Raw genomic sequence first — 52887 nt, 5'->3', positions numbered from 1 at the left:
ATCGCGGCCTTCCGCCGCCAGGGTCGATGATGCGTGTGAACCACGCCCGCGGAGCGACTTCGCCGCGCCGCCGCACAGTGTCGGCGATCACCGCACTGGCGGTACTGGTGCTCACCGGTCTGTGGTCCGCCGGTGTGGGTGGCGGTCTCGCATCGGCCAATCCCGAATGCGATGCCCTCCGCGCACAGTTCGGGGCGGGCTGGCCCTGCCTGGACGTGCCGATGTACACGCCACCACCGACACAGCAGGCGCCGCCGATCGAGCCCGGGCAGACCGACAGTCCCAGCGGTGGCCCGAACATCGGTGGTAGTCCCGGAGACGGCCCCGGCCAGGGCAACGGCACCCCGATCGTGAGCCCACCGGGCCAGCACCCACCCAGCGGCGGCAGCACGGTCGTCCCCGCACCACCGCGCACCCGGGCCACCGAGCCGGCAGCCCCAGCTCCATCCCGAACTCCCGCACCTACCACCCCTCCGGCACCGAGTACGGTCTCACCGGCCGAACACGCCCGGCCAGCCAACGGCGATGGACCCGCCGACAACGACGAAGACCACAACCTCACCCCGGTATGGGCATGGCTCCTCGCCGCCGCCGCCGCCGCGATCGCCGCGTCTTACCCAGGAAGCAAACGCGCACTACGGACGTCTTCGCCCGAACGACGCAACCTCGGGCCTGCCGCCACGCCAGTGCTCGAGATTCATCGAGACAACCCAGGCAGCGCGGGCGACGATGACCCCAACAACCCAGGCGGCAATTGGAATCAACACACAGACGATCCACCTCCGGAATCCGTGCAGCCCCCTCCCCCGCCGCAGCAGCCGGTAGAGCCCGCACAGCCGCCCCCTGAGCCGGTGCAGCCACCTCCGCCTATGGAACCGACTCAGCCAAGTCCTGCGCCGCCCAGGGCGCCTGCGCAGCCGTCGGTGGACCCCGACGAATACTTCAGTGGTCGGTTGTTTGACCCGCGAGGCGATTTGAGTGAGTTCGGCATTTCGGACCTGATGTACCGTCTCGGGCGTGATGCCCCGCCCGAGTATCAGCGGCAGTTGTGGTGGATATTAGTCGCCGTAGAACCAATAATCGAAGCCGCGGTAATCGAATTCCTGACCTACTTGATCGCGGCATTCGGCATGCTCTGGGTGATGACGCATCTGACAGATGTGAATGCGATGATATTGGACAGCGTACGAGGCGCTGCACTGATATCGAATAAGATCGCCGAAATTGTCTCGAGGTACCTTTCTGAAAATCGTGATACACCAGATGCGGACCGAATTAGGGGGATAGTTGATAAACTTCCGAAGGGTAGCGCAAAGAATCCTAAGAAGGATAACCGGGAGGTTCCGACCGACGAAGCTATGCAACGGCTGTTCGACGAGATTTCTGAGGGTGGCGAGACTGTGAGAGTGGGAAATTACCCGGGAAGGCAGGTCAGAATGCCAGATGGAACTCTCGTGCAGATGCGGGAAGACTCTTCGAGCGGTGGGCGTACAATTGACATCAATTACCCAGATGGATTCGAACAGAAAATTCATCTCCCGAAGAAGTAGGTTGCCATGTCGAAGCAATTATCTAAAATTCAAGAAGAGATACTCTGGTACGGCCTCTCCGACGGCTGTGACGATTGGGTTCCGATTCAGTCGCTATACTCGGCGACCCAAGTCTGCCTTGGAACTCGAAATTTTGACGCAGTCACGTTTCTCGGTGATGTGGTCGGCTATATAGCGAGTGAGGGCATAGCGCTTGGTGGTGCGGTGACTCAAGGAGAGGGATTCATTCCTTGGGCACTGAACCGCAGAGACCAGGAAGCTCGACTGCGGAAGTACATCTCCGACCATCCCGCACCCTTCGATGGCGGATACGACGTCTGGTTCGTGGTCAGTGCGATGGGTGGGCAGCAGATGCTCGACTACTGGGACGCCCAGGACAAGTCCTGAACCGTGATCCACCGACGTTGGTTTCTCGTATATGAGTTTCTGTTTTCTCGGGGAGATTCGGTTTGTGGGCAGGGGTGATTTCCCGGTCTTGGTTCCGGGCGTTTCACTGGGGTTCCTTGGTTGCGCCGGTGGGGCTGGGCGGTCAGGGCGTTGCCGGGGTTGGTGAAGGACTGATTGCGTTGTTCCACAACAACATCCAGTGTTGTTGCCATGGCCAGTCCCGGGGGTAGGTGCAGGTGGATCAATGAGTACGTACGGATTGGTGATTGTGGCCGACGTCCCCGATGTCGAGGCCGGGGAACGGCTGGGGGAGCACATCGCCCGGTTCCTTGCCGATCGGCCGGGGTACGGCGAGGGTGTCGTCTATGAGGTCGAGGAGACCGACGAGGGTGCCCGCCTGTCGATGAATGGGCAGGGCGTGGTCGCCGATCATAAGGAGGCGTCGTTCTTCACCGACGCGCCGGTGGGGCGGGCGGTGATCTGTGGGGACGGTGACGAGTACGGCGTCGTCTTCCAGGTGTGGAAGCTCGATCCGGCCGGCAGCGAGTGCGTATATCGCGCTTACGTGCAGGATCCGGAATTGGATCCGGAGCCGTCGACGGCGGCGCGGTCCATCACCGGCACCGAGGCCGCCGCCGCTGCCGCGGCGTTGTATGGGGCGGACCCCCAACGATTGCTGGCGCTGGAAGCGGATCCGTCGCCGGTGGTCGATCAGCTGGGCATCATCGGGAGCCCGTTCGATCCCTGGCTGAAGATCTTCGATCGGGAGTGGCCGGAGATCTGAGCCGGGACGGTGCATCCGCGACATTCGGATCGTCGCCGCGACATCGGGAGAGGAAGCGACGACCGCGGTTGTCGCTTCCCCGCTGAGTGTCGCTTCCCGGCGGGGAGTGTCGCGGGTATCGGGGGTGTCGGGGGTGTCGGGGCGGCGTTGTCAGGCGGACTTCGCGATGATGTTCTCGCCGTACCAGTTCAGGTGCTCGATCTTCTTCGCCAGCGGCTCGGTGTCCGGGCCCATGATGTAGGGGAGGCGGAAGCCGACGATGACGTCGGTGATGCCCTTGTCTTCCAGGCGCTTCACGCCGTCGACGGTGTAGGAGTCCATGGAGATGACGTGGATCTCGAACGGGTCGTCGGCTTTGCCCTCTGCCGTGCGGATCGCGCTGATCCGGGCGAGCAGGTCGTCGAGTTCCTCGGCCGGGCCGCCGCCGTGCATCCAGCCGTCGCCGCGGATCACGGCGCGTCGCAGGGCGGCGTCGGCGTGGCCGCCGACCAGCAGCGGGATGGGCTCGGTGGGGGCGGGTGACATCTTCACCTTGGGGATGTCGTAGAACTCGCCGTGGAACTCGAAGTAGTCGCCGCTGGTCAGGCCCCGGATGATGTCCATGCATTCGTCCATCCGCTTGCCGCGGCGAGCGAAATCGACGCCCATGATGTCGTAGTCCTCCGGCCACGGACTGGTGCCGACGCCGAGGCCGAGACGATTCCCGGTCAGGCACGCGACGGACGACGCCTGCTTGGCGACCAGCGCCGGTGGCCGGACCGGCAGTTTCAGCACGAACGGCAGGAACCGCAGGGTCGTGGTGACCGCGCCGAGCGCCGCGGCCTGGATGAAGGTCTCGATGAAGTCCTTGCCCTCCAAGAATTCGCGGTTCCCGTCGGGCGTGTAGGGGTACTTCGCGTCGGAGACCTCGGGATAGGCGAGCGAATCGGGGATCGTCATCCCCGAGAAGCCCGCCGCCTCCGCGGCCTGGGCGAGCGGTGCGTAGTAGGCGGGGTCGGTCATCGCCTCGGCGAACGTGAAACGCATGCCTTCAGACTAGAACACGTTCTAGTTGGGTGGGAAGGATGCCGAAAGGGGGATGGACTTCCGCAGAACATCGGCCGTCTCCGCGGTGCGGGCGGCGATATGCCCTCGGCGGCGCTGAGGAGGCCGGTGTTCTGCGAGAGGGGGCCGTCTCAGCGGGTGACGGAGAACGACGTGCAGCCGGTGTAGGGCACGGTTCCGGTCAGACGGGACATGCCGGTGGTGAAGGGGCCGTCGACCAGCAGCGGCACCATCTGGTACCCGCTCGGCTGGTCGATCCAGCGGGTCCCGGTGAGGGTCAGTGTGTCGCCGATCCGCACGCCGTACATCTCGTACGACCCGCGCGCCACCGTCGGATTGCTCCCGGTCGGGCCGAATTCGAAGGTGGCGCGGGTGGTGCGGTCGCCGCCGTCGCGGAAGGTCAGTTTCAGGGCGCTCTCGCCCTGGTTGCAGGTGTACGTGCCGGTCCAGGCGCCGTCGAGCGCGGCGAGCGAGGCGCCGGCCGCCGAGGTGGTGGCCGACGAGGTCACGCTCGACGTCGTCGTGCTCGATGACGGCGCCGACGAGGTGGCGCTGGAGGTCACCGACGAGACGGCGACCGGAGCGGGAGAATCGCCGCCGCGATGGGTGACGTACAGGATCAGCCCGCCGACCAGCAGAATCACCAGCAGCACCGCGGCGACCACGCCGATGATGATGCCGATCTTGCGATCGGGCCGACCGCCGTCGCCGCCGGGCGGCGCCCCGGCCTGACCGGGACCGGACGGGGGCGAGAACGACGCCGCGGCGGCCGCGGCCGCGTACTCGGCGGCGTAGTCGCCCGGGGCCATCGCCCGGGTCGGCGGACGTACGAGGGGCCCCGCGATGTCGGCGGTCACGGCCTCCGGTACGACCCCCCGCAGCGCCGCGGCGAACGCGGTGCTCGACTCGAAACGCTGTGCCGGGTCCTTCGCCATCGCCCGGGTGATCGCCGCATCGACGTACGGCGGCAGGCCGGGGACCAGCGTCGACGGCGGCGCGACGGTCTCGGTCATGTGGGCGCGCATCATGTCGGCGGCCGGCCGATCGCCGAACGGCGGATAGCCGGTGATCAGGTGATAGGCCGTGCACGCCAGCGAATACTGGTCGGCGCGGTCGTCGACGCGCGGCGCGGACAGTCCTTCCGGGGCCAGGTACCAGAGCGTCCCGACGGCGTGCCCGCTCTGCGTCAGCCGCGTCCGGTCGGGTCCGGTCGCGACGCCGAAGTCGGCGAGCTTCACCGCGGCCGGCCCGGTCATGCCGTTCTGCACCAGGATGTTCGCGGGCTTCACGTCGCGGTGCGTGAGGCGCTGGGTGGCCCAGGCGTAGTCGAGCGCCGCGGCGACCCCGGTGACGATGTCGTCGACCTGCGCGAGCGGCAGGCGCCGGTAGCGGTCGAGCAGGGTCGCGGCGTCGGGCCCGTCGATGAACTCCATCGTCAGCCACAGCCGGCCCTCGGAACGACCGCTCGCGTACGCGTGCACGATGTTCGGGTGGTTCAGCTTCGACAGGACGTCGGCTTCCCGCTCGAAGCGCGCCCGGAAGACGTCGTCGACGCTCAGGTCGGCGGCGACCAGCTTGAGTGCCTCCTGCCGCGGCAGGCGCGGATTCTGCACCAGGTACACGCTGCCCATGCCGCCCTGCCCGAGCGGCCGCAGCACCCGGTAGCCGGCGATCATCTGGTCCATCGTGTCCCTAACGCGTCAGTGCCCGGGCGGGGAGAAGCGTTCCTGGCGGCCCAGCCTGCGCAGTCGCATCCACTCGCGGAAACCGGCGAGATCCCGCTGCTGCACCAGGAAATACCAGGCGAACCGGGCGTACTCCTGGGGAAGGAGTTTACGCATTCCGGGCTGGCTCATCAGGTATCCGCGGTTGCGGTAGGTGAAGAACCGCTTGGTCTCGTTGTCCGGGTACTGCGTGTGCATCCGCCCGCCGAGGATCGGCCGGAACTCGTCGCTGCCGTCCGGATGCAGGTACGCGGTGGTCAGGCAGGTGCCGAAGGCCACGCCCGACCGGGCCAGACGACGATGCATCTCGACCTCGTCGCCGCGCACGAACAGCCGGAGATCCGGGACGCCGATCCGGTCGAGGGTGGACGCCGCGAACAGCGCGCCGTTCATCAGCGACGCGATCGACGGCAGCAGGTCATCGGACCGATCATCGGCGGAACCGAACAGCTCCGAACGACGGCGGCGCCACACCAGTCCCCGCCGCAGCGGGAACGCCAGCGCATCCGGCTCGTCGATGTTCACGACGACCGGCGAGACCTCCCCGAGTCCGTGCCGGACGGCGCAGTCCAGGAGCGTCGAGAGCACCTGCGGACCCTCCGGGCGGCCGTCGTCGTCGGCGCACCAGATCCAGTCGGCGCCCAGTGCCAGGGCGTGCAGCATGCCGAGGGCGAACCCGCCGGCCCCGCCCAGATTGTGCTGCGACGGCAGGTACGTGGTCGGGATCGACTGCGTGGCGACGAGCTCGCCGACCTCGGGCTCGGCGGCGTTGTCGACGACGATCAGGTGGTCGAGCGGCCGGTCCTGTGCGGACAGCACCGCCAGCGATTCGGCGAGCAGTTCCCGTCGCCGGTGGGTGACGACGACGCCGATCACGCGGCCGGTGGCGGGTGCACTCACGCGCCGTCCCCCGGTCCCGCCTGCTCGGCGAGCACCTTGCGGACCTGTGCCGCGGCGTCGTCGCCCTGATACTGCTGCACCACTTCTTCGATGCCGCCGTCCATCCGGATCTGACCGTGGTCGATCCAGAGCGCGCGGTCGCACAGCTGCGCCAGGAACTCGTTGGAATGGCTGGCGAAGACCAGGATGCCGGATCGCTCGACGAGCGCCTGCAACCGCGTGCGAGCCTTCTTCATGAACTCGGCGTCGACCGCACCGATGCCCTCGTCGAGAATCAGGATCTCGGGATCGATGCTGGTCACCACGCCGAGGGCGAGTCGTACCCGCATGCCGGTGGAGTAGGTGCGCAGCGGCATCTCGAGGTAGTCGCCCAGCTCGGAGAACTCGGCGATCTCGTCGGTCTTGGCCAGCATCTCCTTGCGCGACATACCCAGGAACATGCCGCGGATCAGGATGTTCTCGTAACCGGAGATCTCCGGGTCCATGCCGACGCCGAGATCGAAGACCGGCGCCACCCGGCCGTGCACGCGGCAGCTGCCGCGAGTGGGCTCGTAGATCCCGGACAGCAGCCGCAGCAGCGTCGACTTGCCCGCGCCGTTGTGCCCGACCAGCCCGACGCGGTCGCCGTGCTCCAGGTGCAGGTTGATGTCGCGGAGGGCCTCGACGACGACGGTGCGCGAGTTGTTGGAGCCGATCACCCCGCCGGCCGCGCCGATCACCGCCTTCTTCAGCGAGCGCGTCTTGGCGTCGAAGATCGGGAAGTCGACGCCGGCGTCCCAGGTGTCGACCCGGATCGGTCCGGACGTCGGATTGCCTTTGGCCACAGGGGGACTCCTATACCCAGTACGCCACGCGGGCGCGGTAGTTGCGCATCACGAGCATGGCGGCGCCGCAGCCGACGGCCGTGCACGCCAGCACGATGTACCAGTGGTAGGCCGCCACCGGCTGCCCGAGCAGCGGTCCGCGGGAGATTTCGAGGTAGTGGTACATCGGGTTGAGTTCCACCAGCCGCATCCGCTCGGACATCTGGCCGTTGCCGTTGAAGGTCTTGGTGGACCAGATGATCGGCGTCAGGAAGAACACCAGCTGCACCGCCGTGGTGAGCAGCTGGCCGATGTCCCGGAAGCGGGTCGCCATGACACCGAACACGATGGTCACCCAGATCGCGTTCAGCACGAACAGCGCCATCGCCGGGAAGAACAGCAGTGCCGACCAGTTCAGCGGCTGCGGGAAGACGATCAGGATCACCACGTAGATGACGATGTTGTGCGCGAAGATGATCAGCTGCCGCCACACCACCCGGTAGACGTGCACGCTGATCGGCGCCGGGAGCTGTTTGATCAGGCCCTCGTTGGTGGAGAACACCACCGAGCCCTCTTTGATCGAGTCGGCGATGAAATTCCAGAACATCAGGCCCAGCGCCACGTAGGGGAGGAAGTAGTGGATGTTCTGGCCGAACAGTTCGCCGTACAGCAGGCCCATCGCGACCGCGGTGACGGCGGTGGCGACGGTGATCCACAGCGGTCCGAGCACCGAGCGCTTGTAGCGCTGCCGGATGTCGGTCCAGCCCAGGTGGAGCCAGAGTTCGGAGTCGCGGAAACCGTCGATCAGGTCCTTGAGGCCGCGCGCGAAGGTCCGCGAATCGGAGACGGGCGGAGCCGGGGGGATGCCGCCGTCGGGGTTTGCCACTGACACAACGACTCAGGATACGCCGCGGACTATCGTGAGTCCCATGGCCTTCGACGTCGCCTCGGTTCGGGGCCTCTTCCCGACCCTCGGGGACGGCTGGATCCACTTCGACGCCGGCGCCGGGTTGCAGATCCCGGACGCCGTCGCCAGCGCCATGAGCACCGGTGTCCGGGCGCTGCCCGTCGACCCGTCGGGTGTCGGTCCGCAGGCCGAGGCGGCGGCCGACGCCGAACGCACGGCACGACGCGCCGTCGCCGACCTGACGGGCGCCGATCCCGCCGGGGTGGTCCTCGGGCCGTCGCGCAGCGCACTCGTCACCGCCCTGTCCGACGCGCTGCCCGCGAGTGACTGGACCGGCGAGGTGATCTGCTCGCGGCTCGACGACGAGGCCACCATCGTGCCGTGGCTGCGGGGTGCGCGGGCGCACGGCGCGAGCGTCCGCTGGGCCGAGATCGACGTGTCCGACGGCACGCTCCCGGCGTGGCAGTACGGCGATCTGGTGACCGGCCGCACCAAGATCGTCGCGGTCACGCTGGCGTCGTCGGTGACCGGTGCGATCGTCGACGTCGCACAGATCGCGAACTACGCGCATTCGTCCGGTGCGCTGCTGGTGGTCGATGCCAGCGCGGTGGCGCCGTACGCGCGGATGTCGATCGGCGAACTGGGCGCCGACGTGCTGCTGGTGAGCCCGGAGCGCTGGGGCGGCCCGCGGATGGCGGCGATGGCCTTCGCCGAGCCGGACCGGATCGAGCGACTGGGCCGCGTCTCCATGGATCCCGGTTCCACCGGCCCGGCGCGGCTGGAAGCCGAGCCGATGGCCGGTCCGCTGCTCGCCGGACTGGTCGCGTCGGTGGAGCATCTCGCCGGGCTCGACGGCGCGGCGGCCGGCAAACGCAGACAACGGCTGACCACGTCCCTGGAGGCCGCTTACGAGTACGGGCAGCGCCTGACGCAGTACCTGATCAACTCGCTGATCCACCTCGGGCGGGTCCGGGTGATCGGCGACGATGCGCACCGTGTCCCGGTGGTCAGCATCGTCGTCGAGGGAGTGACCGCGGCCGCCGTGTGCCGTCGTCTCGCGGACAACGGGATCAGTGCTCAATGCGATGTCCCGAGCCGTGCGCTGGCACGGATCGGGGCCTCCGAGGCGGGCGGCGCGGTCACCATCGGCCTGGGGCCGTACGCGCTTCCCTATGAGATCGATCAGCTCGCGCGGGTGCTCGGTTCATTCGGCTGAGGGCATGAACCGGCGGCCGGATGTGTCTTGTCCAGGCACTTTCGCTATGGTTGGGGGCCTGTGCCACCCCTGTGGGCGGTGGTGCGGGGTCTGGCCAAGGGGAGGAAGAAGTTGGCAGAGGGGGAACTCTGCGGTGCCGTCGTCGTGTCACCGGAGCAGAGAAGTCAATGGCAGGAGTTCGTGGAATCCGGGTGGGAACTGTTCCACGGTCTCCGTCGCCGCACCGCGTCGGTGTCGGAGCTGACGTATGCCGAATGGCGCTTGCTGGAATGCCTGACGGCCAAGCCGCAGCTGCGCATCTCGGACCTGTCCGAACGCACCCACATCGGGATGAGCACGGTGTCTCGCCAGGTCAGCCGGCTGATTCGGGACGGCTACGTGGCCACGGTGAACGCCGAGGCCGGTGACGCCCGGCAGAAATGGGTCGCCATCACCGACCGGGGCCGCGAGGCGCTCGCCCCGGTGCTGGCCGCCCGCGACCAGGCGGTCCGCGATCTGGTGCTGAACGTGCTGTCCGACGAGGAGTACGCGCAGTTGGTCGGACTGATCCGCCGGGTCGGCGAACACGCCGCGGCGGGTTCCGGAGTCAGCTGACCGTCAGCAGGACCTTCCCGACCGCGGAGCCGTTGGTCAGCCGGTCGAGCGCCGCGGCGGCCTCGGCGATCGGGAACACCGAGTCGATCACCGGGCGCACGGCACCGGCCGCGATCAGCGGCCACGTGCCCTCCAGCGTCGCCACCACGGCCTCGGCCTTGGAACCGGGGCCGGTGGCCGGCCGGGAGCGCAGGGTGGTGCCGGCGACGGTGAGCCGCTTGGCGAGCAGCTTGCCCAGGTCGATCTCGGCCTTGCGGCCGCCGAGCATGCCGATGATCACCAGCCGTCCGCCGATGGTCAGCACGTCGAGGTTCCGCGCCAGGTACTTCGCGCCGACCACGTCGAGCACCACGTCCGCGCCGCCGTGCGGCCGCAGGGCCTCGACGAAGTCCTCGTAGCTGTAGTCGATCAGCACCTCGGCGCCCAGTTCCGCGCACCGTGCGAGCTTCTCCGGATTGCGTGCCGTGACCGCGACGTGCGCGCCGAAGGCCCGCGCGACCTGGATGGCGTGCGTGCCGATACCGCTGCTGCCGCCGTGGATCAGCAGTTGTTCACCGGGCGCCAGCCGGGCCGTGCCGAAGAGGTTCGACATCACCGTGCAGGCGACCTCCGGCAGGGCGGCGGCGTCGTGCACGCTGACCCCCTGCGGAACGGGGAGGAGTTGCGTGGCCGGGACGGCGACCCGCTCGGCGTAGCCGCCGCCGCTGAGGAGGGCGCAGACCGGATCGCCCACCGCCCAGCCCGCGATCTGCGCACCGACCTGCGCGATGTGCCCGGACACCTCGAGACCCAGGATGTCCGACGCGCCCGGCGGCGGCGGATAGTTCCCGGCCCGCTGGAGGACGTCGGCGCGGTTGACGCCGGCGGCGACCACCTCGATGATCACCTCGTCGGGCGCCGGTTCGGGGTCGGGGACTCGCGTCCAGTCCAGGTCGCTACCGGTGATGGCGTACATGGCATCGAGTCTTCCAGCGCGACGCGGCAGCGTCGAGCGATCGGCGCCGCGCGGCGGTTCGGAAGCGATGGTTTCACGGCGCGGCGACGCCGCACAGCTTCTCCGGGTTGCGGATCGCGTAGACCGCGGTGATCACGCCGTCCGCCACCTCGAGGCACATCACGCTGTCGACGACACCGTCGAACGCCACCACCAGCGCGGGCATGCCGTTGTAGGGCGCGAAGCCGACCCGCATCTCGCCGAGCTTCTCGCTCAGCCGCACCAGGCCGAGGATCAGGCGGCCCACCGCGTTCGCGCCGTGAACGGGGCGTCGTGCCGAGGCCACCCGGCCGCCGCCGTCGCCGAGGAACACCGCGTCGGGGGCCAGCACGTCCATCAGCGCCTGCACGTCGCCGGTGACCGCGGCCTGCAGGAAGGTTTCGGCGGCGGCCTGCGCTTCGGCGGGTCCGGCGAGCGCGACGCGGCGCCGCGCGTGGACGTGATCGCGGGCGCGGTGGGCGATCTGCCGCACCGCCGCCGGGGACTTGCCGACGGCCTCGGCGATCTCCGGGTAGGCGAAGTCGAACACCTCGCGCAGCACGAAGACCGCGCGTTCGGTGGGTGGCAGCGTCTCCAGGACCAGCAGCATGGCCGTGCTGACCGCCTCGCCGGTCAGGACGTGCTCGCCGGGCTCGTCGCCGGTGGTCAGCAGGGGTTCGGGCAGCCAGGTGCCGACGTACTCCTCGCGTCGCCGGGACGCCGCGCGCAGCGCGTTGAGCGATTGCCGGGTGACGATCCGCGCCAGGTAGGCCCGCGGATGCTCGACGTCGCCGGACGCCGACTGCCAGCGCAGATAGCTCTCCTGGAGCACATCCTCGGCGTCGGTCACCGAGCCGAGGATCTCGTAGGCGATGGAGAACAGCAGTGGCCGGTATTCGGCGAAGGTCTCCTCGGGAGCGGTCATCGGCCGGTCGGTGTCCGGCCCGAGGTCGTCTCGGGCGAGGGTGTCTCGGTGGCGGGTGTCCGGGCCGATCGGGGCGCCGGGAGCCACGTGTAGTGGCCGCTGCCGGCGGCGGCCTTCGCCATCGCGCAGACCTGTTCCTTGAACAGTGCGCCCGCGCGACCGCCGAACCAGAGCCGGATGGGGGTGTCGTCGCGGCGGGCGGCCTGGATCACGGCCCGGCGCCGGCCGATCGACACGTTCTGGCCCGCGTACCCCATCGAGTAGGGCCGCAGGGGTGCGTGCTTCAGCTCGCGCACCAGGTTGTCGGCGGCGTGCGCGCCCTGCGGCATCGCGGTCTGGCAGCTGAGGCGCTGCCCCGGCACGGCGGCCGCGTCGCCGGCGCCGAAGATCCGCGGGGCGGTGACGCTTCGCAGGTAGCGGTCCACCGTCAGCCGGCCGTCCGCGTCGACGCGGAGTCCGCTCCGCTGCGCGAGGCCGGAGACGTCGGTGGCGATCGCCCAGAGGACCAGGTCGGACCGCTGCCCGGGGTCGTAGGTGCCGCGCCGCTCGTCGACGCCGAGTGCGCCGAGCTCGTCGTGGATCCGGCGCCGCGCGGACGGGTGCAGCGAGGCCCCGACCTCGCCCGCGCTGACCAGCGTCACGGCCAGCTCGGGCCGGGCTTCGGCGATCTCGGTGGCCGTCTCGATCCCGGTCAGGCCGCCGCCGACGACGGTGACGTGCGCGCCGTCGCCGAGTGCGGCGAGTCGTGCGCGGGCGGTCGTCGCCTGCTCGGGATCGCCGACCGCGAGCGTGCCCTCCGGTCCGCGAGGCGCGCCGCCGGCCGCGTAGATCAGCCGGTCGAAGGCGATCTCGGTGCCGTCGTCGAGCGTCACGACGCCGTCGCCGATGGACGCGGCGGCGCCGATCCGCAGCGACACCCGGTCGTTCAGCATCTCGGTGAGGGGCGTGCCGGCCTCGCCGGTGCCGGCCACCCGCTGGTGCAGCCGGACCCGTTCGATGAAGTCCGGTCGTGCGTTGATCAGCGTGATCGCGGCCGTCTCCGGATCGGTCTTGCGGGCGAGCCGATTCGCGGCCATGCAGCCGGCGTAGCCGCCGCCGACGATGACGATTCTGGTGGTGCTCATGGTGATGCCTCCTCGTGGTGTCCAGTGTTCCGGACTCGTAGACACCGCGGGCGCCGGGTTTGTGACACCGCTGCTAGCCTTGTTCGCCAGGGAGACGTGGCAGAGCGGCCGAATGCACTCGCCTTGAAAGCGAGCGTGGGTAAAACCACCGGGGGTTCAAATCCCTCCGTCTCCGCCGAAGCCCCTGACCATCAATACAGGTCAGGGGCTTTCTTGACCGCGATTCTGGGATCCTACGACGTTCGTGCCCACATTTTGCCCACTCGGAGCGAGTGCAGCGTTCAGCGCGACACCGACGGCTTCCAGATCGTCGTCGAACAGATCGGAGTACACGTCGAGCGTCATCGCCCAGGGGCGTACCCCCGCGTATCCAGTTCACCTGATCGCGTCCCTACCGGCTGGTGGCGGCGTCGACTCGTGCCGCGTCGTCGCGCAGCCAAAGGGTGCCAGACGGCCACTGGTGACCGATGTCACCAGTGGCCGGTCCAGGCGTTGCTACCTGGGCTGGAAGTGACACCCCGGGTGGCCGGTCAGCTGAAAGTGCCGACCGACCACCCTCCCGGGTGGCATAGTTGTCGATGCAGAACATGTGCGCCACACATATGGAACTGTCACCGACGCCTCATGGTCAGCCAGCAGACCGCCGCTTGCTGTGAGGGGTCCGGTACGCCACCGAGCCCTTCCTGTCGATTGCAGGCGGGAAGGTCCGGTGTTCCTCATGCCAGGAAACGGTGCCGAACTGGTCGACGTAATTGCCGGTGGCCGGGACGCGCTGCCCGGTCTTCCAGCGGCCACCAGGGCCAAGCGGATAGGACATAGTTTGACTCCTCTCGAAGTCGTAGATTTGGCGTCGCGCAGGTGCGCGACGGAATTGTCGGATGCACTCGTGTGTCGCCGATGTGGCGACGAGTGGTTCGTTCTGGATGGGCGGGCCTCGGGCCGACCGGACGGAGAAGAAGGCGCCGTGACGATGAGCGTCAAAGGCTCGGTCACCGGATACTGCGGCGTGCCTCGGTGCGCGAGTTGCGGGGAACTCCAGTAGCGCGTTCAGTGCGGTCTGCTTGAGGTTGGCGCCCGATGGCGCCGGAATCAAAGTTGGTGCCTCCTCGCGTATTCGGGGACAGTCTTGTTCGGCACCTGGAACACTACACCTTGTGTCCGATATTTCCATCGACCACAACTGCTTGTGAATAACATTCGTGAAATTCCCTGGTGAACGCGAGGTTGTCCACAGGCCATTCGGCGTGTTGCACAGAGTCGGGTGTGTCGTGAGTCGGGCGGCGATGACCAGGACGAGCGCGGGAAGACACGCCCGAATGCGTCGAGTTCAACTTGAAAAAACTCAATGCTTGACGCAAGATACTCGTACAAAGTTGGTGCTTGTTCGGCAAAGCTCGCACCCGTGTTTGAGCACAGAATCCCTCGGGAAGTCCCCGGGGGATTCTGCATCCTGGTCAAGCTCGCGGCAATCGGTCTCAGACTACGACGGCCAAAGCGTTAGTGAGCTGGTGAATGTCGGCGATTGCACCTCCCGCGGAGCCGCCCGCCGGGATCGGATGACCTCGGAGGTCATGGACCGCGGGAGGCCGGACGGGAACAATGGGACCGGTCAGACCGTCAACCCCGGAGGCCGATCATGACGAGCACAACGACCGACGACCGTCCGCGGAGCCGAGAGATCGGTGCCACCGCGAAGCACTGGATCGAAGAGATACTTCTCGGATCGCCGGTCGCGGAGACCTCGGGCGTGGAGCTCGTCGACGCCGAGTACGACCGCATCCACCTCCGGCTGCCCTTCGCCGACCGGCTGGTCACCGTCCCGGGCGTCCTGCACGGCGGCGTGATCGCCACCGTCATCGACATCGCCGCGGCGGCCGCCCTGGCGACCGGGATCCGGGACGACGACGGTGTGACCGGTGGCGCCACCAGTCACCTCAACATCGCCTACCTGCGGCCGGCGACGGGCACGGTCGACGTCGTGGCGACCGTGGTGCATCGGACGCGCTCGCTCACCCAGTCCGACGTCGCCGTCCGCGGGACGGACGGCACTCTCGTCGCGACCGGCCAGGCGACGAGCCGCCTCTTTCGCTGACCCGGATCGGTAGCGGATTCTGCCGGCGGCCGACAGACGTCGCGGATCTTGCCGGATCCGCCCTGTGCGCCGCGACAGATTTCGGCGTCGACAGGATCCGCGACCGATCGCCCGGGACCGCGAGGTCCGCCGCCGAGAGCGGTCACTTTCCCGGCGCGGGCTGCCCGCGCGTCAGCGCGTCTCGTGTCGCTTGGTCCGCGGGGTAGAAGGCCTCGATCGCGAGTTCGGCGAGCGTGACCTCGCGCGCGGTGCCGAACACGGTGGTGGTGGACAGGAACGACAGCACGTTCTCGCCCCGGCGCAGCCGCAGCGGTACGACGATCGACGTGGCCGCCGGCGGTGCCGCGGGGCCGCCGGCCGCGATCGCGTCGATCAGCTCGGCGAGCTCGTCGTCCGGGGCCGCGTCGTACTCGTGTCGCAGGCGGACCAGCAGCGCTCCGCGCCATTCGTCGAGGTTCTCGATCGAGGGGGCCAGCCCTCGCGGGTCGACGGAGAGGCGCAGGACGTTCACCGGGGGCTCCAGCAGATCGGGCGCCACGCCGTCGAGAAGCGCCCAGACCGCGTCGTTGGCGGCGACCAGATCCCAATGCCGGTCGACGACCAGCGCCGGATACGGGAGGTGACCGGCGAGAATCATCTCGATCGCCGCGTTGACCTCGGCCATCGGCGGGGTCGTGAGCCCGTGTTCGGGGTGCGCGGGCGCGTAGCCGCCGGCGAGCAGCACCCGGTTCTGTTCGCGCGGCGGCACGCCGAGATCGGCGCACAGGCGCAGCAGCATCGCGCTGGTCGGGCGGGTGCGGTCGTTCTCGATACAGCTCAGATGGCGGGTCGACACCCGGGCCCGGTGGGCGAGGTCGAGCTGGGACAGGTGGCGCCGCTGCCGCCACGTGCGGATCAGGGAACCGGCGGTCGTCATGGTGCTCCACCGTAGCCCCGGGCGACGTGCGACGGGCATGACCTGCGAGGTCATGGTGACGGCGCCGCGGCTGCGACGGTACGTTATCTGCGAGGTCAGGGGAGCGCACCGCGGTCGCGGGCGCGGAGACGAGGAGAGAAGATGGCGCTCGAACCGGGATCGACCATTGCCGGATACCGCGTGGTCGCGCAGCTCGGGCGGGGTGGGATGGGCGAGGTCTACCTCGTCGAGAATCCGCAGCTCAACCGCCGCGAAGCACTGAAACTCATTTCGGCGGCGGGCGCCGGCAATCCGGAGTTCGGTGAGCGGTTCGCCAACGAGGCACGACTCTCGGCCTCCCTCGATCACCCGAGCATCGTCACGATCTATGCCTACGGCGTCGACGACGGCCGGCCCTGGTTCACCATGAACCACCTGCAAGGTGTGGATCTGACGAAGGCCACGCTGACCCCGGCCGCGCTGGTCGAGGCGATCGGGCAGGTGGCCGACGCGCTCGATTACGCGCACGGCCGCGGCGTGGTGCACCGCGACATCAAACCCGGCAACATCATCGTCACCCAGAATCATGACGGTTCGGTGGCGCGGGCCTCGCTGCTCGACTTCGGTATCGCGAAGCTCGCCGACTCCCCGCAGCTCACGTCGATGAACGCGATCGTCGGCACCCTCAACTACACCGCGCCGGAGGTGATCGCCGGGCAGGCCGCGGGTCCCCGCGCCGATCAGTACGCGCTCGCCTGCACCGTCTACCAGGTGCTCAGTGGTCGTGCGCCGTACGCGGGGGAGAGCTCGGCGTCGATCATGAACGCGCACCTCTCCCAGCCGGTGCCGCGGCTCGCCGCGGTGCGGCCCGACCTCGCGGCCCTCGATCCGGTCCTGCAACGAGCCATGGCCAAGGACCCCGCGCAGCGTTACCCGGACTGCCGGACCTTCGCCGCCGAACTCGCCGGCGCGCTGCGGCAGACCCCGGCCGGTACCGCGACGACGATCGCGCCCGTCCCGCCGGTCGTGCCCGTCGGATCGCAGCCGTCGAGCCCTTCGCAGCCGTCCTACCCGTCGAATCCGTCGAGCCCGTCGCAGCCGATGTACCCGTCGAATCCCGGTCAGCCGGGGTATCCCGGACCGATGTCGCCGTCGGTGGCCGGATACGCGACCGCGGGTCCGCCCGCCTATCCCGGGACCGCGCCGATGTACGGCGCGCCGGCCGGGCAGTATCCGGCCGGTGCGCCGGCCAAGAGCAAGCGCGGACTGTGGATCGCGCTGGCCGCGGTCGTCGTGGCGATCATCGCGGTCGCCGCCACCGCGCCGCTGTGGTGGCCGTCGTCGAACGACGGCCCGCCGCCGATGGCCCATCCCGAGCAGCAGGTCGCGTCGTACTACAGCACCACCTGCGCGATCGTCCAGAAGAAGCTGTACTGCTGGGGTCCGAACAACACCGGCCAGCTGGGTGACGGCACGTCGACGGCGAGCACCACGCCCAAGCTGGTCGCCGGGCTCGACGACGTGACCGCGGTGGCCGTCGGCGGCTACATTCCGAGCGGTGCGTCGGAGGGTGTGACGAGCACCTGCGCGGTGGCGAAGAAGGAACTCTACTGCTGGGGCTCGGGCCGGTACGGCCAGCTCGGCGACGGCGCGACCGAGTCGCGCTGGAGCCCGAAGAAGGTCGACGGCCTGAAGGATGTGCAGGCGGTCGCGATCGGCTCCGGCGGCACGTGCGCGATCGCCGGAGACGCCGAGCTGTACTGCTTCGGCAACAACGACGAGGGTCAGCTGGGGACCGGTTCGACCGCCGAGAAGGTCACCGCGGTCACCAAGGTGAACGGGCTCGACGGGGTGACCAGGGTGGTGATGAACAGTGGCAGCACCTGCGCCGTCGCGAAGAAGGAACTCTACTGCTGGGGGCTCAACGGCAGTGGCCAGCTCGGTGACGGCACCTCCACCAATCGGCTCTCGCCGAACCGGGTGACGGTGCTGAGCGATGTCACGGCGGTGTCGATCGGCAAGAGCATCACCGACGGCAAGTACGACTTCACCACCTGCGCGATCGCCGCAGGGAAGGTGTGGTGCTGGGGGCACGACATGGAGGCCCAGAACGGCTCGCGCGAGTACGCACCGAAGGAGGTCGCCGGCGCCCCGGCGAACGCGACCGCGGTGGCCACCGACGTCGAGACCGCCTGCGTGGTGGCCGACGGCAAGGTGTGGTGCTGGGGTACCGATCGGTTCGGTCAGCTCGGCGACGGCAAGACCGCCTGGAACGGGACGCCGACCATGGTCGCCGGGCTGGCGGGCGAGAACATCCGCACGGTGATGACGCAGTCGAGCACCACGTGCGCGCAGAGCACCGATCAGAAGGTGTGGTGCTGGGGCTACGGCGGCAACAACACCCTCGGTACCGGCAGCTCCGGCAACGAGCAGTCGACGCCGCAGCTCCTCACCTTCCCGAGCTGACGAGGCTCCCGGCTCCGGCGTGTCCGCGCCGGCCGGCGAGCCAGCGGAGGGCCTCCGGGGCCACCCGGAACTGCGTGGGCAGGTGCCGGCCGCGCGCTCGCTCACGGTGGATCACCGAGGCGCCCGCGTCGGCGTAGCGATCCACCAGCGCGGTGATGTCGGAGGCGGCGATCACCTCGTCCCGGCGGCTCTGCTGCACCAGGAGAGGCACGGCGGGGGCGACGTCTCCGGGCCGGATGTCGGTCAGGACGCGCGCCAGTACCGGGTCGGCGAGCAGGGCGTCGAGCCCGAAGTGGAGGTGTTTGCCGAGGTCGCGGAACGCGAACCGGCCGAGCACCGCCACGGTGGTCCGGTCCGCGCTCGCGGCGATCCGCGCACGGAACTCGGGGGACACGTGGTGCGTGAGGACGCTGTCGAGTTCGGGATAGGCCCGGCACAGCGCCGCGATGAACACGAACGGGAAGCCCGCGAAGCGGCCGCCGTTGAGGCGGAGGAACGTCGCGCCGGGGTCGCCGACCGGTGCCCCCGCGACGGCACCGACGACGCCGAGGCCGGGTGCGTAGGCGTCGACGGCCTCGGCCGCCCACAGGGTCGCGAGTCCGCCCCCGGAGTAGCCCCACAGCGCCGCCGGTGTGGGTGACGGTTCGTTCAGAAACTCGCGGGTGGCGCGCAGGCCGTCGAGCACGCGATACCCCGGCTCCCGGGCGGCGCCGAAGTGCCCGCGCAACCCCTCGTGGTCGGGCACCGAGACCGTCCAGCCCTGCCGCGCCGCGGCGAGGATCAGCGGCAGTTCGAGACGCGCGAGCGCCCCGTGGGCCCGCGAGCCCTGCCGCAGCGCGTATGACGGGAAGCAGCGCGGCGACACCGCGTCGATCGCGCACTGGTACGACAGGATCCCGCGAGAGGCCGCCGGGCGGACGACGGTGGTGATACCGACCTCGGGCCGCCCGCGCAGGTTCGTCGTGCGGAAACGGAGCTGCCACGCCCGGGTCGCCACCCGGATGGTGCCGAACGCGGCCAGCTGGACCTCGCGGGCCCCGAGCAGGGTGCCCGGTGCGTGCCGATCGAGGCCGTTGCGCGGCAGGTGGAAGGGATCGTCGTCGGGCAGGGCGACCGCAAGGCTCATGGCTTCCAACGTAAGTCGGCGGGTGCGCGTCGTCTCTGCACGGAGAGGAGAATCTGGCGCGCGAAATTGGGCGTTCCCACCAAGGTCGCCGCCGGAGCCGCCCGGTTCAGGAGCCGCTCGGTTCAGTGGGCGTATTCGGCGACGTCGCTGGTGTACTTCGGGATGCCGTAGACGTCGAGACGATGACGCACCTGCCGGACCAGGTAGCGATCCACGACGGGGCGCAGCCGCCGGCGGCGGGCGGCGAGTCCGACCACCAGCACCCGGCCGGCCAGGAACGGGGCGGTGACCGCCACCCGCGCGTAGTCGGCGAGCGTCAGGTCGACGCCCATCCGGCGGGCGATGGCGCGGTCGCCGTCGCAGAACGCCTGCGTGAACGCGACCTTGCTGTAGCTGCGCTCCACCGCATCGGCGGCGCGGTCGAACGGGCCGTCGCCCGGCCGCAGGTAGGCGTCCATCGTCGAGCGCACCAAGCGCAGGCAGTCGTCGTCGAACCCGTGCCGGAGGGTGGCGGCGCGGCCGTGGAACATGTCGACGATGCCCTGCGGGGTGGACGGCACCAGTTCCTCGGGCAGGCCCAGGAGGAAGCAGCGGTAGCGCGAGAACTCGACCATCGCGCGTTCGCCGGACGTGAACTCGGTGCGCCCGGAGCGCAGCGCCCGCAGCGAGGTCAGATACGGCCCGATCAGCCCGGCCGGGAGCTGATCGGACTGCGGCACCGGGATCCCGTAGACCGCCGGATCCCAGCGGGTGCTCCTGTGCAGGGCGTTGTAGCGCACCATCGAGTGCATCAGGCGTACCATCGCGGCGGCCTGGAAACCCGGGCCGTACCGGTCCAGCGCGCCGGGGAGCGTGGTGACCGCGAAGAAGGCCGTGGTCTCGTTGACACGGTGCGCCGCACGCGTGCCGGAGAGGGCGCCGGTGATCGTCATCGGCAGTGCCGCATACGAATTGGTGAACGTGGCGATGAACGCGCCGCGCGTGATGAAGGGGGCCAGCAGTCCCGCGCTCAATCGTGCGACGGCCGCGCCGCGCTCCACCAGATCCCGGTCGATCCAGTCGGGCAGCCGCTCCATCTCCCGGATCAGCGCGGCCACCGGTGCCGGGGTGTCCGGGTGGGCGTCGAGCCCGTCGCGGCACACCTGCGCCACCATCGTGACGAGTTCGGACACCCGGTACGACGAGGACAGCGCCGCCACCCGGTCGGCGGTCACGTCGCCCAGCAGGGTGGCCGTGCGCAGCAGATCGACCAGCGCGGTGTCGGCGAGATACGCGGCACGGTCACCCCGTCGCGCGGGCAGCGCGGACGGGGCCGCCGGGTCGACGGTGAAGCGGTACGGCACGGCGGCGAAGTCGATGTCGCCGTAGACCTCGGGCAGATCGGTGCGCTGGGCGGCCACCCGCTCGGCGAGCGCGGTATGCGGAACGGACATGGCGACTCCCGACTGAACGAGCGGCTAAGTAACACAGTGTGAGTTACAGATAACAAGGTGTGAGTTACGGTGTCAACCATGGCTGCGCACGCTGGACGACGCCGGATGAGCGCTGCGGACCGGCGCGAGCAGATCCTCGACGTGGCTCACCGGATCGTCGTCGACGAGGGCTTCACCGCGGCGACACCCACGCGGATCGCCGCCGCCGCCGACGTCCATCGCTCACTGCTGTATCAGCAGTTCGGCGACGTTCCCGGACTGTTCGTCGCGCTGATCGAGAGGGAGCGATCCCGGGCGGCGCAGCAGTTCGCCGCGGCCGTGGCGGGCGCCGCGGGGCACGGGGCGGCACGGCTCTCCGCGGTCCTCGCCGCGATGATCGGGGCCGTCGACGACGCGCCCGACACGTGGCGGCTGTTCCTGGTGCCGCCCGAGGGTGCGCCACCCGAGTATCACGCCCAGCTGGCCGCGTCGCAGGCCGTCGTTCAGCAATACCTCACCGTGACGCTGACCGAGCTCGGGCCGGAGCTGGTCCGCGACCCGGAGCTGACCGCCCGCGTGTTGCAGGCGGCCGGCCGCGAGGTGCTGCAGTTCCGGTTGCTTGATCCCGAATCGGCGACCACCGAGCGCCTCCTCGCTTTCGCGGCCCGCGCCGCCACCGCCTTCCCCGGGTGACCCGACTACGAGCCGACGGCCAGCCGCACCAGATCGCCGGGCGGGCCGGTCAGTTCCCGGGGCGGGCGCCAGACGGCGCGCAGTTGCCGACGCACCCGAAGACCGCGGACCGGGAGCGTGCGGACCGCCCCGGTGGCGACCGCGGTCGCGGTGGCGAGGGTGCTCAGCACCGCGGGTCCGATCCCGTCGGCGACGGCCGTGGTGATCGCGGCGCTGCTGCCCAACTCGAGGAGCGGCGCGGCGCGCGCGAAGCCGTCGAGCGCCGAGTCGAGGGTCTCCCGCGTTCCCGACCCGGGTTCGCGGGCCAGCAGGGGAGTGGCCGCGAGCTCGTCGACGGTCACCGGCCGGCGGCGCCGGGCCCACGGATGGTCCGGCGGGACCACCAGCACCAGTTCGTCGGCGGCGACGACGGCGGAGTGCAGGCCCGCCGGGACCGTCGGTGACTCGACGAATCCGACGTCGCAGGCGCCGCCGGTCAGCAGGTCCACGACGCCTGCCGAGTTCTGTACTTGCAGGTGAACCGCGGTCTCCGGGTACTCGGCGGCGAATCGTCCGAGCCAGCGCGGCATCAGATGTTCGGCCACGGTGAGCGAGGCGGCGACCGTCAGTTCCGTGGCGCGTTCGCCGCGCAGACCGGCGGCGACGTCGAGGAACTGCTGTGCCCCGGCGAGGGTCTCCCGGGCCCAGTGCACCAGCACGGTCCCCTGGGCGGTGAGCCGGGACCCGCTGGTCGAGCGGGTGAGCAGGGTGACGCCGAGTCGTCGTTCCAGGCGGCCGATCGCGCGGCTGGCGTTCGGCTGCGCCATGCGCAGCTCCCGGGCCGCGGCCGAGAGGCTGCCGCGCTCGTCCACCTCGACCAGCAGCTCCAGCGCCTGAAGGTCGAGTGTGCCGAGAGCCATGCCTCCAGGCTATTCCCCACGGATATGTCGGGCAATGCACTTCTGATATGGCGCTATGGCGAAGAGGTGGCTTCTGCGCGGCGCCGGCCGGGGCCAGCCTGGAAGCATGACCAGCCGACTCGACCGACCGACGACGATGCGCACCCCTCTGTCCGCGGCCTCACCGTGGCCCGGCCTGGCCGTCTCGGCGGTGGCCGTGGCGGTGGGCTTCGCGGTGCACGCGCTGGTGCCGTTGCTCAGCCCACCGGTGGTCGCGATCGTGCTCGGCGTGCTGGTGGCGAACCTCCGCCCGCTCGGTCCGCGCTACGCGCCGGGTCTGGCGGTCGCCTCGCGGCGGCTCCTGCGCATCGGGGTCGCTCTGCTCGGTCTGCAACTCGTGGTCGGCGACATCCTCGGCCTCGGTGTGGGCGTGATCGGGCTGATCATCGCGGTGGTGACGCTCAGCATGGCCGCCTGCCTCTGGCTGGGCAGACTCCTCGGGCTGAGTCCCGCGCAGCGGCTGTTGATCGCGGGCGGCACGTCGCTCTGCGGGGCCGCCGCGGTGGTCGCGGTCGACGGCGTGATCGACGCCGACGACGAGGACACCGCGACGGCCGTCGCCATCGTGGTGGTCTTCGGTACGGCGCTGCTCGGCCTGATTCCCCTGGGCGCGGCGGCGCTGCACTTGTCGCAGCGGCAGGCCGGCCTCTGGGCGGGGGCGTCGATCCACGAGGTGGCGCAGGCGGTCGCGGCCGGTGGGCTGATCGGCTCGGGCGCGCTGGCCGTCGCCGTCGTGGTGAAGCTGGGGCGCGTGCTGCTTCTCGCGCCGGTGGTCGCGCTGATCGGGCTGGGCCGGCGACGCCATGCCGCGCCCGGGACGCGGCCGCCCGTCGTGCCGGGTTTCATCGTCGGCTTCGCGGTCTGCGTCGCGATCGCGTCCACCGGGCTGGTGCCGGCGCACGTGCTGGCCTTCGGCAATCCCGTCCAGGTGGCGCTGCTGTCCGCGGCGATGTTCGCGCTCGGGACGGGCGTGCGGGTGAGCGCCTTGCGTGCCGTCGGGCCGCGGCCGTTCGTCCTCGGCGCCCTGGGTTCGGCGTGGATCGCCGGTCTCGGTCTGGCCGGGGCGCTGCTCGTCGCGTAAACCTTTAAGACATGACCGCGCCCGCCCAGACGCCCCTGCCGGTGGCGATCGAGCCCGCCCACGACCCGCACCTGGTCGACGCCGTGACCTCCGCCGGAGGCGAGATCGTCCCGCTCGAGGAGGCGCGCGTGCTGGTCTGGATCGGCGAGCCGAACGACTTCCCGCCGCTCCCCGACGCGATCGACTGGGTGGCACTCAAGACGGCCGGTATCGAAGGCTTCCGGGCGGCCGGCGTGATCGACGACCGGCGCCGCTGGACCAACGCCTCCGGCTTCTACGCGGCGGGGTGCGCCGAGCACACCCTCGGACTGCTGCTGGCCGGTATCCGGCAGATCTCCGCCGCCGTGTTCAGCGGACACTGGGACCAGACGCTCCCGCCGAAGGTGCAGACCCTGCGCGGTGCGACGGTGGCGATCATCGGAGCCGGCGGGATCGGCCGGGAACTCACCCCGCGGCTGACCGCATGCGGCGCCCGGGTGGTCGCGGTCAACCGGTCGGGCACCGCCGTCGAGGGCGCCGACCGCACGCTGCCGGTGACGCAGCTGCGGCAGGTGCTGACCGACGCCGACCACGTGGTGCTCGCGGCCCCGGCGACGGTGCAGACCCGGCACCTCATCAACGATGAGACCTTGGCCCTGCTGAAACCGCACAGCTGGATCGTGAACGTGGCCCGCGGCCCGCTGATCGATCAGGAAGCACTCGGCCGCGCGCTGCGCGCCGGCATCATCGCCGGCGCCGCCCTCGACGTCACCGATCCGGAACCGCCCGCCGACGACGACCCGCTCTGGTCGCTGCCGAACCTGATCGTGACCCCGCACATCGCCAACCCGTCACCCGGCCTCACCCGGGAGATGGCGCCGTGGCTGGCCGAGAACGTGCGTCGCTTCCGGGCCGGCGAGGAGCTGATCTCCGTCGTCGACCCGGCGAGCGACTACTGACCGGTGACCACGGGCCGCGGCGGCTCGTCGCCGCCCTCGCGCCGCATGGTCACCGAGAGTCGGGGCTTGATTCCACCGTCATCGGTGCCGTCGAGCTGATCCCACATGGCATCGACCATCGGCTGCAGAAACATGTGGCCCAGCTGCCGAACCATCAACTCGGTGGTCTGCTCGGCCACGCTCCGCCGCGTCGAGACCAGACTCCGATCGCGGAGCTTGACCACCTCCTGCCTGCTGAGCTCGGTCAACTTCGACAGCAGTGTTCTCGGGCCGCTCGGGTCGAGGAGGACCCGGCGCATGTAGTCGACGACCGGCGGGTTTTCGGTGAGCATCTTCCGCACGGCATCGTCGCGGGCGGCTGCGATGTCCGCGGCGCTGCCTTCGTTCGGGACGCCGGCGATCGCGGCCCGGTGATAGTCGACGATCAGGTCCTCGACCGCGGCGCGTAAGCCGTCCTTCGTCTTGAAGTGATGCTGCAACAGGCTGACCGAGACGCCCGCGGCGGCCGCGACCGCTCGCAGGGACACCCGGCCCTCGCCCTGATCCGCATAGAGATCGAGGGCGGCGTTGCGGATCTTCGCTTTGGCGGTCAGATCCGCGTCGCGTGATCGGGGATCGCTCGTCACCGTTTCTCCTTCTCGGCTCAGGGGGAGTCACCGATCAGCCTACCTGTTGACACTATTCAACTGTCGTGAATACTATACGGCTGTATAGCGAAAGGGTGTCATGAACCACACACACGATCTCGCCGGAATCAGCGTCGTTTCGCTGGCAGTCAATCTCCCCGGTCCGCTCGCCGCGCACCGGTTGCAGCGGCTCGGGGCGCGGGTCGTCAAGGTGGAGCCGCCGTCTGGCGACCCGCTGGCCGCCGTCGCTCGCAGCTGGTACGACGAACTCGCCGCGGGCCAGCAGGTGGTGACACTGGATCTGAAGAGCCCCGCGGGACGCGGCGAATTCGACGCACTGCTCGCCGAGGTCGATGTACTGATCACGGCGATGCGGCCATCGGCCGCCGACCGCCTCGGCGTCGCCGAGTTCCGGTCGCGCCACCGGCGGCTGTCCCAGGTGGAGATCGTCGGCTACGACGGTGGTCGCGCGGACGAGTCCGGGCACGATCTGACCTACCAGGCCGCTCACGGCACGCTGACGCCGGGCATCGCGCCGCTGATCCCGGTGATCGACCTGTTGGGAGCCGAACGCGTGGTGTGGGAGGCGCTGCTGGCGCTGCGCGAGCGTGACCGCACCGGCAGCGGGGGTCTGCGCCGGGTGGTCCTCGACGCCGCTGCCGCCGATGCGGGCGCGGCGATCCGGCATGGCCTCCTCGGACCGGGTGCTCCGCTCGGTGGCGCCGACCCCGCGTATGGCTCCTACGCCACCGCCGACGGGCACATCGCCGTCGCCGCGATCGAGCCGCACTTCCGGAAGCGCCTGTACGACGAACTCGGCGCCGACGACCACGACGGGCTGGCGGCGGCCTTCGCCTCGCGCTCGACGGCCGGCTGGGTCGAGTTCGGTGACCGCGTCGACGTGCCCATCGCGCGAGTGCACACGTACCCCTCCCGTTGATCCCCTCCGACCACGATTGGAACCGACATGACAACATCCCCCGAAGCAGTGATCGTCGGCGCGGTGCGCACCCCCGTCGGGCGCCGCGGTGGCGCACTCCGCCGCTGGCACCCGGTCGACCTACTCGGTGTGACGCTCGCGCACCTCGTCGGGACGACGGGCGTGGACCCGGCGCTCATCGACGACGTGATCGCCGGGTGCGTACTGCAATCCGAGGAGCAGAGCGGCAATCTCGCGCGGCACGCGGTGCTCGCGGCCGGATTGCCGGAGTCGGTGCCGGCCGTGACCGTCGACCGGCAATGCGGGTCGGGCCTGCAAGCGATCGGTTTCGCGGCGCAGGCGGTCATGGCGGGATCGCAGGATCTCGTCGTCGCGGCCGGTGTCGAGTCGATGTCGCAGGTGCCGATGCCGCCGTCGCTGATGCCGGGTGCGCCGCTCGGACCGCAGTACAGTCCGCGGGAACTCGCCCGATACGGTGGCCGGCTCACCGCGCAGGGACTGTCGTCGGAGCTGATGAACACGACCTTCGGATTCTCCCGGGCAGAGCTTGATGCGTTCGGGATGCGCAGTCACCGCCGCGCTGCGGAGGCGACGGCGCGAGGACGTTTCCGGAATCAGTTGGTGCCGGTGCGCACAGATCCGGACGACGAGGACTCGCCGATCGTCGCCGGCGACGAGGGCATTCGCGAACACCTCGACCCGGACAAGGTGGCGAGCCTGGCCGCCGCGTTCGCCGCCGACGGCATGACGACGGCGGCCAACTCCTCGCAGCTCAGCGACGGTGCCGCGGCGCTGCTCATCGCGAGTTCCGACGTCGCCGCCGAGCTGGGGCTGCGCCCGCGGGCGCGCTTCCGGGCGCTCAGCGTGGCAGCCGACGATCCGGTCATCCAGTTCACCGCGGTGCTCGCCGCCACCCGCAAGGCCCTTGCGCGATCGGGTCTGGGCGTAGACGACGTCGACCTGTTCGAGGTCAACGAGGCGTTCGCCGGGGTGCCACTGATGTTCCAGCGCGAGTTCGCGATCCCCGACGAGAAGCTGAACGTCAACGGAGGATCGATCGCGATCGGCCATCCGCTCGGATCGACCGGGGCGCGCATGCTCACCGACCTGCTCGCCGAGCTCGAACGCACCGGAAAGCGCATCGGCCTGCTCACCGTCTGCGAAGCGACCGGCACCGCCAACACGACCATCATCGAACGGATGTGAAGACCATGACCGAGATCGTCACCGGACTGCCGTCGACGCACGGCGACAGCTACCAACTGAACACCACCACCCTGATTCGGCATGCCGCCCGCACCTTCCCCGAGCAGGAGGTGGTCTATCGGACCTCCGACGGGGGCTGGGACCGGTACACCTATGCCGACCTGTACTCCCGGGCGCAGCAGGCGGCGAACGTACTCGCCGGTCTCGGCATCGGTCCGGGCGACGTCGTCGGGATCCTGGACTGGAACAGCAAGCGGCACTTCGAGCTGTACTGGGCCGTTCCCGGCACCGCGGCGACGATGCTGCAGATGAATCTGCGGCTCGCGCCGGAGGATCTGGGATTCGTGACCACCCACAGCGGGGCTTCCGTCGTCTTCGTCGACGAATCGTTGCTGTCCGTCGCCCGCGACCTCGCGCCGCACGCCCCCGGGGTGAAGACCTGGATCGTGATGACCGACCGGCCGTCGTCGGAGGTCGACGCGGGCCTGCCGAACGCGCTGTTCTTCGAGGATCTGATGGCGCAGGCCGCCGAGGTCTTCGACTGGCCGGTGATCGACGAGCGGACCGCCTACAGCGCCTGCTACACCACCGGAACCACGGGACGCCCCAAGGGGGTCTACTACTCACATCGGGGCATCTGCCTGCACACCATGGCGCAGGCGGCGGTGTTGAGAATGGGCAGCGACGACTCGGTCATGCTGATCACCCCGATGTTCCACGGGCAGAGCTGGGGCCTGCCCCAGTCCGCCGTCTACTCGCAGGCCAAGGTGGTGCTTCCCGGCCGGTACCTCGCCGGGGACACCTCGGTGCTGGTGGATGCGATGCTCGCCGAAGGGGTGACGGTCGCCAACGGCGCCCCGGCGATCTTCGAACCGATGCTCGACTACATCGGAACCCTCGAGGAGATGCCGGATCTGCACCGGGCCCGGCTCCTGTGCGGTGCCACCGAACCCCCGCTGACCATGATGCGCGGCTTCTTCGAGCGCACCGGCGCCGACGTGATCCACGCCTACGGGGCCACCGAGACCACGCCGTTCGTGACGGTCAATGCCGGTCTCAAGCCCACGCTCACCGGAATCACCGACGACGAGAAGTGGGATCTCAAGCGCTGCCAGGGGCTTCCGGTCAATGGCGTCGATGTCAAGATCGTCGACCCCGCGGGGCGGGAACTGCCCCACGACGGCGTGTCCGAAGGCGAGCTCTTGATCCGCGGGCCGTGGATCACCGAGCGTTACCACGACCTCGATGACGTGCCCGGCGAACGCTTCGTCGACGGCTTCTGGCGTAGCGGTGACGTCGCGGTGATCCATCCGAACGGCTACCTCAAAGTGGTCGACCGGCTCAAGGACGTGGTCAAGAGCGGCGGTGAGTGGATCTCGTCGATCGACATGGAGAACGCCATCGTCGCGCACCCGAGAGTGACGGAGGCGGCGGTCATCGGTGTGCCTCACCCCAAGTGGCAGGAGCGCCCGGTGGTGCTGCTCGCGACGAACGACGACGCGGACGTCCCCCTGCCGGAGATCCACGAACTGCTCGCGGGACGATTCGCCAAGTGGCAGCTTCCCGATGTCGTCCTCCGCGTCGACGCGCTGCCGCGGACCAGCGTCGGCAAGCTCGACAAGAAGGTCATGCGTGCTTCGCATGCCGATACCTACCGGGATGTCCGATGAGCGCGCCGGTGGTGACCGCGGACGACCGCGGCGCCGTCGTCGTCCTGCGCATCGATCGTCCCGAGGCGCACAACGCGCTCGATCGGCAGGTGATGGCCGAGCTGACCGAACATCTCCACGCCTGCCGGTCCGACGGCGCCGTGCGCGCGGTGGTGCTGACCGGATCCGAGCGGACCTTCTGCGCCGGAGCCGACATCACCGCGTTCGACGCACTGCGTGCCGAGGCGTTGATCGGACCTCACGAGGCGTCCGGCGGCGCGATGTGGGCGGCGCTCAGATCCTTTCCCGCACCGCTGATCGCGGCGGTCGAGGGCGTCGCCTTCGGGGGTGGATGCGAACTCGCGCTGGCCTGCGACACGGTGATCGCGGGTGCGGGCGCGCGCTTCGCGGTCCCCGAGGTCAGGCTCGGTGTGATCCCGGGTGGCGGCGGCACACAACGGCTCGTGCACGCCGTCGGCAAGGCCAAGGCGATGGCGATGCTGATGACCGGCGACGCGATCGACGCCCGCGCCGCCGAGACCGCGGGCCTCGTTGCGGAGGTCGTTCCTGCGGGAACGGCGTGCGCCGCCGCCGTGGCGATGGCCGAACGGATCGCCGCCAACTCGCCCCTGGCCGTCGCCCTCGCCAAGGACGCCGCCTACGCGGCACTCGATTCCTCCCTCGCCCAAGGACTCGAATACGAGCGGCGCAACTTCCACGTCGCCCTCCGCTCCGACGACTGCCACGAGGGGCAACGCGCATTCCTCGACAAACGACCGCCGCACTTCACTGGAAGGTGACCCTCATGGCCACACTGTTTCCCCACTACCGCGCCCCCTGGGAGAGCGACGACCAGGCGGCGCTCCGCGCCCACGCTCGCGCCTTCTTCGTCAAGGAATCGGCGCCCAACCAGGAGCGGTGGGCACGGCAGCACCAGGTCGACCGCGAGTTCTGGAACAAGGCCGGCGCCGCCGGACTGCTCTGCCTCGACATCCCGGAGGAGTTCGGCGGATCGGGCGGCGACTTCGGCCACGAGGCCGTCGTGCAGCAGGAATTGATGGGGGCGGGCGACTCCGCGTTCGGTTTCGCCGTGCATTCGACGATCGTCGCGCACTACCTCAACACCTATGCCACCGACGAGCAGAAGCGGCGCTGGCTGCCCGGATGCGCGACGGGAGACTCGGTGCTGGCAATCGCGATGACCGAGCCCGGTACCGGATCGGACCTCCAGTCGGTGCGCACCACCGCGGTCCGCGATGGCGATCACTACGTGATCAACGGTTCCAAGACGTTCATCTCCAACGCCAGCCACTGCGACCTCCTCGTCATCGTCGCCAAGACCGATCGGGCGCTGGGTGCCAAGGGCATCTCCCTCTTCGTCGCCGAGACCGAGGATCTGCCGGGATTCGAGCGCGGGCGCGTGCTGGAGAAGATCGGTCAGCACGGCCAGGACACCCGCGAACTCGCGTTCACCGATATGCGGATCCCCGCGGCGAACCTGCTCGGCGGCGTCGAAGGGCAGGGCTTCTACCAGCTGATGAATCAACTCCAGCGTGAGCGGTTGATCATCGGCGTCGGTGCGGTGGCGGCGGCCGAGGCCGCGGTGGCCGAGACCATCGCCTACGCCAAACAGCGGGAGGCGTTCGGTAAGCCGATCATGCAGTTCCAGAACACCAAGTTCGTTCTCGCGGAGTGCAAAGCCGACGTCCTGGCGGGCAAGACGCTCGTCGACCACTGCATCGCCGAGCAGATCGCCGGCACGCTCGATCCGGCGACCGCGTCGATGGCGAAACTCTGGGGTACCGAGAAGCAGAAGGAGATCGTGGACCGCTGCCTGCAGCTCTTCGGCGGATACGGATACATGATCGAGTACCCGATCGCGCGCATGTACGCCGACGCCCGCGTCCAGACCATCTACGGCGGAACCAGCGAGATCATGAAAGAACTGATCGGCCGGTCCCTGTGACGGCATAGCCCCCGACGTGGTGCGCCGCGCGCCCGGGCGCCGGCGATGCCGGCGGCCGGTGGGCGGGGACGCGGTTGCCGGGCGTCAGACGCCCAGTTCGGCGCCGGTCGGCGGCGGCGACGCCGCCAGCAGCGCGTTCTCGTCGTCGGAGAAGGTCCGGGACCGGGACAGGAAGCGCACCCCCTCCGGGGCCTCCAGCGAGAACCCGGCGCCGCGGCCGGGCACCACGTCCAGGATCAGCTGCGTGTGCTTCCACAGCTCGAACTGGTCGCCGTTGATCCAGACCCGCACCAGCGGGAGCGGATCGGGCAGCGCCACCTCGCCGACCAGCACGTCACGCTGGCCGATCCGGTACTCGCCGACCGGGTAGCACATCGGTGCCGAGCCGTCGCAGCAGCCGCCGGACTGGTGGATCATCAGACCGCCGTGCAACTCCGTCAGCTTGGTCAGCAGCGCGACGGCGTCGTCGGTCGCGACCACGCGTTCCGGTGCGGTGTTCTCGCTCATCACTCACTCCCTGATCTCCGCGCAGGCGCGCGGCATAGGTCCCCGCAATGACCATGGTGCGCCCCGAAAGCGGTTCTCGGGGCGCACCATGGATGTTCAGTTCAGCGGATCGCCGGGGCTCAGAAGAAGCCCTTCGGGTCCTGCGCGTAGCCGACCAGCAGGTTCTTGGTCTGCTGGTAGTGCGACAGCATCATCAGGTGGTTCTCGCGGCCGATACCGGAGTTCTTGTAGCCGCCGAACGCCGCGTGCGCCGGGTAGTCGTGGTAGGTGTTGGTCCACACGCGACCGGCCTGGATGTCCCGGCCCGCGCGGTAGGCCACCGTGCCGTTGCGGCTCCACACGCCGGCACCCAGGCCGTAGAGGGTGTCGTTGGCGATACGGATGGCGTCGTCGTAGTCGGAGAAGCTGGTCACCGCGAGCACCGGACCGAAGATCTCCTCCTGGAAGATCCGCATGTCGTTGTTGCCGGCGAAGACGGTCGGCTGGATGTAGTAGCCGCCGGAGAGGTCGCCGCCGAGGTCGATCGGCTCGCCGCCGGTGAGCACCGTGGCGCCCTCCTCCTTGCCGATGGCCAGGTACGACTTGATCTTCTCCCACTGGTCGCTCGACGCCTGCGCGCCCATCATGGTCTCGGTGTCGAGCGGGTTGCCCTGCTTGATCTTCTTGACCCGGTCCACGGCGCGCTCCACGAAGTCGTCGTAGATGCCCTGCTGGACCAGTGCGCGGCTCGGGCAGGTGCAGACCTCGCCCTGGTTGAGCGCGAACATCGCGAAGCCCTCGAGGGCGCGCTGGACGTAGCTGTCGTCCGTGAGGAGCACGTCGTCGAAGAAGATGTTCGGGCTCTTGCCGCCCAGCTCCAGGGTGACCGGGATCAGGTTCTCCGAGGCGTACTGGCTGATCAGGCGGCCGGTGGTGGTCTCACCGGTGAAGGCGATCTTGCGGATCCGGTTGCTCGACGCCAGCGGCTTGCCCGCCTCGACGCCGAAGCCGTTGACGATGTTGACGACACCGGCCGGGATCACCTCGTTGATGAGGCTCATCACGTACAGGATCGAGACGGGGGTCTGCTCGGCCGGCTTGAGGACCACGCAGTTGCCGGCGGCGAGGGCCGGGGCCAGCTTCCAGACGGCCATCAGGATCGGGAAGTTCCACGGGATGATCTGGCCGACGACGCCCAGCGGCTCGTGGAAGTGGTAGGCGACGGTGTTCTCGTCGATCTCCGAGATGCCGCCTTCCTGGGCGCGGATCACACCCGCGTAGTAGCGGAAGTGGTCGATCGCGAGCGGGATGTCGGCGGCGAGGGTCTCGCGGATCGCCTTGCCGTTCTCCCAGCTCTCGGCGAGCGCGATCTTCTCCAGGTTCGCCTCCATGATGTCGGCGATCTTGAGGAGCATCATCGAGCGCTCGGCGACGGCGGTCTTGCCCCACGCCGGTGCGGCGGCCCAGGCGGCGTCGAGCGCGAGGTCGATGTCCTCGGCGGTGGAGCGGGCCACCTCGCAGAAGGTCTTCCCGTCGATGGGCGACGGGTTCTCGAAGTACTGACCCTTGACCGGCGGGACCCACTGGCCGCCGATCCAATTGTCGTATCGGGGCTCGAAGCTCATCAGCGAGCCTTCGGAACCGGGCTTGGCGAATACCGTCATCGGAACTCCTCGTGTGCGGCGGGGGATTGTCGTTCAGGTCACCCCGTGGTGATCTGTTACACACGGTAGGCCAGCTGTGGTTGCAGTCACGTTGCATCGGAATGCGCAACGTTGCCGCGGCAGGTCAGCCGATACCGAAGCGCCGGTCGAGGAGCCGGATCCGGCCGACGGCGATCGCCCGATCGGGGTGTCCCGGCGGCAGCACCGCGGCCAGCCGCTGCCACGCGGCGGTGTCGTCGCGGCCGTGCGGCGACGACGTCCACGCGCTCAGGGCCCGCGGATCGGCGGCGCTCAGAATGCCCGACCGCAGGTCCTCCCGGAGCTCTTCGAAGAGTTCGACGACGCCGGGCGCGTTCGACTCGGCGAGCAGGCCACCGCGGCCGAGGGCGGCCACCGCCTGCACCAGGGAGCCGCCGCGCAGCAGCCGCCGGACGTCGTCCACATCGGACTCGACCTCGACGGTGAGGCGGTACGGGCGGGCGGCGATCAGGTCGCCGAGGTCGCGGCGCAGCCGGGAGATCTCCGCGCGGACGGTCACCGCACCGAGGTCGCCGTCCGACAGCAGCATCGCCAGCTGGTCGGTGTTCAGGCCCTCGGGGTGGCTGCTGAGGAGCAGCAGGATCTCCGCGTGCCGGGGACTGAGCGATGCGGTGACGCCGTCCGCGGCGGTCCAGCGTGGCGCGCCGAGCACGGTGAGCCGGCTGATCGTCGCGCCGCGGGTGCGGGGGACGGCGGGCGCGGCGAGATCGACCGCGCGCGAGCCCAGCTCGCGTTCCACCGCGGCGACGACCGAGCGGACCGCGGCGAGCGCGAACGGTGCCGCGGCCGCCGAGCCGCCGGTGACGTCGATGGCGCCGAGCAGATCGCCGGTGAGCGGGTCGTGCACGGGCGCCGCGGCGCAGTTCCACTCCTGCACGGAGCTCGCGAAGTGCTCGGGCCCGCGGATCTGCACGCCGCGGTCGACGGCCAGCGCCAGCCCGGGTGCGTTGGTGCCGACGGTGTCCTCGCTCCACACCGCGCCCTCGACGAAGTTGATGGCGGCGGCGCTGTCCCGGGCCGAGAAGTCGCCCTCCACCCAGAGCAGCCGTCCCTCGTGATCGGTGAGGGCCACCACCACCCCGGCGTCGGCGATGTCGTCGAGCATCAGGGACTGCACGAGGGGACGCATGGAGGTCAGCGGGTGGGCCGCCCGGTAGGCCTCGAAGTCGTCGGCCGACAGGTCGCGGGCCGGGGGCGCCGGATCCGCCGCGGACGGGTCGATGCCGCGGGCCACCGACCGCAGCCAGGAGTCGCGGACCACCGAGCGCACCGCTTCGGCGGGCAGATCGGCACCGGAGAGGAGCCGTTCGTAGGCACGCCGAATGTGTGTCATCGCAGCGTCGGCCATGACGCCTCCTGACCACTCGGAACCCGGTTCGTGCCTTCGATTCTGCATGGGGACTGTGACGTCGGCAATAATCGGGGATACGGACCCGGCGGTAGGCGCGGGGTGCGAGAAGGAGAGGGATTGATGTCCGAGCACACCGACGAGGCCACCGAAGCGATCTCCGACGCGGCGACCGGCGACCCGGCCGCGGACTCGGCGCAGCCGGCCGAGAAGCCGGCCGGGGTCGAGCCGACCACCACCCGCGCGCACCAGCACAAGGAAGTGGCGCGCCGGGATCGCGGTGACGACCGTGGCCGCACCGTCATCGCCGACACCGTGGTCGCGAAGATCGCGGGCATCGCGACCCGCGAGATCGGCGGCGTCTACGACCTCGGCGGGGCCGGGGAACGGATGGTCGGCAAGGTGCGCGACGTGATCCCGGGAACGTCGTCCAGCGTGACGCAGGGCATCAACGTCGAGGTAGGCGAGAAGCAGGCGGCGGTCGACGTGCAGATCATCGCCGAGTACGGCGTCGCCATCCACCAGCTCGCGAACGCGATCCGGCGCAACGTGGTCGCCGCCATCGAGGGCATGACGGGGCTGGAGGTGACCGAGGTCAACGTGGCGGTGCACGACGTGCACCTCCCGGATTCCGGCTCCGCCGCCGACGACCCCGCGCAACCGCCGCGCGTGCAGTGATGACCGGGCCGGGGCCGGCCGGCGGGATCGGGGGGACCGACCCCGCCGGTGAACTCGCGGCGCGGATCGCCGAGGCGGTCCGCGCGGTGCCGGGCGTCGCCGGTCTCTCCGGCGGGTCGTACGGAACGATCGCCACGTACCTGCCCGGCCGCCGGGTGGTCGGTGTGCGGCTGGGCGCCGACGAGGGCGAGGTCGCGGTGATCGCGTCGCTCGGTCATCCGCTGGCCGAGCTGGCCGACCGGATCCGCGCGGCCGCCTCGTCGATCACCGGTCTCCCGATCGACGTGCTGATCGCCGACCTGGATACCCCACCGGACCCGGATTCCGGGCGTAGAGAAAGTGAGCGAGCATGAACAACTTCGCGACCATCGGGCTCCTCGCGGGCCTGCTTCTGGCGCTGTGCGCGACCACCGGTGGCCTGGTGGGTTTCCTGATCGGCGTGGTGCTCGGCGGCATCGGGCTGATCCTGGGGCTGCATCGGGACGGCAGCATCGACCTGACCGCCGTGGTGCGGAGCCGTAACCGTGGCTGACCTGCCGGATACGGACGTCGCACCACCCGCGGAGGCGGAACCGGCCGAGACGCCCGAGCCGCCGGGTGCGCTGACCATCGCGGACCGGGTCGGCCGCGTCATCGCCGAGCGGGCCGCGCTGGGCGTCGACGACGTCGTCGCGTACAGCACCGGCGTCGGATCGCTGGCCGGGGGCAACGCCGCCGTGCGTGCGATGGTCGGCGGGTCGTACCCGCGCGCGCAGATCGACATGGGCGTCGCCGCGCCGCGCCTGTCGATCGAGGTCGCGCTCGCCTGGCCGTCGCCGGTGACGCAGGTGTGCCGGCGGCTGCGGACCCACCTGACCGAGGAACTGACGCGTCTCACCGGGGTGACGCCCGCCGCCGTGGACGTCGCGGTGGCGGCGCTGGTGGCGCGCACCTCGGCCGAGCCGGGGGAGACGGTGCTGTGAGCCGCGACGACAGCACGCGGGTGCGGACGCCGGCGGCACTGCCGGCCGCGGCGCTCGCCGGAGCCGGTCTCGGGCTGGTGCTGCTGGTGCTGGCCGGCATCGCGATCCGGGATCTGATCGTCCGGGCCGGCTGGATCAGCGGCGACGAATGGCTGCGCGGGGCCACCGATTGGGGCACGCGGACCGGGTGGCAGGCGTGGATGTGGGCGCTGGTGGTGGCGCTGCTGGTCGCCGGGCTGGGACTCCTGTGGCTCGCGGTCAAGCCGCGCAAGCATCGCTACGTGGCGGTCGGTCACCAGGGTCCGCGCACGACCACCTGGACCCGGCCCCTCGACGTGGCACGACGCTGCAGCTCCGCGGTCGGCGAACTGGCGGGCGTGGACGCGGTCAGCACCGTGTACGGACGACGGAAGGTGGTCGTCGTGATCACCGCGGCCGAGGGCGTGATCGACACCGGGGCCGTCGCGCAGACGGTCACCGAGGTGGTGGAGCCGCTCACCGGGCACGCGCCCAAGGTGAAGGTCCGCGTGCGCGGCGGAAGGAGTGCCCGATGAACCGGTTGCCCGCGGCGTGGAACCGACTCTCCGTCGGCCTGGTGGGACTGTTGCTGGTCGTGGTCGGGCTGGCGCTGCTGTTCTCGCAGGTCACCATCCATCCGCTGTCCGACTGGGACGAGCGCATCGACTCCGATGCCATCGACCGCGCGGCCCATCAGGACTGGTGGACGTGGGTGCTGGTCGGCATCGTGGCGCTCGCCGTGCTGTGGGGGTTCCGGCTGCTCGCGACGCTGATCCGCCCGCAGGCCGTGGAGCGCCTGGTGTTGGACGGCAGCGAGGAGGGCGGCCGCATGACCATCCCGCCGGGACTCATCGCGTCCGCCGTGTCCGACGACCTCAAGGCCGATCCGCTGTTCGAGGACGTCTCCGTCAAGGCGCTCGACGACCGCGGCGCCAAACTGATCCGGATCGTCGTGACCGCGCCCGCGCATCGCACGTACGACGAGGTGTCCGCCGCGCTGGCGGTGGCCACGGAGCAGATCGAGGCCGCCGTCGGCGACACCGAGCTGCACGTGCAGACCATGGTCCAGTTCGCGCCGCCGCGGCGAGCCCGGTGAGCACCTTCCGGCTCGCCTACGTCCCGGGCGTGATGCCGGCCAAGTGGGTGCGGACGTTCGCCGAGCGTCGGCCGGGCGTCGACGTGGAGCTGGTGGCCTGCCCGGCGGACGAAGCCGCGCTGCGGGTGCGTTCCGGCGCCGTCGACGCCGCCCTGGCCCGCCCGGCCGCCGGCGGCGAGGACGGGTTGGCGGTGATCCGGGTCTATGACGAGGTGCCGGTCGTCGTCGTGCCCAAAGAGCATCTGCTGACCGCGGCCGACGAGCTGACCTGCGCGGATCTGGACTCCGAGTGGTTGCTGCGACCGGAGGACGATGTCCTCGACTGGGCCGATCGCCCGGGGGAGACCCTGGATTTCCGGCCGGAGTCCACCGCCGATGCGGTCGGGCTGGTGGCCGAGGAGATGGGCCTGCTGGTGGTGCCGATGTCGCTGGCGCGGCTGCATCACCGTCGCGATCTCACGTACCGTCCGCTGGCCGACGGGCCCGCCTCGCCGGTCGGGCTGCTCTGGCGGGAGCCGACGAGCGAGCTGGTGGAGGAGTTCATCGGCGTCGTGCGGGGGCGTCGTGCCGGATCGTCGCGCGGACAGAGCGAGCAGGCGCCCAAGCGGTCGGCCAAGGAGAAGGCGGCGGCACGTCGTGCGGCAAAGGAGGCCGCGGGCACCATCCCACCGCGCAAGGCCGCCGGGAACCGGAAGCCGAACGCCCGCCGGGCCTCTCGGCGCGGCGGGCGGTGAGCGGACCGGTCAGAAGCTGAAGGCCCAGACGTTCGGAGCGCAGACGAGCTTCGGGTAGGTCTTCGGGTCGAGGGCGCGCAGGGCGATCGACATGGCGCGCGAGGAATAGACCATCGAGAGGTGGTCGGAGGTGTCCGCCTCGCAGCCGTGCTGCAGCACGATGTTCTGCACGCCGCCGCCCCTGATGAAGGCGCTGTCGAACGGGGTCACCACCTCGTCGTACTCGGTGGCGACCGACGTGTACTCGATGCCGGGGTAGGTCATCCGCCCGGCGTTGATGGCCTTGACCGCGGGTGAGCCGACGGCCTGGTCGATCGGGCCCGCACCGTACAGCCAGGAGTAGAACTCCATCACCGGCAGGCCGAGGTCGTCGATGGCGCGGCCGAAGGCGGCGAGGCCGTCGAGCGTGGTGCCGTGATTGGGTGTGCCGAACATGATCAGCTTGCCGATCTTGTTCTTCGCCGGATCGGCGCGGTCGGCGCCGCCGCCGAACTTGATCCAGTGGCGGGCGACCAGGCCGCCCTGCGAATGGGCGATGATGTCGACCTTGTCCGAGCCGGTGGCCTTGCGGACCCGGTCGATGTACGTACCGAGCTGTTCGGACGACCGGCGGATGGAGGCCACCCCCTGCACGCCGGGCATGACGATGGCGACGCCGCCCTTGTCGAGCAGGTCGGTGCGGCCGTAGTTCGGTGCGAAGACGCAGTAGCCGGCCTTCTTCAGGACGGGCGAGAACGCCGCCCAGTTGTCGTAGGCGTTCTCGTAGGTGCCGTGCACCAGGACCACCGGGTTCCGGCCGTCCTTCGGCTTGCAGTGAAAGTCGTTGGCGCCCTTGGGGGCGGCGTTCGGGTTCAGCTGGCCGTAGGCGTAGCCGGACCAGAATCCGGACGACGCCGGGCCCTCGCCCACGGTGTTCGGGATCGGGGGCAACGTGGTTCCCGACACCCGCGTGTCGACGTGCGGAGCCTGGGCGCCGGGCCGGGCGTCCGCGTTCGCGGCGGTGGCGGTCAAGGCCGCGGCGGCCACCGCGGCGGTCAGCAGTACGCCGCCGATTCTGTGCGCTAGACGCAAGGCTGTTTCTCCCCTGGACTTGACCTACGGCGACGTAGCCGTAGGTTACTAACTGGTAACACGACCGGTTCGGCCGACTATGAACACCGTAGGCAGGGGCATTCGCCCAGGTCACTCTACTGAGGAGAGAACAATTGCCGGATCCTTCGTCGCCGGAGACAAACGCGAATCTGGTCCAGCGTCTGCTCGCCGATTGGCCGGATCTGTCGGGCGAACTGCTCACCGAGGGCCTCGGCGCCTACGCCCCGGCGGGCGTTCCGGACGACCACTACGACGAGTTGCGGCCGGCGATCGCGGGTACCGGCTACGCCGTGCTGGCCGCCCTGGCGGCCGGGCAGGTGCCGAGTCACGACGAGATCCGCGGGTTCGTCGGACCGGTCGCCCGCCAGCACGCCGAGGAGCGGCTCCCGCTGCCGGTGCTGATGACCGCGATCCACGCTTCGGCGCAGGTACTGCTGGCGCACGCCGCGGCGACCGCGCGTCCGGACGAGACGTCCGAGCTGGTCGCGGTCGGCTCGCGTCTGCTGCAGGTGCTGACCTCGATCAATCTGGTGGTCGTCGACGCCTACCTGGCAGACTCCCCGCTCGACTCCGAACGCGAGGCGCGGCGTGAGCTGTGCGATGCCCTGGTCCACGGCCGGCCCGCCGCGGGCCTGGCGGCGCGCGCCGACACCGTCGTCGCCGACCGGTACCTGGTGGTGACGGTGCTGCTCGACGTCGACCCGGAGGTCGCGCCCCCGAACATGGTGCTGCACCGGCGTAAACGGGTGTTGCAGAACGCCCTCGACGAGCTGACCACGGACATCACCCCGGCCCGTTTCGATGGGGTGGAAGGGGTCGCCCTGATCGCCGGAACGGTCGCCGAATCGGACGCGGCGAGCCCGCGCTGGGCGGAGCTGGCGGCCGGCCTCACCGAAGAATTCGGGGTCGGCGTCTACCTGGCGTTCCTGGAAGACGTTCCGGTCGGCGAGATCCCGAAGGCCGCGGTCGACGCCGCCGAGCTGGGCCGGCTGGCCAAGGGGCTGAACCGGGGACCGGGGGCGTACCGCATCGATCAGTTGCTGCTGGAGTTCCAGGTGACCCGGCCCAGCCCCGCGCGGGACCGGCTCGCCGAGCGGGTGGAACCGCTCTTCGACCAGCCGCATCTGCTGGAGGCGCTGCACTCGCACCTGCAATTCGGTGCGGACCGCAAGTCGGCCGCCGCGCAGGTGCACGTGCACCCGAATACGTACACCTATCGGTTGCGGCGGATCCATGAGCTCACCGGGCTCGATCCGACGAAGCCGCGCGAGTCCCGGATGCTCGCCGCGGCGCTGATGGTCGCCGGGAAGTGGGACGGGCTGGCATCCGACGCCCGGCTCTGACCCGCAGCGCCCCCGCGAGTCCATGACAGACGTCATGGCGGAAAGGTGACATCCGCTCTGGGATCGGCTCGCGCCGCGGCGGGATCGTAGAGGCATGAACCAGACAGCACTCGCACTCAGCCTCGACGGAATCACCAAGCGTTTCGGCGACGTCACCGCGGTCGACCGCGTGGACCTGCGCGTCGCCCCCGGCGAGGTGGTCGCCTTCCTCGGTCCCAACGGCGCGGGCAAGACCACCACCCTCGACATGGTCCTGGGCCTCTCCCAGCCGGATTCGGGTCGCCTGGAGGTGTTCGGCCTGCCGCCGCGCCGGGCCGCTCGCGCCGGCCGGATCGCCGCGGTGCTGCAGACCGGCGGCCTGCTCGAAGACTTCACCGTGCTGGAGACCGTCCGCGTCATCGCCTCTCTGCACCGCCGCGACGACGAGGTCGACGCCGTGCTGGCCCGCGCCGGGCTGGTGGAGATCGCCGACCGCAAGGTGTCGCGGTGCTCCGGCGGTGAGCAGCAGCGCCTCAAGTTCGCGCTCGCCCTGCTCCCCGACCCGGACCTGATCGTGCTCGACGAGCCGACCGCCGGCATGGACGTCGAGTCCCGGCGCGCCTTCTGGGCCACCATGCGGGCCGACGCCGGCGCCGGACGCACCGTCGTCTTCGCCACCCACTACCTGGAGGAGGCCGACGCGTTCGCGGACCGCATCGTGATGATCGCCGGTGGGCGGGTGGTGGCCGACGGCAGCACCGCGCAGATCCGCGCCCGGGCCGGGCGGCGCGTCGTGTCCGCCGTCGTCGGTGACCAGTGGCTCACGCCGCTGCGCGCCGAACTGCCCGGAGTGGACGTCGTCGAACATCGCGGCGGCCGGCTGTACCTGGCCGCCGCCGACTCCGACGAGCTGGTCCGGTACCTGCTGACCCGCACCGACGCGCACGACGTCGAGGTCGCCGGCGCGAACCTCGAAGACGCCTTCGTCGCCCTGACCTCGTCATCCCACTCCGGCTGAGCCCCGTTCCGCCGGCTGAGCCGGTCCGGAACGTTTCGGCGGGGCTCAACGTGAACTCCGTGACGAACCGTGTCGAAGCCCACCCCCATCGAAGAGGAGCCGTCCCCATGACCACCATCGCCGCCATCGCGCCCACCTACTACCGATACGACGTCCGCCGGGTCCTCCGGAACCGGCGCGCCATGATCTTCACCGTCGTCATGCCCGCCCTGCTGTATCTCGTCTTCGGCGCGACCCAATCGCGTTCCGGCACTGTCGGTTCCGGCAATGTCGCGTTCTACGTCCTGGTCGGCATGGCGCTGTACGGCGCGGTGCTCGCGGCGACCACGAATGCCGCCGCGATCTCCCTGGAACAGCTCGCCGGGTGGACACGCACCCTGGCGATGACCCCGCTGCGTCCGTCCGGGTACGTCGCGACCAAGGTGGCCGTCGCCCTGACGATGGCCGCGCTGCCGGTCGGCGTGCTGGTGATCGCCGGGATCGCGACCGGCGCCCACGCCCCGGTCTGGGTCTGGATCGCGTGCCTGGCGATCGCCCTGGCCGGCGCCGGGATCTTCGCGGCCTTCGGCCTGGCCGTCGGCAGTGCCCTCGCCTCGGAGGGTGCCATGCAGGTGCTCGGCGGCGTGCTGGCACTGCTGGCCTTCGCGGGCAACGTCTTCGTGCCGCTGAAGGGCACCATGCTGACGATCGCGCAGTTCACCCCGATGTTCGGCGTGACGACGCTGGCCCGCTACCCGCTCGACCGCGGCGTCACCGTGTACGGCGAGCACATCGCCCTGTGGATTCCGGTGGTCAACACCGCCGCGTGGGCCGCGATCTTCGCCGCCGCAGCCGTGTTCTTCTACACTCGCAGCACCGCCCGACGCTGACTCCAGTCGAAGGAACCGATGACCACCGCCACCCCGAACAGCCGGCGCGACCTGCGCTGGCTGTTCGGCGCCGTCTGGCTGCTGTTCCTCGGCTATCCGATCGCCACCCTGGTGACCGAGCCCATGCCGCTCGCCGAGCGGCTGGCGGGTGCGGCGCTGCTGGTCGCGTTCATCGTCGTCTACGTGTGGTTCTGCCGGAACGCCATGTTCCAGACCGAGCCCGGATGGCGGCCCGCCCTGGCGGCCACCGCCGTCCTGGTCCTGCTGACCGCGGCGCTGCTCCCGATCCTCGGGCCCGACGCGGTCGGGCTGGCGCCGTATCTGATCGTGGCCGCCGCGTTCAGTCTCCCATCGCCCTGGCGGCTGGTCGCGATGGTCGCGATTCTGGCCGCCGCCGTGGTGATCCCGGAGGTGGCGGGGTGGCACGTCGATCTCGGGGTGATCGCGATCATCGCCGCGATCGGGCTGTCGATGCTGGCCGGGCAGGAGATGCGGGCCCGTGAGGCCGAGCGGGAGCGCGCCGAACAGCGGCAGCGGGTGCTGCAGTCGGAGTTGGCGGTGATCGCCGAGCGGGAACGGGTCGCGCGCGACGTGCACGACATCCTCGGTCACTCGCTCACCGTGATCAGCGTGAAGACCGAACTGGCGGGCCGGCTGATCGACCTCGATCCCGAACGCGCCAAGACCGAACTCGCCGAGGTGAACGCCCTGGCGCGGGAGGCGCTCGCCGAGGTCCGTTCGACGGTCGGTGATCTGCGGTCGCCGCAGTTGCCGAGTGTGCTGGCCGCCGCCGAGAGCGCCCTCACCGCCGCCGGTATCGACGCGGTGCTGCCCGATCCCGGTGTCGCCGATCCCGCGATCGCGGGTCTCTTCGCCTGGGTGGTGCGCGAGGCGGTGACCAACGTCGTCCGGCACAGCGGTGCCACGCGCTGCGTGGTGGGGCTGTCCGCCTTCCGGATCACCGTGTGCGACAACGGATCCGGGTTCAGCTGTGGCTCCGGCAACGGGCTGTCCGGGCTGGCCGAGCGGGTGAGCGACGCGGGCGGGCGGTTCGACGTCGAGTCGGGCCCGGACGGCACGACGCTGATCGCCGACATGGAGGAGACCCGGTGACGGACGAGATCCGGTTGTTGATCGCCGACGATCAGGCGCTGGTCCGGGGCGCTCTGGCGGCGCTGCTCGACCTGGAGCCGGACCTGCGGGTGGTCGCTCAGGTGGGCCGGGGTGACGAGGTGGTCGACGCGGCCCGCGCCGGTGGCGCCGACGTGTGCCTGCTCGACATCGAGATGCCCGGCGCCGACGGCATCGAGGTGGCCGAGCGGCTGCGTGACCAGTTGCCCGGGGTGCACAGCCTGATCGTGACCACCTTCGGCCGGCCCGGCTACCTGCGGCGCGCGATGGCCGCCGGGGCGTCGGGCTTCGTCGTGAAGGACACTCCCGCGGCGCAACTCGCCGATGCCGTCCGCCGGGTCCACGCGGGCCTGCGTGTCGTCGACCCGACGCTCGCCACCGAGTCTCTGACCAGCGGAGAGAACCCGCTGACCCCGCGCGAGATCGACATCCTCCGGGTAGCCCGCACCGGGGCGACCGTCGCCGCGATCGCCGCCGAGGTGCACCTCTCGGGCGGCACGGTGCGCAATCACCTGTCGTCGGCGATCGGCAAGACCGGCGCCACCACCCGCGCCGAGGCCGCCCGCATCGCCGAAGACCGCGGCTGGATCTGACCCGCGGGGGGCCGACCGCGCCGGAGTGAGCTGTCGCGGATCGTGCCGCGGCGAAAATCTGTCGCGGATTCGCCGACGGATCCGGCAGAATCCGCGACATCCATGGCACACCGACACGATCCGCGACGGATTCCAGCCGAACAGGAGGCAGCGAGGTGACCATCGTGCTGAGTTCTACCCAGAGAGCCGCCCTGGTCTTCCTGGCCGAACGACAAGCGGACGAGCCGCTGCGGCGGCAGATCGCAGGACTCGAGGCCGTCGGCGGAACGGCGACGATGGCGACCTTGCGCCTCCGCGACGGATCACCGCGCTCCTCGATTCCCGACGGTCCGGCGCCGGTGATCATCCCGGTGATCGATGATTCCGGGGACGTGGCCGGGGAATTGATCCTCTGGGTGCTCGACGGGTTCGCCGATCTGGTGGAGCAGACCTGGTACGGCGACGAGCCGCCGACGCGGCTCCCGGACCGCGACCAGGTGAGAACGTACGCCGAATCGGAGCTTTGACGGCGGGCGGCCGGTCGTGCCGGCCCACAGCACCCGTCATGATGGACGGGTGACTGCATCGCGCTCGGCGTCGTTGACCGGCATCCGGGCGGTGGCGGCGCTGTCGGTCTGCCTCACCCACGCGGCGTTCTGGACGGGGCGGTACACCGACGACGTCGTCGGGCGGCTCTTCGCGCGCTTCGAGTTCGGCGTCGCGATCTTCTTCGTGCTGTCGGGATACCTGCTGTTCCGGCCGTGGGTGCGGGAACTGCGGACCGGTGAACGGTCTCGCTCGACCGGGGTGACGCGATACGCGTGGCACCGGTTTCGCCGGGTGGTGCCGCCGTACTGGGTGGTCGTGATCGCGGTCTACCTGATCTACCTGGTGCGCGACGACCCCGGGGGCACCGGGCACGGCTGGGGGAGCTTCCTGCGGAACATGACGTTCACCCAGGTCTACGGCTACGGGCACCTGCACACCGGGCTCACCCAGATGTGGAGCATGTGCGCGGAGGTCGCGTTCTACGTCGTCCTGCCGCTGATCGCGTGGCCGCTGGCCGCGCTGGTCTGCCACCGCCGGTGGCGCCCGGATCTGCTGCTGGTCTGGCTGTGCGGCCTCGCGCTGATCTCACCGGTGTTCACCGTCGTCGTCCACGGCCTGCCCGACGCCAACCCGACCATGCGCCTGTGGCCGCCGGCGTTCGCGAGCTGGTTCCTCGGCGGCATGGCGCTGGCGGTCGTCACCGAGCTGGTCACCCGCTGGCCGTGGCAGGTCTCCGTGCCGATCGGACTTCTCGCCTTCCTCGCGTCGGCGGGGTCGTACGCGGGCGGGCCGACCATCATCCCCGACGACGCCGGGCAGACCATCGTCAAGCATCTCCTCTACCTGGTGGCCGCGCTCGCGCTGATCGGGCCGCTCGCCGCCGGGCACGACCCGCGGGCGCCCCTCGGCACGGACGACGAGGTGCCGCCCGACCCGTGGCGCCGCGCCCTCGGGTGGAGGCCGGTGGTCTGGTTCGGCGAGATTTCGTACGAGTTCTTCCTGGTGCACGTGATGGTGCTGGAATTCGTGATGGGCTGGCTCGGCTTCCGCACCTTCACCGGCTCGACGGCGGCGGCGTTCGCGGTGACCGTCGTCGTCGCCACCCCCGTCGCCTGGCTGTTGCACTGGATCACCGGAACGCCCGCGCAGCGCCAGCGGGCCCGGCTGTGGCCCGTTTCTCCTGGCCACGCCGCCGCGACCCGCCGGTAGAATGACCTCATGACCTCTGCGAGCGTTCCGGTGACCACGGCCGATCTGCGGCGGTGGACGCAGGATTCGCGCATCCCCGGCGATCCGCCGCCGCTGTCCGACGACGCGGCGCTGCTGATCGCCGCCGGACACATCTCGCCGGCCGGGCGCGCGCTGATGGTGCGCCGCATGTCGGCAGGCCTTCCGTTGCCGCGCCTGCCGTACCCGTACGTCAACCTGCGTCGCCTCCAGCACTCGATCACCTACATCGAGCAGCAGCTGTCGACCGGGGTGATGCCGAACGTGGTGGCGACGGTGCTGCGCACCCGGCTCGCCGGGATGCTGCGCAATCGGGAGGACGCCCGCCGCGTCGTGGTGATCGGCAAGGGCGTGTTCGCCACCAGCACCCGCGCCATCCGCCGGGAACGCCGCGAGAACCTGTACCTGGAGATCGAGGAGCGTGAGCGCCTGTTCAACGGTCTCCTCGTCACCCCGACCGCCGATCTGCCGTCCGGCGGAGGTGTGCGTCGGGCGGGCAGCGCCGCGGTCGACCGGATCGCCGGCTTCGTCGGCGGTCTCGCCGGCCGCGGCGCGGCCAGCAGCGTCCAGGAGTGGATCGACGAAGCCCTCGGCTCGTCGCCGGGCAGCGCGACGGTGTCCGGGCGCGGCGGGTCCGGCTTCAGCGACGGCTACGAGACGCTGCAGTTCATCGCCGGCCACTTCTACGACCGCATCCAGCGCAGCCCGGCGTGGCGCTCGGACTTCTTCGAGATGCAGCGCACCCAGGTGAATCTGCACGCCGAGCTCGCCGAGATCGCCGCCGACATCGTCACGCTCCGCGGCCTGCGTGTCGACCTCGACCGGGCCCGCGCGAGCGGCGGCTTCGACCAGGGCTTCGCCGACCACCTGGATCAGCGGGAGTCCACTCTCCGGCCGGTCTGGACCGAACTCCTGGAGCGTGTGCAGGCCCTGGTCGAGATCGCGCAGACCGTGGAGTCGGCGGCCGTCGAACTCCGGATCCTCGACGAATACGACCGCGCCTCCACCCTCGACGCCCGGATCGACCACCTGCTGGCCCGCTCCGGCGACCGCGAACTCTCCGCCGACAACACCCGCCGCCTCTCCGAACAGGTCCGCGCGGGGGAGGAACAGCTCCGGGTCTATCGGGACGTGTTGCAGGGCAACATCTCCCGGATCCTGCCGCACCAGCAGTACCGGGAACTGCCGGAGCGCTACGAGCCCGAGCGCTGACGGCCGTTTCGGTTCGGGACGCGCCCACTGATTCAGTGGGCGACGCCCGCTCTCTTCGTTCTCGCCCGCTCGGCCGAGTGGGCGACGACGAGATCACCGGCGCGCGACGCTACCGGCGGCGCCGCGGGTAGGGGCGCGGCGACGGGCCGCGGGCGGAACGCTTGGTGAGGGGTGCGGGCCGCGCGGCGAGCACCTCGCCGTCGACGGTCACCGGCGCCGGACGGGTGCGTCGTTCCGGCTCGGTCTTGCGCAGATTGCTGAAGCCCTGTTCGGCGACGGTCACCCCGATCGCCAGCCCGATCGCCGCGGGCCACTCCAGCACTCCGGCGACGGCGAGGCCGCCGAGCACGGCGTACATCGCCAGATCGCGCGGCTGCGGGACGCCGACCTTGCCGATCACCGGCAGCCGCACGGAGAACTTCCGGGCATCACGGACCAAAGCACTCAGTTCGCGATGTTCGGCGAGGAAACCGTTGACACCGCCCGAGGTATGGCTAGGCTTATCTGTCATGACCGACTTCGCTCGCTCCCTCGGCCCGGACGCCCTCGTCCACGCCGGAGTGCGGTTCTTCACGCCGGCCGTCGAGCACCTCTACACCGTCCTGGTCCGGGCCGGCGTCCTCGTCATCGACGACTGACCCTTCGACTCCGCTCGGGGACCGCCCCTCGGCCCCGCGCACGGGCCGTCCGTCGACGCTCGGGGAACTCCCGTCGACACCCGGGGACGATTCCCCGCCTTCGCTCGCGCCCGGTTCCTCGTCCCCGATTCCCGACAGCGCGTCGGCCAGTGCGTCGAACGCGTCCGGGAGCAGCTTGGCGACGGCCGCCGCGACGGCGGCCCCGAGCAGCGCCTGCGACCAGCCCATCGGACCGATCGGCGCGCAGCCGAACAGGTGGCTGAGCCCCGGAACGGTGACGATCACGCCCATCAGCGCGAACGTTCCGACATTCGTGGCGATCACCAGCGGCCCGTCGGAATCGACCAGCATCTCCAGCATCTGCGAGGCGACCAGCCCGACCAGCCCGACGGTCGACGCCCGCCGCTGCCGGCCGCTCATGCTCGCCAGCGCCCACGCGAGGGTGGCGCCGAGCGTGGTGAAGGTCGCGCGCACGGCGACCGCCCGGTAGATGGTCGACTCGTCGTGAGCGCCCCGCACGTCCGGGTCGCGTTGCGGGCTGACCGCGAGCGCCGCCGCGGGCAGCGCGTCGGTCAGCATGTTGACCAGCATCATCTGCCGTGCGTTGAGGGCGGGTTTGCCGGTCAGCAGGGTGGTGATCAGTCCGAAGGCCAGCTCGCCGACACTGTGGCCGAGGAGCACCGAGATCGCCGAGAGCACCCGGCGCCACAGCTGTTCGCCCTCGTCGAGCGCGTCGATGATGCCGCTGATGTCCCCGTCGAGAAGCATCACGTCCGCGGCGATACGAGCCGGGTCACTGCCCCCGGAGGCGACGCCGATGCCGACCGACGCGGCGCGGATCGCGGCGGCGTCGTTGGCGCCGTCGCCGACCATCGCGGTGACCAGCCCGGCCTCCTCGAGGGCCTGCACCACCTGCACCTTGTGCTCGGGCGACATCCGGGCGAAGACCACGTGGGTGCGGGCGGCGGCGATCCGCTGGTCCGCGGTGAAGCCGTCCCAGGTCTCGCCGGTCATCACCTCCTCGGCGGCCACCTCCAGGCCCAGTTCACCGGCGACCGCGGCCGCGGTGACGGGGTGGTCACCGGTGATGATGCGCACCTGGATGCCGCGGCCGCGCAGCGCCTCGATGAGCGGCCGGGCGGCCGGTCGCGGGGTGTCGGACAGGCCGATCACCCCGACCAGATTCAGCGCGGCCGTCGCCGGCTTCTCCAGGGCCGCGGCATCGTCGGCGGCGAGTGCGGCCTGCCGCGGCGTGACCTGCCGTTCGGCGACGGCCAGCACGCGCAGACCGCGCGCGGCCAGTTCGCCGAGCGCGTCGCGCAGCAGCTCCTGCTGCGCGGGCTTCAGCGCGCCCAGGACGGCCTCCGGCGCGCCCTTGACCATGAGCGTGCGGCCGACCAGGGCGGCCGCGTACGGCCGCTCGGACTGGAACGGGAGCAGCACGTCGGGCCGGGCGAAGGTGATGTCGGCGTCGCCGGCCGCGGCATGGATCGCCGCATCGGTGGCATGTTCGACGCTGCCGTCGCGGCGCACCAGCATGGTCTCGCCGGCCACCGCGAGGACGTCGGCGTCGTCGTGTCCGGCCAGCCCGACGACGGTGTCGACGCGCAGCCGGTTCTCGCTCAGCGTGCCGGTCTTGTCGAAGCAGACGGCCTTGAGCCGGGCGAACGCCTCGATCGCGCGCGGATTGCGGACCAGCACCGAGGAGCCGGTGAGACGCCGTGCCGACGCCGACTGGGCCAGGGTGACCACCAGCGGCAGCCCCTCGGGGACCGCGGCCACCGCGATCGAGACCGCCCCGGAGGCCACCTCGCGGATCGGACGACGGCGCAGCAGCGACAGCGCGCCGATCGCCGCGCCGCCGGCGAAACTCCACGGCAGCGCCCGGCGCGTGATGTCGCCGAGCTGCGCGGCCAGACCCACCTCCTTGGCCTGGCGCGGCGACAGTGCCAGGGCGCGGCTGGCCTCGGTCGACGCGCCCACCGCGGTGACGATGGCGCGCGCTTTGCCGGCGACCATCGTGGTCCCGGCGTAGAGCATCCCGGTCCGTTCGGCGAGCGGGGCGCCGGGGGTGTCGTCGGTGTTCTTGGTGACCGGCAACGACTCGCCGGTGAGCGACGATTCGTCGACCTCGGCGTTGTCGGCGTCGATGATCCGCCCGTCGGCCGGGACCACCTCGCCGGAACGGACCTCGATGATGTCGCCGGGCAGCAGCCGGGAGGCGCGGACCTCGGCGTACTCGGTGTGGTCGGAGATCCCGCTGATCCGCCGGGCCAGCGGGTCCTGTTCTTTCAGCATCCGGGCCAGCAGCCGCTCGGCGTGCAGCGACTGCTGCGCCGAGATCGCCGTGTTCAGGGCCAGGACGCCGCCGACCATGGCGGCGTCGAGCGGAGAGCCGAGCAGCGCGCTGGCCGCGGCGCCGGTGGTGAGGATCGGGGTGATCGGGTCGTTCAGGTCGTCGCGCATGGTCGCGGTGAACTCACCGAGGTAGCCGCGCGCCCGGGCCAGCGCGGCGCGCGGGATCGCCACCTCCCGGCGGTCGGTGAGCGCCCGCAGACCGCTCGGCGACGACTCGTCGTCGCGCTCGGGCGGCGGCAGCCGGCGCGCGACCTCGGAGATCGGCATGGCATGCCAGTCGTCGTCGGTGGTGCCGGCCGGTACCGGGTGGGCGAGCGCACGCGCGCCGATCCTGGTGCCCGAGCGGAAGCCGTACATCGCGTGCAGGTCGACGTAGCCGGGGCCGTTGCCGGGCACGTTCGGGATCACCATCAGCGCGCCGAGCGCGCTGCCGCCGACCGACAACGACATCCCGCGCTCGGCCGCCGCCACGGCCTCGGGCACGGCGGCCAGCAGCCGCCACGCGCCGTCGAGGCCGGGTACCAGGATGTCGGACGTCCAGGAGATGTCCGGCCCGCCGAGCAGCCCGATGCTCAGTGCGGACGCGAGCGGGGCCTGCGTACCCGAGCGGCCGAGCAGGGCGACGCGATGTCCCTCGTCGCCGAGTTCCCGCGCCGCCCGGGCGAGGTCCGCGTCGATGTCGTCGCCGGCCGGATAGAGGTGATCGAAGGCGTGGTGGAGCGATCCGTAGCCGTCGTCGGTCACCGAGTGCACGCGCAGTCCGGCACGACGGGCCGCCATCAGCAGCGCCGGGGCGAGCGGCTGCCGCACGGGTGCGACGAGCACCTCGGCGTCGCCGTCGGGGGTGTGGACGATGCCCCGTCCGCGGGTCAGCTCGCCGGCCGCCAGGGCGCGTTCGGCGCGATGCCAGACCTCGGCGCGGACGGTCGCGTCGACGCCGCTCACCCGGATGATCCGCAGGCGATCGGTGAAGAGCGCGCGCGGGTCGATCAGCAGGGTGTCGATCTCGGCGAGGCCGCGCAGTGGACGGGGATTCAGCACGACGGCGCCGTGGCGCTGCTGCAGGCCGCGGGCCAGTCGTGCGGCGAAGGTCTCGCGCACGGTGCGGGCGGCCTTGGGGGCGCCGACCAGCGCCATCTCCGCGGCCTGGCGCCCGGTGCCGGCCGCCCCGATCACCGCGGCGGCGGCCAGCCCGCTGTTGGCCGACAATCGTTCGTAGCGCCGCCCGTACTGCGGTACCGGAGCCGGCCCGGAGCCGGGCGGCGGCGCGGTGTCGCCGGCGGCCGTGGCGGCCTTCGCGAGCTGCGGGCCGACGGTGTCCCACCGGCGCCGCGCCGTCAGTGCTTCCACGGTCTCCACGACACCCAGCCCGGTGTTCACCACGGCCCCGAGCGGGCGGCCGCCGAGCGCGCCGGCGGCACCGGAGGCCGAGCGGAGGAGCAGATCGGTGCCCTGGGGACCGATGCGGTCGGCCAGGAAGGCGCGGACGGTGGGGTGGAAGGCGGCGACCGAGACCGGTGCGGTGAGCAGCCCAAGACCGCGGAGCGGCAGGATCGCGCCGAGGACGGAGCCGATTGTCGCGGCGGCCACCGCGGCGCCGGTGATCCCGGTGCCGAGGGCGGCGGAGACCAGCCCGGCATCGTCGCCGGGCAGCGGTGCGGGCGCGACGACGGCGACGCCGACGCCGTCGACCTGCCGGGCGACGGCGTCCTCGGCGGTCGCGACGGCCGCGCAGAGTTCGCGCGCACCGGGGCCGTCGTCGTCGACGGTGACCAGGACGCGGGCGAGGGGGCCGTTGACGGTGACCGCGGTGACGCCGGGCAGCGGCTCGAGCCGGCGGCGCAGCGCGGCGGCGAGCCGGTCGTAGGCGAGATCAAGGCCGCGGACCTCGATCCAGTAGGTCGGCCCGGAACGGCTGACGCGGCGCACCGGCGTTCCGCCGATCGCCTCGCCGACCGCGCCCGCGGTGGCCCGCGCGACCCCGGCCGCGGCCGAGACCATCCGCCCGGGCAGCGCGACGGCCGAGCCACCGAGCCGCACGGGCGCACTCACCAAGGCCGGAAAGGCCCGGTCGAGGGCGAGAAAGGTCATCTCAGGCTCCGTTTCCGTCCGGGTTGCGCCGCAGGCGCCGCAGTTTCAGTGATACCCGACGATTGTCCGATGTGGCGCAGTTGCGGTCACCGGCGACCGCGATCCCGCGGAATCCGGGGATCACCCGCAGCCGGCCCTCGAGGTTCTGGCGCACCGTGTTGTCGGCGGCCGCACACCCGTGGCACTGGCCGCCCAGCACGACGTTCACGACGCCGTCGGTCACCCCGACGAGGTCGACGCTCCCGCCGTGCGACGCGGTGTAGTCGCCGAAGTCGCCGTCCAGGACGGCGCGGACCCGCTCGGCGATCTCCCGGTCGGCGGCGGCCCGGACGGCGGGGCCCTCCTCGTCGGCGCCGTCGCGGCGCCAGCCGCCCTCCGCGGCGAGCACCGCGTACAGGGCGGAGCGGATCCGCGCCCCGTCACCGGCGGCGGTTCGGCCCGGAGCGAGCCGGGTCTCGATCCGGCCCGGCGACACGTGCACGGCGGTGAGCACGGCGTCGTCGAACAGCGCCCGGACCGGCGGCGGTGCTTCGCCGGCGGGGACGTCGCCGGTGAACCGCACCAGGCCGGGTCCGATCCGCCAGCCGATCACCGCCGGGTCGCCGTCGGCGGCGGCCTCCGGATGCAGGTGGACCGGGGTGGGCGCGCTCACCCGGTGACCGCGGCGGTGATGGTGTGACCCAGATACGCCGCGACCCAGGCGAGCACGAACATGTACGTCCAGGAGATGGCCGGCCACTTCCACGAGTTGGTCTCGCGGCGGATCGCGCCGAGGGTCGACATGCACTGCAACGCGTAGACGAAGAACAGCAGCATGGCGACGA

53 protein-coding genes and 1 tRNA gene (1 of these 54 cut by a window edge) are annotated in these 52887 nt (G+C 70.7%); 31 read left to right on the top strand and 23 right to left on the bottom strand.

Features of this window, described 5'->3' with window-relative positions:
* Positions 1-923 precede the first annotated feature (923 nt).
* The 3 genes from ACSEEN_RS08815 to ACSEEN_RS08805 all read left to right on the top strand — a co-directional run bounded on the left by ACSEEN_RS08815 (position 924) and on the right by ACSEEN_RS08805 (position 2721).
* Complete coding sequence (locus tag ACSEEN_RS08815; RefSeq protein ID WP_371308214.1) at positions 924-1550, top strand: hypothetical protein; 627 nt, start codon at positions 924-926, stop codon at positions 1548-1550.
* A gap of 6 nt (positions 1551-1556) precedes the next feature.
* Positions 1557-1937, top strand: a complete 381-nt coding sequence (locus tag ACSEEN_RS08810; protein WP_247865748.1) for a hypothetical protein — start codon at positions 1557-1559, stop codon at positions 1935-1937.
* 244 nt (positions 1938-2181) lie between these two features.
* Positions 2182-2721 (top strand): hypothetical protein, encoded by a 540-nt coding sequence (locus tag ACSEEN_RS08805; protein WP_440712964.1) that lies wholly within the window; start codon positions 2182-2184, stop codon positions 2719-2721.
* Positions 2722-2871: 150 nt separating this feature from the next.
* Here the strand turns inward: ACSEEN_RS08805 and ACSEEN_RS08800 are convergent, their stop codons facing one another.
* The 5 genes from ACSEEN_RS08800 to wzm form a co-directional block, all read right to left on the bottom strand.
* On the bottom strand, positions 2872-3747 hold the full coding sequence (locus ACSEEN_RS08800; RefSeq protein WP_440712963.1) for a TIGR03619 family F420-dependent LLM class oxidoreductase: 876 nt from the start codon (positions 3745-3747) through the stop codon (positions 2872-2874).
* A gap of 149 nt (positions 3748-3896) precedes the next feature.
* Positions 3897-5450 carry a serine/threonine-protein kinase gene (locus tag ACSEEN_RS08795; protein WP_440712962.1) on the bottom strand — a complete coding sequence of 518 codons (1554 nt, stop codon included), beginning with the start codon at positions 5448-5450 and terminating at the stop codon, positions 3897-3899.
* Between the two features lie 15 nt (positions 5451-5465).
* Positions 5466-6389 (bottom strand): galactofuranosyltransferase GlfT1, encoded by a 924-nt coding sequence (gene glfT1, locus ACSEEN_RS08790; protein ID WP_440712961.1) that lies wholly within the window; start codon positions 6387-6389, stop codon positions 5466-5468.
* A complete protein-coding gene (gene wzt / locus ACSEEN_RS08785; protein WP_440712960.1) occupies positions 6386-7213 on the bottom strand; it encodes a galactan export ABC transporter ATP-binding subunit Wzt/RfbE in 828 nt (275 codons plus the stop codon). Before wzt ends, glfT1 begins: the two co-directional genes overlap by 4 nt.
* Positions 7214-7223: 10 nt before the next feature.
* Entirely contained in the window at positions 7224-8084 is an 861-nt protein-coding gene (gene wzm / locus ACSEEN_RS08780; protein ID WP_440712959.1) for a galactan export ABC transporter permease subunit Wzm/RfbD, read from the bottom strand.
* Between the two features lie 37 nt (positions 8085-8121).
* Here wzm and ACSEEN_RS08775 point away from each other — a divergent pair, with 37 nt between their 5' ends.
* Entirely contained in the window at positions 8122-9315 is a 1194-nt protein-coding gene (locus ACSEEN_RS08775) for an aminotransferase class V-fold PLP-dependent enzyme (protein WP_440712958.1), read from the top strand.
* Between the two features lie 60 nt (positions 9316-9375).
* Positions 9376-9909 carry a MarR family winged helix-turn-helix transcriptional regulator gene (locus tag ACSEEN_RS08770; RefSeq protein WP_440712957.1) on the top strand — a complete coding sequence of 178 codons (534 nt, stop codon included), beginning with the start codon at positions 9376-9378 and terminating at the stop codon, positions 9907-9909.
* Here the strand turns inward: ACSEEN_RS08770 and ACSEEN_RS08765 are convergent.
* The 3 genes from ACSEEN_RS08765 to ACSEEN_RS08755 all read right to left on the bottom strand — a co-directional run bounded on the left by ACSEEN_RS08765 (position 9902) and on the right by ACSEEN_RS08755 (position 12931).
* Positions 9902-10864: an NAD(P)H-quinone oxidoreductase gene (locus ACSEEN_RS08765; RefSeq protein WP_440712956.1), complete on the bottom strand. Its 963-nt coding sequence runs from the start codon at positions 10862-10864 to the stop codon at positions 9902-9904. The genes ACSEEN_RS08770 and ACSEEN_RS08765 overlap by 8 nt on opposite strands.
* Positions 10865-10937: 73 nt before the next feature.
* Positions 10938-11807 carry an RNA polymerase sigma-70 factor gene (locus ACSEEN_RS08760; RefSeq protein ID WP_440712955.1) on the bottom strand — a complete coding sequence of 290 codons (870 nt, stop codon included), beginning with the start codon at positions 11805-11807 and terminating at the stop codon, positions 10938-10940.
* Complete coding sequence (locus tag ACSEEN_RS08755) at positions 11804-12931, bottom strand: NAD(P)/FAD-dependent oxidoreductase (protein WP_440712954.1); 1128 nt, start codon at positions 12929-12931, stop codon at positions 11804-11806. Before ACSEEN_RS08755 ends, ACSEEN_RS08760 begins: the two co-directional genes overlap by 4 nt.
* A gap of 90 nt (positions 12932-13021) precedes the next feature.
* Between ACSEEN_RS08755 and ACSEEN_RS08750 the strand changes: the two genes are divergently transcribed.
* A tRNA-Ser gene (locus ACSEEN_RS08750) sits at positions 13022-13106 on the top strand.
* Positions 13107-13132: 26 nt separating this feature from the next.
* On the opposite strand, the gene ACSEEN_RS08745 is transcribed toward ACSEEN_RS08750, so the two are convergent.
* A complete protein-coding gene (locus ACSEEN_RS08745) occupies positions 13133-13276 on the bottom strand; it encodes a hypothetical protein (protein ID WP_440712953.1) in 144 nt (47 codons plus the stop codon).
* Between the two features lie 283 nt (positions 13277-13559).
* A complete protein-coding gene (locus ACSEEN_RS08740) occupies positions 13560-13748 on the bottom strand; it encodes a hypothetical protein (RefSeq protein WP_440712952.1) in 189 nt (62 codons plus the stop codon).
* Positions 13749-14567: 819 nt separating this feature from the next.
* Between ACSEEN_RS08740 and ACSEEN_RS08735 the strand changes: the two genes are divergently transcribed.
* Positions 14568-15023, top strand: coding sequence for a PaaI family thioesterase (locus ACSEEN_RS08735; RefSeq protein WP_247865782.1), 456 nt, complete (start codon positions 14568-14570; stop codon positions 15021-15023).
* A gap of 142 nt (positions 15024-15165) precedes the next feature.
* On the opposite strand, the gene ACSEEN_RS08730 is transcribed toward ACSEEN_RS08735, so the two are convergent.
* Positions 15166-15939, bottom strand: coding sequence for a helix-turn-helix domain-containing protein (locus ACSEEN_RS08730; RefSeq protein ID WP_440712951.1), 774 nt, complete (start codon positions 15937-15939; stop codon positions 15166-15168).
* A 141-nt stretch (positions 15940-16080) separates the two neighbouring features.
* Between ACSEEN_RS08730 and ACSEEN_RS08725 the strand changes: the two genes are divergently transcribed.
* The gene (locus tag ACSEEN_RS08725) at positions 16081-18384 is read left to right on the top strand and encodes a protein kinase domain-containing protein (RefSeq protein WP_440712950.1); all 2304 of its coding nucleotides are present in this window, start codon (positions 16081-16083) and stop codon (positions 18382-18384) included.
* Here the strand turns inward: ACSEEN_RS08725 and ACSEEN_RS08720 are convergent.
* Together ACSEEN_RS08720 and ACSEEN_RS08715 are read right to left on the bottom strand one after the other, a co-directional pair.
* Complete coding sequence (locus tag ACSEEN_RS08720; RefSeq protein WP_440712949.1) at positions 18368-19510, bottom strand: lipase family protein; 1143 nt, start codon at positions 19508-19510, stop codon at positions 18368-18370. The genes ACSEEN_RS08725 and ACSEEN_RS08720 overlap by 17 nt on opposite strands.
* Positions 19511-19632: 122 nt before the next feature.
* The gene (locus ACSEEN_RS08715) at positions 19633-20943 is read right to left on the bottom strand and encodes an oxygenase MpaB family protein (protein WP_440712948.1); all 1311 of its coding nucleotides are present in this window, start codon (positions 20941-20943) and stop codon (positions 19633-19635) included.
* Positions 20944-21021: 78 nt separating this feature from the next.
* On the opposite strand from ACSEEN_RS08715, the gene ACSEEN_RS08710 reads away from it, so the two are divergent.
* The gene (locus ACSEEN_RS08710) at positions 21022-21615 is read left to right on the top strand and encodes a TetR/AcrR family transcriptional regulator (RefSeq protein ID WP_440712947.1); all 594 of its coding nucleotides are present in this window, start codon (positions 21022-21024) and stop codon (positions 21613-21615) included.
* A 5-nt stretch (positions 21616-21620) separates the two neighbouring features.
* On the opposite strand, the gene ACSEEN_RS08705 is transcribed toward ACSEEN_RS08710, so the two are convergent.
* Positions 21621-22514: a LysR family transcriptional regulator gene (locus ACSEEN_RS08705; RefSeq protein WP_247865792.1), complete on the bottom strand. Its 894-nt coding sequence runs from the start codon at positions 22512-22514 to the stop codon at positions 21621-21623.
* Between the two features lie 106 nt (positions 22515-22620).
* On the opposite strand from ACSEEN_RS08705, the gene ACSEEN_RS08700 reads away from it, so the two are divergent.
* Both ACSEEN_RS08700 and ACSEEN_RS08695 read left to right on the top strand, forming a co-directional pair.
* A complete protein-coding gene (locus tag ACSEEN_RS08700) occupies positions 22621-23634 on the top strand; it encodes a YeiH family protein (RefSeq protein ID WP_440712946.1) in 1014 nt (337 codons plus the stop codon).
* Between the two features lie 11 nt (positions 23635-23645).
* Positions 23646-24572 carry a D-isomer specific 2-hydroxyacid dehydrogenase family protein gene (locus tag ACSEEN_RS08695; RefSeq protein ID WP_440712945.1) on the top strand — a complete coding sequence of 309 codons (927 nt, stop codon included), beginning with the start codon at positions 23646-23648 and terminating at the stop codon, positions 24570-24572.
* Here ACSEEN_RS08695 and ACSEEN_RS08690 read toward each other — a convergent pair.
* A complete protein-coding gene (locus tag ACSEEN_RS08690; RefSeq protein ID WP_440712944.1) occupies positions 24566-25198 on the bottom strand; it encodes a TetR family transcriptional regulator in 633 nt (210 codons plus the stop codon). The genes ACSEEN_RS08695 and ACSEEN_RS08690 overlap by 7 nt on opposite strands.
* A 100-nt stretch (positions 25199-25298) precedes the next feature.
* Here ACSEEN_RS08690 and ACSEEN_RS08685 point away from each other — a divergent pair, with 100 nt between their 5' ends.
* The 5 genes from ACSEEN_RS08685 to ACSEEN_RS08665 are packed head-to-tail and all read left to right on the top strand — an operon-like array spanning position 25299 to position 30959.
* Entirely contained in the window at positions 25299-26138 is an 840-nt protein-coding gene (locus ACSEEN_RS08685; RefSeq protein ID WP_440712943.1) for a CoA transferase, read from the top strand.
* 27 nt (positions 26139-26165) lie between these two features.
* Positions 26166-27344 (top strand): thiolase family protein, encoded by a 1179-nt coding sequence (locus tag ACSEEN_RS08680; protein WP_440712942.1) that lies wholly within the window; start codon positions 26166-26168, stop codon positions 27342-27344.
* Positions 27345-27349: 5 nt separating this feature from the next.
* Positions 27350-29014 carry a long-chain-fatty-acid--CoA ligase gene (locus ACSEEN_RS08675; protein ID WP_440712941.1) on the top strand — a complete coding sequence of 555 codons (1665 nt, stop codon included), beginning with the start codon at positions 27350-27352 and terminating at the stop codon, positions 29012-29014.
* Complete coding sequence (locus ACSEEN_RS08670) at positions 29011-29793, top strand: enoyl-CoA hydratase/isomerase family protein (protein WP_440712940.1); 783 nt, start codon at positions 29011-29013, stop codon at positions 29791-29793. Before ACSEEN_RS08675 ends, ACSEEN_RS08670 begins: the two co-directional genes overlap by 4 nt.
* A gap of 5 nt (positions 29794-29798) precedes the next feature.
* Positions 29799-30959 carry an acyl-CoA dehydrogenase family protein gene (locus ACSEEN_RS08665; protein WP_440712939.1) on the top strand — a complete coding sequence of 387 codons (1161 nt, stop codon included), beginning with the start codon at positions 29799-29801 and terminating at the stop codon, positions 30957-30959.
* Positions 30960-31043: 84 nt separating this feature from the next.
* Here the strand turns inward: ACSEEN_RS08665 and ACSEEN_RS08660 are convergent, their stop codons facing one another.
* The 3 genes from ACSEEN_RS08660 to ACSEEN_RS08650 all read right to left on the bottom strand — a co-directional run bounded on the left by ACSEEN_RS08660 (position 31044) and on the right by ACSEEN_RS08650 (position 34496).
* Complete coding sequence (locus ACSEEN_RS08660) at positions 31044-31466, bottom strand: DUF779 domain-containing protein (protein WP_247865797.1); 423 nt, start codon at positions 31464-31466, stop codon at positions 31044-31046.
* 119 nt (positions 31467-31585) lie between these two features.
* Positions 31586-33109 carry an acetaldehyde dehydrogenase ExaC gene (gene exaC, locus ACSEEN_RS08655; RefSeq protein WP_440712938.1) on the bottom strand — a complete coding sequence of 508 codons (1524 nt, stop codon included), beginning with the start codon at positions 33107-33109 and terminating at the stop codon, positions 31586-31588.
* 124 nt (positions 33110-33233) lie between these two features.
* Positions 33234-34496 (bottom strand): helix-turn-helix domain-containing protein, encoded by a 1263-nt coding sequence (locus ACSEEN_RS08650; protein ID WP_247865799.1) that lies wholly within the window; start codon positions 34494-34496, stop codon positions 33234-33236.
* Positions 34497-34619: 123 nt separating this feature from the next.
* Between ACSEEN_RS08650 and ACSEEN_RS08645 the strand changes: the two genes are divergently transcribed.
* Genes ACSEEN_RS08645 through ACSEEN_RS08615 form a run of 7 tightly spaced genes read left to right on the top strand, consistent with a single transcriptional unit; the run spans position 34620 to position 37984 of the window.
* Positions 34620-35174: an Asp23/Gls24 family envelope stress response protein gene (locus ACSEEN_RS08645; RefSeq protein WP_440712937.1), complete on the top strand. Its 555-nt coding sequence runs from the start codon at positions 34620-34622 to the stop codon at positions 35172-35174.
* Positions 35174-35527: an Asp23/Gls24 family envelope stress response protein gene (locus ACSEEN_RS08640; protein WP_440712936.1), complete on the top strand. Its 354-nt coding sequence runs from the start codon at positions 35174-35176 to the stop codon at positions 35525-35527. Before ACSEEN_RS08645 ends, ACSEEN_RS08640 begins: the two co-directional genes overlap by 1 nt.
* Positions 35524-35706 carry a DUF2273 domain-containing protein gene (locus tag ACSEEN_RS08635; RefSeq protein WP_247865802.1) on the top strand — a complete coding sequence of 61 codons (183 nt, stop codon included), beginning with the start codon at positions 35524-35526 and terminating at the stop codon, positions 35704-35706. Before ACSEEN_RS08640 ends, ACSEEN_RS08635 begins: the two co-directional genes overlap by 4 nt.
* On the top strand, positions 35699-36136 hold the full coding sequence (locus ACSEEN_RS08630) for an Asp23/Gls24 family envelope stress response protein (RefSeq protein ID WP_298442343.1): 438 nt from the start codon (positions 35699-35701) through the stop codon (positions 36134-36136). Before ACSEEN_RS08635 ends, ACSEEN_RS08630 begins: the two co-directional genes overlap by 8 nt.
* A complete protein-coding gene (locus ACSEEN_RS08625; RefSeq protein WP_247865804.1) occupies positions 36133-36690 on the top strand; it encodes an Asp23/Gls24 family envelope stress response protein in 558 nt (185 codons plus the stop codon). The genes ACSEEN_RS08630 and ACSEEN_RS08625 overlap by 4 nt, the downstream gene beginning before the upstream one ends.
* Positions 36687-37250, top strand: coding sequence for a hypothetical protein (locus ACSEEN_RS08620; protein WP_247865806.1), 564 nt, complete (start codon positions 36687-36689; stop codon positions 37248-37250). Before ACSEEN_RS08625 ends, ACSEEN_RS08620 begins: the two co-directional genes overlap by 4 nt.
* A 32-nt stretch (positions 37251-37282) precedes the next feature.
* On the top strand, positions 37283-37984 hold the full coding sequence (locus ACSEEN_RS08615) for a LysR substrate-binding domain-containing protein (RefSeq protein WP_440712969.1): 702 nt from the start codon (positions 37283-37285) through the stop codon (positions 37982-37984).
* Between the two features lie 9 nt (positions 37985-37993).
* Here the strand turns inward: ACSEEN_RS08615 and ACSEEN_RS08610 are convergent, their stop codons facing one another.
* Positions 37994-39055: an esterase/lipase family protein gene (locus ACSEEN_RS08610; RefSeq protein WP_440712935.1), complete on the bottom strand. Its 1062-nt coding sequence runs from the start codon at positions 39053-39055 to the stop codon at positions 37994-37996.
* A gap of 134 nt (positions 39056-39189) precedes the next feature.
* On the opposite strand from ACSEEN_RS08610, the gene ACSEEN_RS08605 reads away from it, so the two are divergent.
* The 8 genes from ACSEEN_RS08605 to ACSEEN_RS08570 all read left to right on the top strand — a co-directional run bounded on the left by ACSEEN_RS08605 (position 39190) and on the right by ACSEEN_RS08570 (position 46976).
* Entirely contained in the window at positions 39190-40419 is a 1230-nt protein-coding gene (locus tag ACSEEN_RS08605) for a PucR family transcriptional regulator (RefSeq protein ID WP_440712934.1), read from the top strand.
* A 94-nt stretch (positions 40420-40513) separates the two neighbouring features.
* Entirely contained in the window at positions 40514-41416 is a 903-nt protein-coding gene (locus ACSEEN_RS08600) for an ABC transporter ATP-binding protein (RefSeq protein ID WP_247865810.1), read from the top strand.
* 107 nt (positions 41417-41523) lie between these two features.
* Positions 41524-42285: an ABC transporter permease gene (locus ACSEEN_RS08595; RefSeq protein ID WP_247865812.1), complete on the top strand. Its 762-nt coding sequence runs from the start codon at positions 41524-41526 to the stop codon at positions 42283-42285.
* A gap of 18 nt (positions 42286-42303) precedes the next feature.
* On the top strand, positions 42304-43398 hold the full coding sequence (locus tag ACSEEN_RS08590) for a sensor histidine kinase (RefSeq protein ID WP_247865813.1): 1095 nt from the start codon (positions 42304-42306) through the stop codon (positions 43396-43398).
* Positions 43395-44009, top strand: a complete 615-nt coding sequence (locus ACSEEN_RS08585) for a response regulator transcription factor (protein ID WP_247865814.1) — start codon at positions 43395-43397, stop codon at positions 44007-44009. The genes ACSEEN_RS08590 and ACSEEN_RS08585 overlap by 4 nt, the downstream gene beginning before the upstream one ends.
* Before the next feature lie 164 nt (positions 44010-44173).
* Entirely contained in the window at positions 44174-44515 is a 342-nt protein-coding gene (locus ACSEEN_RS08580; RefSeq protein ID WP_247865815.1) for a hypothetical protein, read from the top strand.
* A gap of 49 nt (positions 44516-44564) precedes the next feature.
* Complete coding sequence (locus ACSEEN_RS08575) at positions 44565-45746, top strand: acyltransferase family protein (protein ID WP_247865816.1); 1182 nt, start codon at positions 44565-44567, stop codon at positions 45744-45746.
* A 9-nt stretch (positions 45747-45755) separates the two neighbouring features.
* Positions 45756-46976 carry a hypothetical protein gene (locus tag ACSEEN_RS08570; protein WP_440712933.1) on the top strand — a complete coding sequence of 407 codons (1221 nt, stop codon included), beginning with the start codon at positions 45756-45758 and terminating at the stop codon, positions 46974-46976.
* 109 nt (positions 46977-47085) lie between these two features.
* Here ACSEEN_RS08570 and ACSEEN_RS08565 read toward each other — a convergent pair whose 3' ends face one another.
* The 4 genes in view from ACSEEN_RS08565 to feoB are tightly spaced (at most 1 nt apart) and all read right to left on the bottom strand, a layout consistent with a single transcriptional unit that may run on beyond the window.
* Positions 47086-47487, bottom strand: a complete 402-nt coding sequence (locus ACSEEN_RS08565) for a hypothetical protein (protein ID WP_440712932.1) — start codon at positions 47485-47487, stop codon at positions 47086-47088.
* Positions 47477-52063 carry a cation-translocating P-type ATPase gene (locus ACSEEN_RS08560; RefSeq protein ID WP_440712931.1) on the bottom strand — a complete coding sequence of 1529 codons (4587 nt, stop codon included), beginning with the start codon at positions 52061-52063 and terminating at the stop codon, positions 47477-47479. The genes ACSEEN_RS08565 and ACSEEN_RS08560 overlap by 11 nt, the downstream gene beginning before the upstream one ends.
* 1 nt (position 52064) lies before the next feature.
* Complete coding sequence (locus ACSEEN_RS08555; protein WP_440712930.1) at positions 52065-52715, bottom strand: NifU family protein; 651 nt, start codon at positions 52713-52715, stop codon at positions 52065-52067.
* Positions 52712-52887, bottom strand: partial view of a ferrous iron transporter B gene (gene feoB / locus ACSEEN_RS08550; RefSeq protein WP_440712929.1) — the 3' portion only. The gene runs 1954 nt beyond the window's last position; only the last 176 of its 2130 coding nucleotides appear in the window; its start codon lies beyond the right edge, outside the window — the gene reads right to left on this strand; it ends in the stop codon at positions 52712-52714. The genes ACSEEN_RS08555 and feoB overlap by 4 nt, the downstream gene beginning before the upstream one ends.

It is taken from the genome of Gordonia marina, from assembly GCF_052036135.1.
Taxonomy (GTDB): Bacteria; Actinomycetota; Actinomycetes; order Mycobacteriales; family Mycobacteriaceae; genus Gordonia.
This window is presented reverse-complemented; position numbering and strand designations above follow the sequence as displayed.

Bases quoted from the DNA above. Each gene is read 5' to 3' on its own strand.
- ACSEEN_RS08810 (WP_247865748.1), top strand. From the start codon at position 1,557: ATGTCGAAGCAATTATCTAAAATTCAAGAAGAGATACTCTGGTACGGC.
- ACSEEN_RS08805 (WP_440712964.1), top strand. From the start codon at position 2,182: ATGAGTACGTACGGATTGGTGATTGTGGCCGACGTCCCCGATGTCGAG.
- ACSEEN_RS08800 (WP_440712963.1), bottom strand. From the start codon at position 3,747: ATGCGTTTCACGTTCGCCGAGGCGATGACCGACCCCGCCTACTACGCA.
- ACSEEN_RS08795 (WP_440712962.1), bottom strand. From the start codon at position 5,450: ATGGACCAGATGATCGCCGGCTACCGGGTGCTGCGGCCGCTCGGGCAG.
- ACSEEN_RS08775 (WP_440712958.1), top strand. From the start codon at position 8,122: ATGGCCTTCGACGTCGCCTCGGTTCGGGGCCTCTTCCCGACCCTCGGG.
- ACSEEN_RS08765 (WP_440712956.1), bottom strand. From the start codon at position 10,864: ATGTACGCCATCACCGGTAGCGACCTGGACTGGACGCGAGTCCCCGAC.
- ACSEEN_RS08760 (WP_440712955.1), bottom strand. From the start codon at position 11,807: ATGACCGCTCCCGAGGAGACCTTCGCCGAATACCGGCCACTGCTGTTC.
- ACSEEN_RS08755 (WP_440712954.1), bottom strand. From the start codon at position 12,931: ATGAGCACCACCAGAATCGTCATCGTCGGCGGCGGCTACGCCGGCTGC.
- ACSEEN_RS08745 (WP_440712953.1), bottom strand. From the start codon at position 13,276: ATGACGCTCGACGTGTACTCCGATCTGTTCGACGACGATCTGGAAGCC.
- ACSEEN_RS08740 (WP_440712952.1), bottom strand. From the start codon at position 13,748: ATGTCCTATCCGCTTGGCCCTGGTGGCCGCTGGAAGACCGGGCAGCGC.
- ACSEEN_RS08735 (WP_247865782.1), top strand. From the start codon at position 14,568: ATGACGAGCACAACGACCGACGACCGTCCGCGGAGCCGAGAGATCGGT.
- ACSEEN_RS08730 (WP_440712951.1), bottom strand. From the start codon at position 15,939: ATGACGACCGCCGGTTCCCTGATCCGCACGTGGCGGCAGCGGCGCCAC.
- ACSEEN_RS08725 (WP_440712950.1), top strand. From the start codon at position 16,081: ATGGCGCTCGAACCGGGATCGACCATTGCCGGATACCGCGTGGTCGCG.
- ACSEEN_RS08720 (WP_440712949.1), bottom strand. From the start codon at position 19,510: ATGAGCCTTGCGGTCGCCCTGCCCGACGACGATCCCTTCCACCTGCCG.
- ACSEEN_RS08715 (WP_440712948.1), bottom strand. From the start codon at position 20,943: ATGTCCGTTCCGCATACCGCGCTCGCCGAGCGGGTGGCCGCCCAGCGC.
- ACSEEN_RS08710 (WP_440712947.1), top strand. From the start codon at position 21,022: ATGGCTGCGCACGCTGGACGACGCCGGATGAGCGCTGCGGACCGGCGC.
- ACSEEN_RS08705 (WP_247865792.1), bottom strand. From the start codon at position 22,514: ATGGCTCTCGGCACACTCGACCTTCAGGCGCTGGAGCTGCTGGTCGAG.
- ACSEEN_RS08700 (WP_440712946.1), top strand. From the start codon at position 22,621: ATGACCAGCCGACTCGACCGACCGACGACGATGCGCACCCCTCTGTCC.
- ACSEEN_RS08695 (WP_440712945.1), top strand. From the start codon at position 23,646: ATGACCGCGCCCGCCCAGACGCCCCTGCCGGTGGCGATCGAGCCCGCC.
- ACSEEN_RS08685 (WP_440712943.1), top strand. From the start codon at position 25,299: ATGAACCACACACACGATCTCGCCGGAATCAGCGTCGTTTCGCTGGCA.
- ACSEEN_RS08680 (WP_440712942.1), top strand. From the start codon at position 26,166: ATGACAACATCCCCCGAAGCAGTGATCGTCGGCGCGGTGCGCACCCCC.
- ACSEEN_RS08675 (WP_440712941.1), top strand. From the start codon at position 27,350: ATGACCGAGATCGTCACCGGACTGCCGTCGACGCACGGCGACAGCTAC.
- ACSEEN_RS08670 (WP_440712940.1), top strand. From the start codon at position 29,011: ATGAGCGCGCCGGTGGTGACCGCGGACGACCGCGGCGCCGTCGTCGTC.
- ACSEEN_RS08665 (WP_440712939.1), top strand. From the start codon at position 29,799: ATGGCCACACTGTTTCCCCACTACCGCGCCCCCTGGGAGAGCGACGAC.
- ACSEEN_RS08660 (WP_247865797.1), bottom strand. From the start codon at position 31,466: ATGAGCGAGAACACCGCACCGGAACGCGTGGTCGCGACCGACGACGCC.
- exaC (WP_440712938.1), bottom strand. From the start codon at position 33,109: ATGACGGTATTCGCCAAGCCCGGTTCCGAAGGCTCGCTGATGAGCTTC.
- ACSEEN_RS08650 (WP_247865799.1), bottom strand. From the start codon at position 34,496: ATGGCCGACGCTGCGATGACACACATTCGGCGTGCCTACGAACGGCTC.
- ACSEEN_RS08645 (WP_440712937.1), top strand. From the start codon at position 34,620: ATGTCCGAGCACACCGACGAGGCCACCGAAGCGATCTCCGACGCGGCG.
- ACSEEN_RS08640 (WP_440712936.1), top strand. From the start codon at position 35,174: ATGACCGGGCCGGGGCCGGCCGGCGGGATCGGGGGGACCGACCCCGCC.
- ACSEEN_RS08635 (WP_247865802.1), top strand. From the start codon at position 35,524: ATGAACAACTTCGCGACCATCGGGCTCCTCGCGGGCCTGCTTCTGGCG.
- ACSEEN_RS08620 (WP_247865806.1), top strand. From the start codon at position 36,687: ATGAACCGGTTGCCCGCGGCGTGGAACCGACTCTCCGTCGGCCTGGTG.
- ACSEEN_RS08615 (WP_440712969.1), top strand. From the start codon at position 37,283: ATGCCGGCCAAGTGGGTGCGGACGTTCGCCGAGCGTCGGCCGGGCGTC.
- ACSEEN_RS08600 (WP_247865810.1), top strand. From the start codon at position 40,514: ATGAACCAGACAGCACTCGCACTCAGCCTCGACGGAATCACCAAGCGT.
- ACSEEN_RS08595 (WP_247865812.1), top strand. From the start codon at position 41,524: ATGACCACCATCGCCGCCATCGCGCCCACCTACTACCGATACGACGTC.
- ACSEEN_RS08590 (WP_247865813.1), top strand. From the start codon at position 42,304: ATGACCACCGCCACCCCGAACAGCCGGCGCGACCTGCGCTGGCTGTTC.
- ACSEEN_RS08570 (WP_440712933.1), top strand. From the start codon at position 45,756: ATGACCTCTGCGAGCGTTCCGGTGACCACGGCCGATCTGCGGCGGTGG.
- ACSEEN_RS08565 (WP_440712932.1), bottom strand. From the start codon at position 47,487: ATGACAGATAAGCCTAGCCATACCTCGGGCGGTGTCAACGGTTTCCTC.
- ACSEEN_RS08560 (WP_440712931.1), bottom strand. From the start codon at position 52,063: ATGACCTTTCTCGCCCTCGACCGGGCCTTTCCGGCCTTGGTGAGTGCG.